We start from the raw sequence: 55814 nt of genomic DNA, 5'->3' as shown, positions 1-55814 counted from the left end.
TGTGCTGGAAACCATCCTGCACGACCGGGTCAAGCAGGTGGTGATCGCCTTGAGCCTGGTGGCGGTCGCAGCGTTCATCGCCAGCTTCTTCTGGCAACGCCTGTTCGGCTGGCGCCGTGAACTGGGCTGCCTGGTGCTGGCACTGGGCCTGTCCACGGCCTTCGTCACCCCGCTCAAGCAACTGACCCAGGTGCAGTGCCCGTGGAGCCTGAGCCAGTTCGGCGGCAGCGAAACCTACAGCAAGCTGCTCGAGCCACGCCCGGCTACCGACAAGGCTGGCCTGTGCTGGCCGGGTGGCCATGCGGCGACCGGGTTCTGCCTGTTCGCGCTGTTCTTCGTGCTGCGCGATCGCCGGCCGCGCCTGGCCAAGGCGGCGCTGGGGCTGGCGTTTGTGGCCGGCTCGGTGCTGTCGGTGGGCAGGATGATGCAGGGTGCGCACTTTCTCTCGCACAACATCTGGACAGCGGTGTTCTGCTGGCTGATCGGGTTGGGCTGTTACTACCTGGTGCTGTATCGCCGGGGGATGGCGACGGCGCCGGTGGCCGAGCGCAGCGTTGCCTGATGGCGGGGCCGCTGCGCGCCCCATCGCCGGCAAGCCGGCTCCCACAAGGAGCCGGCTTGCCGGCGATGGGCTGCACAGCAGCCCTAAAGACAGCGACAAACAAAAAGCCCCGCACTAGGCGGGGCTTTTCATTACAGCTGGGGGTAAGGCTGGCTTACATCATGCCGCCCATGCCACCCATGCCGCCCATGTCAGGCATGCCAGCAGCTGGCTTGTCTTCCGGCAGGTCGGCAACCATGGCTTCGGTGGTGATCATCAGACCGCCAATCGAAGCAGCAGCTTGCAGGGCCGAACGGGTGACCTTGGCTGGGTCCAGGATGCCCATCTCGATCATGTCGCCGTATTCGCCGGTAGCGGCGTTGTAGCCGTAGTTGCCCGAACCTTGCTTGACCTTGTCGGCCACAACGCTTGGCTCGTCGCCGGCGTTGGCAGTGATCTGGCGCAGCGGGGCTTCGACAGCGCGACGCAGCAGGGCGATACCGACGTTCTGGTCTTCGTTGTCGCCTTTGAGGTCAACGATGGCCGACAGGGCACGTACCAGGGCAACACCACCGCCAGGCACCACGCCTTCTTCGACGGCTGCACGGGTAGCGTGCAGGGCGTCTTCAACGCGGGCTTTCTTCTCTTTCATTTCAACTTCGGTGCCAGCACCGACCTTGATCACGGCAACACCGCCAGCCAGTTTGGCCAGACGCTCTTGCAGCTTCTCACGGTCGTAGTCCGAAGAGGTTTCTTCAATCTGGGCACGGATCTGTTTGACGCGGGCTTCGATCTCGGTGTCGGCGCCAGCACCATCGATGATGGTGGTGTTTTCCTTGGACAGGATGACGCGCTTGGCGTTACCCAGGTGCTCCAGGGTGGCGGTTTCCAGGGACAGGCCGATTTCTTCGGAGATGACCTGGCCGCCGGTCAGGACGGCGATGTCCTGCAGCATGGCCTTGCGGCGGTCGCCGAAGCCCGGTGCCTTGACGGCAGCAACCTTGACGATGCCGCGCATGTTGTTGACAACCAGGGTAGCCAGGGCTTCGCCTTCAACGTCTTCGGCAACGATCAGCAGCGGACGGCCGGACTTGGCAACGGCTTCCAGTACTGGCAGCAGTTCGCGGATGTTGGAGATTTTCTTGTCGACCAGCAGCAGCAGCGGGCCTTCCAGCTCGGCAACCATGGTGTCCGGCTTGTTGATGAAGTACGGCGACAGGTAGCCGCGGTCGAACTGCATGCCTTCTACGACGGACAGTTCGTTTTCCAGGCCCGAGCCTTCTTCAACGGTGATCACGCCTTCTTTGCCGACTTTTTCCATGGCTTCGGCGATGATTTCACCGATGGAGTTGTCGGAGTTGGCGGAGATGGTACCGACCTGGGCGATGGCCTTGGAATCGGCGCATGGCTTGGCCAGGTTCTTCAGCTCGGCGACAACGGCGGCGGTGGCCTTGTCGATGCCGCGCTTGAGGTCCATCGGGTTCATGCCGGCAGCGACGGCTTTCAGGCCTTCGTTGACGATGGCCTGAGCCAGGACGGTAGCGGTGGTGGTGCCGTCACCGGCAGCGTCGTTGGCCTTGGAAGCAACTTCCTTGACCAGCTGGGCGCCCATGTTTTCGAAGGCGTCTTTCAGCTCGATTTCTTTGGCGACGGAAACGCCGTCCTTGGTGATGGTCGGCGCGCCGAAGCTCTTGGCCAGGACCACGTTGCGGCCTTTCGGGCCCAGGGTCGCTTTTACCGCGTCAGCCAGAACGTTGACACCAACCAGCATTTTCTTACGGGCGGAATCGCCGAATTTTACGTCTTTAGCAGCCATGATCGTTTAATCCTTGGAATTCTTTGGAGTAACGGGAAGTCGGGGAAATCAGCCTTCGACAACGGCCAGGATTTCGTTCTCGGCCATGACCAGCAGGTCTTCGCCATCGACTTTCACGGTGTTGCTGCCCGAGTAAGGGCCGAAAACCACTTTGTCACCCACTTTCACGGCCAGCGCGCGAACTTCGCCGTTGTCCAGGATGCGACCGGTGCCGACAGCGACGACTTCGCCGCGGTTCGGTTTTTCAGCGGCCGAACCCGGCAGGACGATACCGCCAGCGGTTTTCGATTCTTCTTCGCTGCGACGGATAACGACGCGGTCATGCAGAGGACGAAGCTTCATTGTCGATCTCTCCCAAATAGTGGTTTTCATCGGCCGGTGTCAGCACCGGCGGGTTGATGCGGTCCGGCGTTGCCGGGGGTGGCCCGCGAAGGGCGAACCACCTGTGTCATGTCTGGTGTCACCACCAGAAACCTTGCGGTGACCACATACATGAGGCCGCCTTATTCGATTACAAGGTTTGCTACGGAAAAATTTTCATCAGGCGTTCAAAACCATTCGTGGGAGCGGCGCTGCGCCGACCCCAGGTTCAATTGCCCGATTACTTGTCGCGGCGCTCGTACTCGCCTTCGATCACATTGGGGCGGTGGCCGGGATCACGGGGCTGGGCCTGGAACGGGTCGTCCTGGAACGCCCGCTGGCGCAGGGCCTGCTCTTCGGCACGGCGGCGCAGCTTGCCAGCCACCAGGCGGCGGGTGAACGGCAGCAGGCACAGCAGGCCCAGCACGTCACTGATGAAGCCCGGCAGCAGCAACAGGCCACCACCCACCGCCATCATCAGCCCCTGGAACATTTCTTCGGCGGGCAACTCGCCGCGCTGCAGGCTCTCACGGGCACGCAGGGCGGTCGCGAGGCCAGCTACGCGCATCACCAATACCCCCAGTGCGGAGCCGGCAATGATCAACAGCAGCGCCGGGAAGAAACCGATGGCCGCGCTGACCTTGACGAAGACGAACAGCTCCAGCACAGGGAAAAGGAGAAACAGCAGTAAAAAGGCACGCATCACTCATTCCTCGACGGAAGAACATCTTCCTGTAGGAGCATCAGATGGATGCGTGCAGGCGTTTTTTCAACCCTCTGCGCGCGCCACCGTCGGCCACTGTTCGGCACGGGCCAGCAGCACCAGGGCTTCACGGACTTGTGTCGGGGTATTACAAGTTGTTGGGAAGGCCAGCCAGTACACCGCCTGGCCGATGCGCAGGTGCATGCCTTCGCTGTCGATGCCGACCATTTCAGCCGCTGTCGTGCTCGGCAGGCTGCTCAGCGCGACATAGTGGGCGATCGCATTGGCATGGTCGCTGTTCATGTGTTCGATCATGCTCGCTTCGCCAGCGCCGGCAAAGGGGTTGGCCAGGGTGACTTGGTCGAGCCAGTGAATCGCGCCGAAACCGCCGATGTAGCGGTGGCGCACCGGCAGCAGTACCCAGAAGTCGAAATCGTGGGCTTTGTGGTAGTTCGCCGACTCCGGGAAATAGCGGTAGTAGCGCGCGGCGGCAGCTTCGATGGCCGCCTCGTCGTTGAGCTTGTGCGCCTCGGCCATCACCGTCAGGCGCCCGACTGCCTGCACGTCCTCAGCCTCACGTTCGCCAACCAGCAACGAACACTTGGGGTCCTTCTGCAAGTTGTGGGTGTGCTGGGCGATACGGCTGATAAGAATGACGGGGTGCCCATCGGCGTCCAGGCAGTAGGGGACCACCGAACCGAACGGGAAGCCCGGCATCGACTTGGAATGGGTGGAGAGCACGCCACGGTACTCCTTGAGCAGCAGTTCCCGGGCGGGGCGAAGGGCGTTGGTACTCACGAAACGAGCTCCTGGCGATGGGCGGGGTGACAGACAAGATAAGCATTATCACCGCCAGCTGCCAGACAGGCCGGTCGCGTACCGGCCCGGGGCCTACCAGGTCACGCCGAAACCGGCGGTGTAGCGGGTCTTGTCGAGATCACGATCATCGGTGCCCTTGATCAGGTCTTTTTCCGCCTTGAGGTTGAGCGAAGCCCATTCGGTGACCTTGTAGCGCAGCCCCATTTCCGCATCCAGTGCATAGTCGGCAACGCCACCAAACGGCTTGCCTACCTCGCCATTGGTGAAGAACTGCACCTTCTTGCCGATCAGGTAACGGGTGTAGTCCCACTTCACGGCCGCGGCGTAGAAGTTGTCCTTGCCGCCGTCACGGTACTGGTAATCGGTGCGGTTGATCAGCGAGCCCAACGAGAACGCCCCCAACTCGTCATCCCAGAACTGGTAGCCCGGGCCAGTACCGACGGTACGCTGGCGCGCCAGCTCTTCGATCTGGTCGCGTTTGTACTCCAGGCGCCCCTGCCAGAACCATTTCTCGGTGATGAAACGGTCGAGCGCATATTCGGCGCTCCAGTTGTTGGCGGTGGTGACCTCGTCCTTGCTCTCGCGGTTGTATTCGCCTTCGGCGTTGTGCCGCCAGCGACCGTGGCGCGCGGAGGTCTTGAAGCTGACGTCGTAGTCGTCGGTGTCGTTCTCGGCGCGCTTGTAGTCCAGCGCCACGTCGACATTGCCTTTCCACAGAAAGTCCTCGACCAGCGGCCGGGGCTTCATGATCTGCTCGATGCTCGCCAGCTCCACGGTCTTGGGCGCATCACCGTTGGCCAAGGTCACCTTGCCTGGTTCGGCAGCCTTGAGTGACTTGGCCTTCTCGCCGCTGTAGGCGTCCTGCTTGACCAGCAGTTCCTGGTCGCTCTCAAGGGTCTTGACCTGTTTCCAGTCCAAGGCGATCGAACCACCGTATGTGGTCTCCAGCAGCAACTTACCGCCATCGAAGACGGTAATCTTGCCAGTGAGTCGATCGCCGTTCTTCATCCACACGGTATCGGCCAGCGCCGAGGTGCAAAGCGATACAGCGAAGAAGCAGAGCAAGATTCTTGAGAACATAAGGGGACTACGGATTCGATTTGCCGAAAAAAGCCGGGCATTATCCGGATGCCCACGCCATGAGCAAGGACAGACCCAGACCATGCCGATGAGTTCCACTCTTGTTTGCCGTTGCCATCCGTCCGGTTTCATCTACAGGCCAAGGGGGCTCTGATGTCCGCCACCTCTGCTCCCCCACCTGAAGATGCCGAAGCCCGACGGATGGCGTTGTATTCGGTGCTCGGCCAAGTACCGCCGGGCAAGGTGGTCAGCTACGGCCAGCTCGCCGAGCTGGCCGGCCTTGGCCGCGCGGCACGCTGGGTTGGCCGCACCCTCGGGCAACTGCCCGCGGACACCCGCCTGCCGTGGCACCGGGTGCTCGGCGCGGGTGGGCGCCTGAGCCTTGCCCTGGGCACCCCATCCGGCGACGAACAGCGCGCCCGTCTGCGCGCAGAAGGCGTGAATGTAGCCAATAATCGTGTGGATATGGCGCGCCATGGCTGGCGCCCGATGGAGCACAGCGGTTAGAGTGCGCGCTTTGTTTTCGCAAACTTGAGGCAGATGTTGGCCCATGCCCCGTAAAACCTGGCGCGCTGCGCTCGCTGCCTATGCCAGCCCGTCAACCTTGGTACTTCTGCTGCTCGGATTCGCCGCCGGCCTGCCGTACATGCTGGTGTTCTCGACCCTGTCGGTCTGGTTGCGCGAGGCGGGTGTGGCGCGCGAAACCATCGGTTACGCCAGCCTGATCGGCCTGGCGTATGCCTTCAAGTGGGTGTGGTCACCCCTGCTCGACCAATGGCGCCTGCCGCTGCTCGGCGGCATGGGTCGGCGCCGTTCGTGGTTGCTGCTGTCGCAGGTGCTGGTGGTGCTGGGCCTGGTCGGCATGGGCTTCTGCGACCCGCAGAAGCATCTGTCATGGCTGGTCGCGCTGGCGGTGCTGGTGGCCTTTGCCTCGGCTACCCAGGACATCGCCGTCGATGCCTATCGCCTGGAAATCGCCGACGACCAGCGCCAGGCTGCGCTGGCCGCCAGCTACATGGCCGGCTACCGGGTCGCCGCCCTGCTGGCCACGGCCGGCGCACTGTTCTTCGCCGAGTGGTTCGGCTCCACCGGTTTCAGCTACCTGCATCAGGCCTGGACCGGCACTTACGTGCTGTTCGGCGTGCTGATGCTGCCAGCGGTGTTCACCACGCTGATCATGCGTGAACCCCCGGTACCGCTGCGTACCCAGCTGTCAGCGGCGCGCTATGGGCTGATGCACCAGCTGGCGTCGGTGTTCGTACTGATCATCCTGCTGGTTTCGGTACCCGCCAGTTTCACCCAGATGTTCAACACCGACTGGGCCAGCGTGCTGTTCGGCGACGCCACACCGCTCGACCTGCTGCTCGAAGACCGCGCCTTCCTGCGCCTGCTGCTCTATGCACTGCTGAGCTGGGCGTGCCTGTCGTCCCTCGGCCGTCGCGGCCTGGCCCCGGTGCTCACCCCGGTCAACGACTTCATCAGCCGCTACCGCTGGCAGGCCCTGCTGCTGCTCGGGTTGATCGCCACCTACCGCATGTCCGACACGGTGATGGGCGTGATGGCCAACGTGTTCTACATCGACATGGGCTTTACCAAGGACCAGATCGCCAGCGTCAGCAAGATCTTCGGCCTGATCATGACTCTGGTCGGTGCCGGTGCCGGCGGCCTGCTGATCGTGCGCTTCGGCATCCTGCCGATCCTGTTCATCGGCGGCGCGGCGTCGGCGGCGACCAACATCCTGTTCCTGATGCTGGCCGACATGGGGCCGAACCTGGAAATGCTGGTGGTGACCATCTCGCTGGACAACTTCAGTTCGGGCCTGGCCACCTCGGCGTTCGTCGCCTACCTGTCGAGCCTGACCAACCTGAAGTTCTCGGCTACGCAATATGCCCTGCTCAGCTCGATCATGCTGCTGCTGCCGCGCCTGATCGGCGGCTATTCAGGGGTGATGGTGGAGAAGTTCGGCTACCACGATTTCTTCCTGATCACCGCCCTGCTGGGCGTGCCGACCTTGATCCTGATCGCCCTGCAGTGGCGGCAGGAAGCCGGTCGGGGAAAGCCGGTGCCGGTGGAGAGTCCGGCAGCTGAACAGAACTAGGCCTTCAAAGGCCTCATCGCGGGGCAAGTCACTGCGACTTGCCCCGCGCTGTTTCTACTGTGTCACCGCCCCTTCCCCAGAGCGCCTGCCCACCACGAACCACAACGGCCACAGCGCTAGCGCCCCTGCTATGCCTGCCGCCACGGCGAAGTGCATCAGGCTGGCACCCGCTCCGAGCATCGCCAACACAGCGCCCCCCAGCCCCAGCAAGGCAATGGTGATCATCCCCAGCATCGCCGACACCAGCCCCTTGCTCTGTTCGCTGGCGAACAGCGTCATGCGGTACAGCACGGCGTTGGCCACACCCAGCCCCAGCGCGTACAGCGACATGCCGGCCACCACGCTGGTCACTGTCGGCCAGTACCAGGTCGCCGCGACCATCAACGACAGGCCCGCCAGATAAGGCCAAAGGGCCCCGCGAACCAGTGCCGGCAGCGGATAGCGGTCGGCGATGCGGTTGATGATCAGGTTGCCGAGGATCAGCCCGGCGAACACCGGCAACTGCCACAGCGCGTAGTCCATCGTGCTCAGGCCTTCGTCGTGGATCAGCAGCACCGGCGACAGGCCGATCCAGCCGATCAGCGGCAACCCGACCAGTCCCAGCGCCGCGCTGCCCGCGACAAACCGGCGGTTGGTCAGCAACTGACCATAGCCGGCCAACAGCGGCAGCAGGTGGATCGGCGTGAACGGCAGGCGTGAGCCGTCGCGGCGTTCCACCCCCAGGGTTTCCGGCATCAAGCGGTACAGCAGCAGCCAGCACAGCACCGCACCGACCGCGAACGCCACGAACAGCCAGCGCCAGTCCAGCCACTGCAGCATCAAGGTGCCCACCAGCGGCCCGAGCAGCGGCGACAGCAGGGCGATGTTGGCCAGCAACGCCATCATGCGCACCGCGTCGGCCTCGCTGTACGCCTCGTTGAGGGCCGGGTAGCTGACCGTGACCACGAAGCCCAGGCCGATGCCCTGCAGCAGGCGCAGCAGGTTGAACAGGCCGATGTCATGTACCCAGAACGTCGCCAGGCAAGCCACGCCGAAGAACAGGCAGCCCGTCAGCAGCAGCGGGCGCCGGCCGTAACGGTCGGCGAGCGGGCCGATCAGCCATTGCAGCACCACCCCGCCCAGCAGGTAGAGGTTGAGAGCGTGGGGGATGAATTCGGGGCTGGCGTCCAGGTCGCCGACCACGACCGGCATGGCAGGCATGACGGCATCGCTGGCCAGGTAGGTCAGCAGCTCGAACAGCGCCAGGGTCAGGCCGAACAGCAAGGCTCTCAGAGGGGTGATATACAGCAGTGGTTTCATGATCAGTATCAGGTGGGGACGGGTGGGGTCAGGCTATATGCCAGAAATGACGGAGGATTGCTGTGAGCAAGTGTAAGGGGCAGAAAAAGCCGGGGCCGCTTTGCGCCCCTTCGCGGGTAAACCCGCTCCCACAGGTTAAGCGTGAACCCTGTGGGAGCGGGTTTACCCGCGAAGGGGCGCGCAGCGGCCCCGACTGTCGAAGCAGGTTTATTGCAGGGCAGTCTCCTGCACCACACGGATCACCCGCTGCGGAAAGGGAATGTCGATCCCTTCGGCCTTGAGCCGGTCACGGGCATGCTCGTTGAGCATGAACATCACGTCCCAGTAGTCGGCAGTCTTGGTCCAGATGCGCAGCGACACGGTGATCGAACTGTCACCCAAAGTCGACACCACCGCCTGCGGCGCCGGGTCCTGCAGCACACGCGGGTCCTGGGCCAACTCCAGCAGCACATTGCGGGCCTTCTGCAGGTCGGCGTCATAGTCGACGCCCACGTCGAACACCACCTTGCGGGTCGGCTGACGGTTGGTGTTGGTGATGATGCCGTTGGACAGGCTGCCGTTGGGCATGATCACCGTCTTGTTGTCACCGGTACGCAGCACGGTGTGGAAGATCTGGATGCTGTCCACGGTGCCCGCCACGCCCTGGGCTTCGATCCAGTCGCCGATGCGGAACGGGCGGAACATCAGGATCAGCACGCCCCCGGCGAAGTTCGCCAGGCTGCCCTGCAAGGCCAGGCCGATGGCCAGGCCGGCGGCACCGATGGCAGCGACGAACGAGGTTGTCTCGATGCCGATCATCGACGCCACGCTGACCATCAACAGGACTTTCAGCACGATGTTGGCCAGGGTACTGATGAAGCCCTGCAACGCCGCGTCGGCCTTCAGGCCAACCAGTTTGCCCAGCCGAGCACTGACCCTGCTGATGATCCACCAGCCGATCGCCAGCGTCAGCAAGGCCAGCAGCAGGCGGCTGCCGTATTCCATGATCAGCGGTACCCAAGTCTGCGACTGGCGAACCAGCTGGTCGACCTCTGCATTCAAATCCATCGTCTTGCTCTCCTGATGCCAAGCGGCAAAAAGCACATTGAAACGGGCCGCACAGCATGCAGCGACCGCAGGAACCGATGGACATCATTGAGCCATCAAGGTTCCTGCCCTGCCCCGATCAGTCGCGGAAGTTGTTGAACTGCAGCGGCATGTCGAACTCCTTGGCGCGCAGCGCAGCGATCGCCTCCTGCAGGTCGTCACGCTTCTTGCCGGTGACGCGAACCTGCTCACCCTGGATCGAAGCCTGGACCTTGAGCTTGGCGTCCTTGATGTGGGCAACGATCTTTTTCGCCAGGTCCTTGTCGATGCCTTCGCGGAACTTGGCTTCCTGCTTCACTTCCTTGCCGGAGGGATAGGCGTCCTTCACTTCCAGGCACTTGACGTCGATCTTGCGCTTGACCAGGGCCAGACGCAGGATCTCGACCATCGCCTCGAGCTGGAACTCGGCCTCGGCGGTCAGCATCACGGTCTGCTCCTTGTCCTTGAACTCGAAGGTGCCCTTGCCCTTGAGGTCATAGCGGCGGTCCAGTTCCTTCACCGCGTTGTCCACGGCGTTGGTGACTTCGTGCTTGTCCAGTTCCGATACCACGTCGAACGAAGGCATGGCGGTTCTCCATAAAAAAACAGCGCGCTCAGCTTGAAGATGGAGCGCGTCAGGGTTAGGGGGTTAAAATGCGGGCTCATTATAACGGGTTGCGAAACGCAGATGAGCAGCACCTGGCATATTCTCGGCGCCGGTAGCCTCGGCAGCCTCTGGGCCTGCCGCCTGGCCCGCGCCGGCAAGGCGGTCCGCCTGATCCTGCGCGACGAGCAACGCCTGGCGGCCTACCAGGCCATCGGCGGGCTGACCCTGGTCGAACAGGACCACAGCAGCCTCTACGCGATCCCCGGCGAAACCCACGATGCGCCCGGCCCTATCCACCGTTTACTGGTGGCCTGCAAGGCCTATGACGCGGCCCCCGCCGTGGCACGCCTGGCCCCACGGCTGGCCGAGGGTGCCGAACTGGTGCTGCTGCAGAACGGCCTGGGCAGCCAGGATGAGGTGGCCGACCAGGTGCCCCATGCCCATTGCATCTTCGCCTCCAGCACCGAGGGCGCGTTCCGCGAAGCGGACTGGCAGGTGCGCTTCGCCGGCCATGGCTTCAACTGGCTGGGCAACCCGCTCAACCCCGCCGTGCCAGCGTGGTTCGACGACCTCCACGACGCCGGTATTCCCGCCCAGTGGAACGTCGACATCCTTTCGCGGCTGTGGCGCAAACTGGCGCTCAACTGCGCCATCAACCCATTGACCGTGCTGCACGACTGCCAGAACGGTGGGCTGCTCGGGCACCTGACCGAAGTCGACCAGCTGTGCGACGAGTTGGCCAACCTGCTGCTGCGCTGCGGCCAGCCCGAGGCCGCCAACGACCTGAAGGAAGAAGTGCAACGGGTGATCCTCGCCACCGCCGCCAACTACTCTTCCATGTACCAGGACGTGCGTCATGGCCGGCGCACCGAGGTCCATTACCTGCTTGGTCACGCCTGCCGCGTCGCCGCCCGGCACGGGGCAAGCGTACCGCAGCTGGAACACCTGCAACGGCGCCTGGTCGATAGCCTGAAGGCCCGCGGCCTACCCAGCGACTGACTGGCCCATCCACCGGACATGGATACCCCCTGACTCATGAGCCTGCGCCAACGCCTGGAAAACCTCCCGGTCGGGCAGAAACTGCTGGCGGCCCTGCTGGTGCTGCTGGTCACCATCCTGCTGGTCGCCAACCTGGCGTTCATCAGCGCCGCCTACTGGATCACCCAGGAAAGCATGGCGCCCCAGGCGCTGCAGACCATCGGCAAGCTGGTGTCCAACCCGCAACTGTCCTCCCGGGCCGGCGACTCCCCGGAGACCGCCAGCGCCCTGCTCAAGGAGCTCGACAGCTACTCGCCGTTGCGCGCGGCGGCCATCTACGGTGGCGATGGGCAGATGCTCGCCCAGCTCCAGCACGGCGACGCCCTCACCCTGCCCAAGCGTTATCGCAACATCGACGGCTGGCGCCTGATGGAGTTTCGCAGCACCCAGCTGATCCGCCTGCCGCGCAACGCCAACCCGCCCGCGCACCTGCTGCTGGTGGCCAGCAGCGAGCTGCCGATGGCGTTCTACACCGGCACCCTCTCCGCCAGCCTGGCGATCCTGATATTCAGCATCCTGCTGTGGCTGGTCATCGCCCGGCAGATCAAGCGCTTGATCACCCTGCCGATCAACAACCTCGAAGAACTGTCGCGCCAGGTCACCCGGGAAGAGAGCTACGCCCTGCGGGCCCAGCGCGGCAACGATGACGAGATCGGCAGCCTGGCCGATGCGTTCAACACCATGCTGTCGCGCATCGAAGCCCGCGAGCAGCAGCTCAAGGGCGCCCGCGACGAGTTTCAGCAGGCCTACGACCAGGCCCAGGGCCTGGCGGAAGAAACCCGCCACACCAACCGCAAGCTGGAGCTGGAAGTCCAGGTGCGCAGCAAGATCGAAAAGAAACTCACGGGCTTCCAGAACTACCTGAACAGCATCATCGACTCCATGCCCTCGGCGCTGATCGCCCTCGACGAGCAGCTTTACGTCACCCAGTGGAACCACGAAGCCACGGTGCTTTCCGGCACACCGCTGGACGAAGCGCTGAACCAGCCGATCTTCCTGGCCTTCGCGCCGCTCAAGCCGTTCTTGCCGCAGCTCAAGGAAAGCGTCGAGAAGCACCGAGTGGCGAAGATCGAGCGGGTCACCTGGCCCAAGGGCGACGACCTGCGCCACTACGCCCTGACCTTCTACCCGCTGACCGGCGGCGGCGGCCGTGGCGTGGTGATCCGTATCGACGACATCACCCAGCGCCTGTCGCTGGAAGAAATGATGGTGCAGTCGGAGAAGATGCTCTCGGTCGGTGGCCTGGCTGCGGGCATGGCCCATGAGATCAACAACCCGCTGGGAGCGATCCTGCACAACGTGCAGAACATCCGCCGGCGCCTGTCGCCGGAGCTGCCACGCAACCAGGAACAGGCCACCGAGCTGGGCCTGGACCTGCCGGCCGTCAACCGCTACCTGGACAGCCGCGAAGTGCCGCAACTGCTCGACGGCATCCAGCAGGCCGGCGCCCGGGCGGCGAAGATCGTCACCCACATGCTCAGTTTCAGCCGCCTCAGCAACCGTCAGCTGGCGCCCTGCGACCTGCCGGCGCTGATCGACCAGGCGGTGGAAATCGCCGGCAACGACTTCGACCTGGCCATCGGCTTCGACTTCAAGGGCCAGGCCATCGTCCGCCAGTTCGACCCGCAGCTCGGGGCGGTGCCCGGCACCGCCAACGAACTGGAGCAGGTGCTGCTCAACCTGCTGAAAAACGCCGCCCAGGCCATCCACCAGCGCCCGCAGCCCAGCGAGCCGGGGCGAATCACCCTGCGCACCCGGCTCAACCCGCCCTGGGCGGAAATCCAGGTGGAGGACAATGGCGTGGGCATGCCCGAGACCGTGCGCAAGCGCACCTTCGAGCCATTCTTCACCACCAAGGAGATCGGCCAGGGCACCGGCCTTGGCCTGTCGGTCTCGTACTTCATCATTACCAACAACCACAAAGGGCAGATGGAAGTGCACTCCACGCCCGGCCAGGGCACCTGCTTCACCCTGCGCCTGCCCCTCGGCCTGCCGGCCACCACCAAAACGGAGACGTGACATGGGCTATCGCCTGTCGAAGATCTACACCCGCACCGGCGACAAGGGTGAAACCGGCCTGGGCGATGGCCGCCGGGTGCCCAAGGACCATCCACGGATCGAGGCGATCGGCGAGGTGGACAGCCTCAACAGCCAGCTTGGGGTGTTGCTGGCCGGATTGGCCGAGGCCGGCCTGCAAGAGCTGGTCGAGGTACTGGCGCCGTGTCAGCACCGCTTGTTCGACCTGGGTGGCGAGCTGGCCATGCCCAGCTACCAGGCATTGACCGCTGCCGAGGTCGAGCGCCTCGAAGCGGCCATCGATCGTTGGAACGATGAATTGGGGCCGTTGAAGAACTTCATCCTGCCGGGTGGCTCGGCGCTGGTGGCCCAGGCTCATGTGTGCCGCAGCCAGGCACGGGCGGCGGAGCGGCGGTGTCAGCAGTTGAATGCCGTTGAGCCACTGGAGGGGGTGGGATTGGCGTATATCAACCGGTTGTCGGATCTGTTGTTCGTGGCAGCGCGGATTATCGGGCGGCGGCAGGGCGTAGCCGAAGTGCTGTGGCAGCCTGCGGCTAAACCTGAGGCCTGAGATTGCCGGGGCTGCTGCGCAGCCCATTCGCTGGCAAGCCAGCTCCCACAGGATTGCGCATGGTTTGAGGCCTGCGCCGGTCCGCGTGGGAGCCGGCTTGCCGGCGAAGGGACCGCAAAGCGGTCCCTCTCACGAGTGGCTCAAACCTCAGGCCAGAACGCCCGAATCCCCGCCACGCCCTGAGCACCGGCATCCCAGGCCTGCTGCCGCTCACCCGGCCCAACCCCACCCAACAGAAACACCGGGCGGCTGATCGTGCCGATCAAGCGCTGCGCCTCATCCCAACCGAGCGGTGTGGCATCCGGGTGCGTCTGGGTCGCCTGCACCGGCGACAGGGTGACGAAATCCACGCCCATCTGCTCGGCCAGCGCCAGTTCTTCGGCGCTGTGGCAGGACGCCGCCAGCCAGCGGTTCTCCGGGAACGGGCGGCCTTTGGCGGCGTACTTGCGCAGCTGCGCCGCCGTGAGGTGCCAACCGGCCGCCGGGAAGTCGCCCAGCCACTCCAGCGGCCCCTTGAGCATCAGTTGGGCCTTGCCGGCGCACAGCCCGACCGCATCCACGGCAACGTCGCGGTACTTGGGGTCGTACATGTCCGGGGCGCGCAGCTGGATCAGCTTGATGCCATTGGCCACGGCCTTCTGGATGCCCTTGAGCAGCTCCGGCACCTCCAGCCCATCCGGCGTGATCAGGTACTGATCCGGCAGGCGCGCGGCGGCGACGATCGGCTTGTTGGCTTCAGGGAAGTCGTACTGGCCCAGGTCGCGTGGCGCCACCCAGGCCAACGGCTGCCCTTCCGCGCCATGGGGCTCGCCGGTGAAGGCATCCACCTCGCGCACGTCCAGCAGCACCTGCTTGTCCGGGTAGTCGTGACTGACCTTGATCAGGGGCCGCGAACGGCTGACCTCGATACCCAGCTCTTCGCGTAGCTCACGGGCCAGCGCCGCTTCGACGCCCTCGCCCTCCTCCAGCTTGCCGCCGGGAAACTCCCACAGGCCGCCCTGGTGCTGGGTGTCGGCACGGCGGGCAATCAGGATGCGCCCGTCGGCGCCGCGGATGACGGCGGCAACTACATGAATGCGCTTCACCCTGCACGCTCCGCCAGGCCAGCCTGCTGCCAGGCCTGGAAGGCCGGCCACTGGTAAATGGTTTCGATGTAGGCCGCAGCTTCAGCGGGCACTGCAACGCGGTAGGTGCGCAGGCGCACGGCCACCGGGGCGAAGAAGGCATCAGCCAGGGTCGGCCGGCCGAACAGGAACGGGCCTTGGTCCTTGGCCAGCAGACGGCACTCGGACCACAGGGCGACGATACGGTCGATATCGACTTGCACGTCCAGCGGCATGTTCTCCAGCGCCTGGTCGCGGGACAGGTCGAACGGCATGGCACCGCGCAGGGCGAAGAAGCCGCTGTGCATCTGCGCGCAGGCCGAACGCGCCTGGGCGCGGCTGGCGACGTCTTCAGGCCAGAGCCTGGCGTCAGGATGCTGTTCGTTGAGGTATTCGGCGATGGCCAGGGAGTCGGCGATCACGCCGTGCTCGGTCTTGAGCAGCGGTACCTTGCCGGTGGCCGAGAACGCCAGCAGGCGTTGGCGGGTGTCGGGCTGGTTGAGTTTGACCAGGGTTTCTTCGTAGGGCGTGCCGGCCAGTTCAAGGGCCAGGGCGCCGCGCAGCGACCAGGAGGAATACAGCTTGTCGCCGATGATCAGGTGATAGCTCATGGGGCGGCTCCATGTTGCATGGCGGAGGGAGCATCGCGGGGCAAGCCCGCTCCCACGCCGATAATCGTGGGAGCGGGCTTGCCCCGCAATGGGTCGGATCAGGTGCGGTATTCGGCGTTGATCTTCACGTACTCGTGGGACAGGTCGGTGGTCCAGATGGTTTCGCTGCACTGGCCACGGCCCAGCTCGATGCGGATGGTGATCTCTTCCTGGGCCATCACTGCAGAACCCTGCGCCTCGGTGTAGCTCGGGCTGCGGCCACCCTGGCTGGCGATGCAGACGTTGTCGAGGTAGACGTCGATCAGGCTGACATCCAGCTCTGGCACGCCGGCACGGCCTACCGCGGCGAGGATGCGGCCCCAGTTCGGGTCGGAGGCGAACAGCGCGGTCTTGATCAGCGGCGAGTGGGCCACGGCGTAGCCGACGTCCAGGCATTCCTGGTGGTTGCCGCCGCCGTTGACTTGCACGGTGACGAACTTGGTGGCGCCTTCGCCGTCACGCACGATGGCCTGGGCCACGTCCATGCACACTTCGAACACGGCCTTTTTCAGCGCCTCGAACAGCTCGCCGCGGGCTTCGGTCACTTCCGGCACGTCGGCCTTGCCGGTGGCGATCAGCATGCAGCAGTCGTTGGTCGAGGTGTCGCCGTCGATGGTGATGCGGTTGAACGACTTGTTGGCGCCGTCGAGCATCAGGTCTTTGAGTACCTGCGGTGCGACTTTAGCGTCGGTGGCGATGTAGCCGAGCATGGTGGCCATGTTCGGGCGGATCATGCCGGCGCCTTTGCTGATACCGGTGACGGTGATGGTCTTGCCGTCGAACTGGAACTGGCGGCTGGCACCCTTGGGCAGGGTGTCGGTGGTCATGATGCCGGTGGCGGCTTCGGCCCAGTGGTTCTCGGACAGGTTGTCGAGGGCGGCCTGCAACGCGCCTTCGATCTTCTCGACCGGCAGCGGCTCACCGATCACGCCGGTGGAGAACGGCAGTACCGACTCGGCAGGCACGCCGGTCAGTTCGGCCAGTTTGGCGCAGGTGCGCTCAGCGGCGGCCAGGCCTGGGGCGCCGGTGCCGGCGTTGGCATTGCCGGTGTTGGTCAGCAGGTAGCGCACGGTGCCCTGCACGCGCTGCTTGGAGAGGATCACCGGTGCGGCGCAGAACGCGTTGAGGGTGAACACGCCGGCAACGCTGGAGCCTTCGGCACAGCGCATCACCACCACATCCTTGCGCCCGGGGCGCTTGATGCCCGCCGAGGCGATGCCGAGTTCGAAACCGGGAACCGGGTGCAGGGTGGGCAAAGGACCAAGACCAACAGCCATTAGAGCGCTCCTAGAAAATACGGTGAACAGGTGATGGAAGCGGGGCCGCTTCGCGCCCCATTCGCGGCACAAGGCCGCTCCTACAGGTTGTTGCGATTCCTGTAGGAGCGGCCTTGTGCCGCGAATGGGCCGCCCAGCGGCCCCGGTGTTGTCAGGTTACAACAGATGGTTCAGATCACTCGATCTGACCATGGCAGTGCTTGAATTTCTTGCCCGAACCACACCAGCACGGCTCGTTGCGGCCCAGCTTGAGGTCGTTACGCACAGGCGCGGCGGCCACGGCCACTTCGGCGCCTTCTTCAGCCAGTTGCTCGCTTTCCAGGCCAGGGGCGGCAGCGTGCTGGAACTGCATGCGGCTGGCCAGCTCCTCTGCTTCGCGGCGCAGGCGGGCTTCTTCTTCGACCGGGTCTTCGCGGCGTACCTGAACGTGCGAAAGCACGCGGATGGTGTCGCGCTTGATCGAGTCCAGCAGCTCCTGGAACAGGGTGAACGACTCGCGCTTGTACTCCTGCTTCGGGTTCTTCTGCGCGTAACCACGCAGGTGAATGCCGTGACGCAAATGATCCATGGTCGACAGGTGGTCTTTCCACAGGTCGTCCAGCACACGCAGCAGGATCTGCTTCTCGAAGGTACGCAGCGCGTCTTCGCCAGCCTGGTCCTCTTTCTCGTTGTAGGCGCTGGTGATCTCGGCGATCAGCTTCTCGCGCAGCGTTTCCTCGTAGAGGTGATCGTCCTCGTCGAGCCACTGCTGGATCGGCAGCTTGATGGCGAAATCACTGGCCAGCGAAGCCTCGAGGCCAGCAACGTCCCACTGCTCAGGCAGCGACTGCGGCGGAATGTGCTGGCTGATGGTGGCATCGAGCACTTCCTGGCGGAACTCGGCGATGGTGTCGCCAATGTTTTCGGCGGCCAGCAGGCTGTTGCGCATGTGGTAGATCACCTTGCGCTGTTCGTTGGCCACGTCATCGTATTCAAGCAGTTGCTTACGAATATCGAAGTTGCGGCCTTCGACCTTGCGCTGGGCTTTTTCGATGGCGTTGGTGACCATGCGGTGCTCGATGGCTTCACCGGACTGCATGCCCAAGGCCTTCATGAAGTTCTTCACCCGGTCGGAGGCGAAGATGCGCATCAGGCTGTCTTCCAGCGACAGGTAGAAGCGGCTGGAGCCGGCGTCACCCTGACGGCCGGCACGGCCACGCAGCTGGTTGTCGATACGGCGCGATTCGTGGCGTTCGGAGGCGATCACGTGCAGGCCACCGGCTTCCAGGACCTGCTGGTGACGCTTCTGCCAGTCGGCCTTGATCTTGGCGATCTGCTCGGCGCTCGGGTTGTCCAGGGCGGCGACTTCGGCCTCCCAGTTACCGCCGAGCAGGATGTCGGTACCACGGCCGGCCATGTTGGTGGCGATGGTCAGCGCGCCTGGGGCACCAGCCTGGGCGATGATCTCGGCTTCTTTTTCGTGGTACTTGGCGTTCAGGACCTTGTGATCGATGCCTTCCTTCTTGAGCAGGTTGGACATGTGCTCGGAGGTTTCGATGGTCGCGGTACCGACCAGCACGGGGCGGCCCTGGGCCATGCTTTCCTTGATGTCGGCGATGATCGCGGCGTACTTCTCATCGGCGGTCAGGTACACCAGGTCGTTGAAGTCCTTACGGGCCAACGGCTTGTTCGGTGGGATGACCATCACGTTGAGGTTGTAGATCTGGGCGAACTCGAACGCTTCGGTGTCGGCGGTACCGGTCATGCCGGACAGCTTGGTGTAGAGGCGGAAGTAGTTCTGGAAGGTGGTGGAAGCCAGGGTCTGGCTTTCGGCCTGGATGTTCAGGTTTTCCTTCGCTTCGATGGCCTGGTGCAGGCCTTCGGACAGGCGACGGCCCGGCATGGTACGGCCGGTGTGCTCGTCGATCAGGAGGATCTGGCCTTCCTGGACGATGTACTCGACGTTGCGGTGGAACAGCTTGTGCGCGCGCAGGCCGGCGTAGACGTGGGTCAGCAGGCCCAGGTTATGCGCGGAGTACAGGCTCTCGCCCTCGGCCAGCAGGCCGGACTGGGTGAGCATGTCCTCGATGAACTGGTGGCCGGCCTCGTTGAGTTCGACCTGGCGGCTCTTCTCGTCGATGCTGTAGTGGCCCTCTTGGGTCACCTGGCCTTCGACTTCCTCGATGTGCTGGGTGAGGCGCGGGATCAGGCGGTTGATCTCGATGTACAGCTTGGAGCTGTCTTCGGCCTGACCGGAGATGATCAGCGGGGTACGCGCTTCGTCGATGAGGATGGAGTCGACTTCGTCGATCACGGCGAAGTTCAGCTCACGCTGGAACTTCTCGTCGACGCTGAACGCCATGTTGTCGCGCAGGTAGTCGAAGCCGAATTCGTTGTTGGTGCCGTAGGTGATGTCGGCGGCGTAGGCGGCGCGTTTTTCTTCCGGCGGCTGGAATGCCGAGACGATACCCACGGTCAGGCCGAGGAATTCGTACAGCGGGCGCATCCAGTTGGCGTCACGGCGGGCCAGGTAGTCGTTGACCGTGACCACGTGCACGCCCTTGCCGGACAGCGCGTTGAGGTACACGGCCAGGGTACCGACCAAGGTCTTGCCTTCACCGGTACGCATTTCTGCGATCATGCCTTCGTGCAGGGTCATACCGCCGATCAGCTGAACGTCGAAGTGACGCATGCCCATCACGCGCTTGCCGGCCTCACGGGCCACAGCGAAGGCTTCAGGCAACAACTGGTCGAGGGTTTCGCCTTTGGCCAGGCGCTCTTTGAACTCTGCGGTCTTGCCCCGCAGCTGTTCGTCGGAGAGGGCCACCATCTTCTCTTCGAAGGCATTGACGGTGCTTACCGTCTTGAGCAGGCGTTTGATCTCGCGCTCGTTCTTGCTTCCAAAAAGTTTCTTTAACAAAGGCGCAAACATATCGGCAGGATCTTCCACACGTAGGGATGGAGGGCGGCCCCATGAGTCGCCCGTGCAGCCCAGAGGCCGCATGCGAACGAGCATTCTACCCGGAAACGATTGTGAGGAAAGTGGTGGATTTCCACGATACTGGCACAGCGTATGTATGGGGCCTGCCTAACATAAGGGCTTTTTCGCCAAGTTCAAGGTGGCGGAAGATGAAACGTATCGAGAATGACTTGCATCAGTTTTCGGCCCGATGAGCCTGTGTGGGCCTCTTCGCGGGTAAACCCGCTCCCACAGGACTTCCTCAAGCCTCAAAGCGTTTACGAACCCGTGGGAGCGGGTTTACCCGCGAAGAGGCCGGGGCAGACAGTGACAAAAACCCGCATCTGTTAGACTGCCGATCTTGTAACTTGCGGCGAAAACTTCGATGGCCTACAAACCCTCCCCCGCCCGCCCGCCCGCCGACCTGCTGCGCAAGGCCCGGCCGCTGCGCCTGTTGCTCAACCAGGCCGAGCGCCTGGAGCATCTGCAGCGCCTTCTGGAAAGCCAGCTGCAACCGGCCGCCCGCGAGCATTGCCATGTGGCGTCGTGGAAAGAGGGCACCTTGTTGCTCGTGGTCACCGACGGCCACTGGGCCACCCGCCTGCGCTACCAGCAGAAGCGCCTGCAGCGTCAGCTGCTGGCGCTGGAAGCCTTTGCCAACCTGACGCGGATCCTGTTCAAGGTGCAGCCGCCGCTGGTGTCGGCCAAGCGCGAAGGTCAGGGGCCGGAGCTTTCGGAGAATGCCGCCGAGAGTATCCGCTGCTCAGCCGAAGGCATCAGCGACCCGAAGCTCAAGGCCGCGCTGGAACGGCTGGCCGCGCACGCCCAGCACAAAGACTGAACACGGCCGAACTGACTGCGGCCTGTAGGAGCGGGTTTACCCGCGAAGCATGCGCTGCGGTGGATGGCACGGGCTGCGCCCGTGTTCGCGGGTAAACCCGCTCCCACAGGGATAGCGCCAGGTACTTAAATTGTGGGCAAGACAGTTGCTCCCACAGAAGCTGCGCAGCGACTGAATGCGAAAATAAAAAAGGCCACCCGAAGGTGGCCTTGATCAACAACTAGAGAGTGTTCGAACTTACACAGCCGCAACAGGGCGCATGTACGAGATCGGTGCCGTGCTGGCATCTTCGAAGAACACCACTTCCCAGGCGTCGGTTTCAGCAATCAGCTTGCGCAGCAGCTGGTTGTTCAACGAGTGGCCGGACTTGTAGCCCTTGAACTCGCCGATCAGGCTGTTGCCCAGCAGGTAAAGGTCGCCGATGGCATCGAGGATCTTGTGCTTGACGAATTCGTCTTCGGAACGAAGGCCGTCTTCGTTGAGTACGCCGGTCTCATCGACCACGATGGCATTCTCGACACTGCCGCCCAGCGCAAGGTTGTGCTTGCGCAGGTACTCGATGTCACGCATGAACCCGAAGGTCCGCGCGCGGCTGACTTCCTTCACGAACGAAGTGCTGGAGAAGTCTACAGACGCGCTTTGGGTCTGGCCTTTGAGGACCGGGTGATCGAAGTCGATCTCGAAGCTCACCTTGAACCCGTCGAACGGCAGGAAAGTGGCGCGCTTGTCGCCCTCTTCCACTGTCACTTCGCGCAGGATGCGAATGAACTTCTTCGGTGCGTCCTGTTCTTCCAGGCCGGCCGATTGGATCAGGAATACGAAAGGTCCGGCGCTGCCATCCATGATCGGCACTTCCGAGGCGGAGAGCTCGACGTAGGCGTTATCGATGCCCAGGCCCGCCATGGCGGAGAGCAGGTGCTCGACCGTATCGACTTTGACGTCACCGTTGACCAGCGTCGTGGACATGGTGGTCTCGCCGACGTTGGCCGCGCGCGCCGGGATTTCGACCACAGGGTCGAGGTCGGCGCGGCGGAAGACGATGCCGGTGTCGACAGGCGCAGGCTTGAGGGTCAGGTAGACCTTCTCCCCGGAGTGCAGGCCGACGCCCGTGGCACGGATGGTATTCTTCAGGGTGCGTTGTCTAATCATGGCATTGGCCGCTTCAGCGCAAATAATGCGAACAGGTATCAACAAAGGCTGGGGATGATAACAGACCCGGCCTTTGCTGAACACCAATCACCCTTATACCCCTGATAAATTCCATCAATCGGCCTGACGACGCAGGAACGCAGGGATATCCAGGTAGTCCAGATCGTCCTGTGGGTTGAGTTTAGCGGCCGCCGCGGCACCTGCATGGGCCTGGTTGCGCATTACCGTCGGGCGCTCCAGATCACGGTAGTTCACGGCTGGCTGCTCCTGGCGAACCGGGGCCGGGTTGGAGGACTCGTAAACCTGCTGAGCGGTCTGCAGGGTGTTGTCGACCACCTTGACCGGCTTCTCGATGCGCGCACCCAGGCCAGTAGCGACCACGGTCACGTGCAGTTCGTCGCGCATGTCCGGATCGATCACGGTACCCACCTTGACCATGGCGTGGTCGGAGGCGAAGGCCTCGATGATGCTACCCACGTCGGAGTACTCACCCAGCGACAGGTCCGGGCCTGCGGTGATGTTCACCAGGATGCCGCGGGCGCCCTGCAGGTTGACGTCTTCGAGCAGCGGGTTGCGGATCGCCGCCTCGGTGGCTTCGCGGGCGCGGTTCGGGCCGCTGGCGCAACCGGTACCCATCATGGCCATGCCCATTTCGCTCATCACGGTGCGCACGTCGGCAAAGTCGACGTTGATCATGCCAGGGCGCTTGATGATGTCGGAGATACCGCGCACGGCGCCGGCCAGCACGTCGTCGGCCTTGGCGAAGGCGGACAGCAGGCTTGCATCTTTGCCCAGGATGGTCAGCAGCTTCTCGTTGGGGATGGTGATCAGCGAGTCGACGCTGTCAGCCAGCATGCGGATGCCTTCGTCGGCGATCTGCATGCGCTTGCGGCCTTCGAACGGGAACGGACGGGTCACCACCGCAACGGTGAGGATGCCCATTTCCTTGGCCACTTCGGCGATGATCGGCGCAGCACCGGTACCGGTACCACCACCCATGCCGGTGGTGATGAACACCATGTTGGTGCCCTGCAGCACTTCGGCGATGCGCTCACGGTCTTCCAGCGCGGCCTGACGGCCGACTTCCGGATTGGCACCCGCGCCCAGGCCCTTGGTCACGCCGGTACCCAGTTGCAGAATGGTGCGCGCGCCAATGTTTTTCAGCGCCTGGGCATCCGTGTTGGCGCAGATGAACTCGACGCCTTCAATGTTGCTTTTGACCATGTGGTTAACGGCGTTGCCGCCGCCACCGCCCACACCGATCACCTTGATGACCGGGCTTTGCGGGACGTTGTCTACGAGCTCGAACATTTTCCCTCTCCTTACAGTTCTCTAGTTGTTGCGCCTACCACTACTGCTTTGAAACTTAGAAGTTGCCCTGGACCCAACGCTTGAGTCGCTCAAGCACCGGGGCCTTCGGTTCATCGCCATAGCTGTTGTTGCTGCTGTTGCTGATGCCGGTCAGGGACAGGTCCTCGGACTGCTTCTGCAGCCCGTAGGTGAGCAGTCCCACACCGGTGGAATAGATCGGGTTGCGCACCACGTCGCTCAGCCCCCGAACGCTGTGCGGTACGCCCAGGCGTACCGGCATGTGGAAGATTTCCTCGGCCAGTTCCACGGCGCCTTCCATTTTCGCAGTACCGCCGGTGAGGACGATGCCGGCCGGCACCAGGTCCTCGTAGCCGCTGCGGCGCAGCTCGGCCTGGATCAGGGTGAAGAGCTCGTCGTAACGAGGCTCGACGACCTCGGCCAGGGCCTGGCGCGACAGCTCGCGCGGTGGGCGGTCGCCCACGCTCGGCACCTTGATGGTCTCGCCGGCGCCAGCCAGTTTGGCAAGGGCGCAGGCGTAGCGGATCTTGATTTCCTCGGCGTACTGCGTAGGTGTGCGCAGGGCCATGGCAATGTCGTTGGTGACCTGGTCGCCGGCGATCGGGATCACCGCGGTGTGGCGAATCGCGCCTTCGGTGAAGATGGCGATGTCGGTGGTGCCACCACCGATGTCCACCAGGCACACGCCCAGCTCTTTCTCGTCGTCGGTCAGCACCGAGTACGCCGAGGCCAACTGCTCGAGGATGATGTCGTCGATCTCAAGGCCGCAGCGGCGCACGCACTTCTCGATGTTCTGCGCGGCGTTGACCGCGCAGGTGACCACGTGGACCTTGGCTTCCAGACGCACGCCGGACATGCCCAGTGGCTCGCGCACGCCTTCCTGGTTGTCGATCACGTAGTCCTGCGGCAGGGTGTGCAACACGCGCTGGTCAGCCGGAATCGCCACGGCCTGGGCCGCGTCGAGTACGCGCTCAAGGTCGGCGGTGCTGACTTCGCGATCGCGGATGGCGACGATGCCGTGGGAGTTCAGGCTGCGGATGTGGTTGCCAGCAACCCCGACGAACGCCGAGTGAATGCGGCAACCGGCCATCAGCTGGGCCTCTTCCACGGCGCGCTGGATCGATTGCACGGTGGACTCGATGTTCACCACCACGCCCTTCTTCAGGCCGCGGGACGGGTGAGTACCGATACCGACGATTTCCAGGGTACCGTCTTCGCCGACTTCACCCACCAGCGCCACCACCTTGGAGGTGCCAATGTCCAGCCCGACGATCATTTTGCCGCTATGCGCGTTTGCCATGGTCCTGCCTCTCTCTAATTCTTCGCAACGGCGGGTTGGGCCGTCGTCGGTGCAATCGGTTCCCGCCAACCAACGGCCAGACCGTTGGCGTAACGCAGATCGATGCGGGCGATAGTGGTGATCTGGTCTTTAAGCGTTTTGTCGTAAATGGCAATGAAACGGCGCATTTTCTCCACCAGATGGTCGCGCCCCAACAGCAGTTCGATGCCTGGCCCGGCGCTGCCCGCGCCAGTGGTCAGGAACCAGCTGCCTCGCTCGCGCAGCTCCAGGCGAGCGATGGAAAAGCCCATGGGGCGCAGCATCTGGCTCAATACCTGATACTGCTGCATGACTTGTTGCTGAGCCCGCTGCGGCCCGAACAGCTGCGGCAGATGCTCGTAGTTGGCCAGCTCGCGCGGGGTGAAGGCCTGGCCCTGGTTGTTCAACAGGGCCTCGTCACCCCAGCGCGCCACCGGCAACTGTTCTTCCAGGCGGATTACCACTTCGTCCGGCCAGACCCTGCGCACTTCGGCGTGGGCGATCCATGGCATCTGTTCCAGCTCGACGCGCATGGCCGTCAGGTCAACGGTGAAGAAGCTCGCCGCCACGTAGGGCGCGATACGCTGCTGCACCGCCTGCTGGCTGATGTAGCTGAGGTCGCCCTGCACGGCGATCTTGGTGATCGGCCGGTCGGCATACGGCATCAGGCGGATCGCGCCTTCATAGGCGCCAAAGCCTGCAGCCACCAGCAGCACCGGCCACAACAGGCGCTTGAGGCCGCCGAAGTTGGGACGGGGCAGGCGCGCCGATACGGGCTCGTCGGCCACCAGTCGGCTGGCACCACGCGGCACCGGCTTGCTGCGGCCGGGGACGGGTTGCTGCTGACGTATCATCGCGCCTTGCATGGCTGTTAACCTCGCGTCGCTACGCTGTCGGCCAGGATCGCCAGCACCAGTTGCTGGAAGTCCAGGCCGGCCGCGCGGGCCGCCATGGGCACCAGGCTATGATCGGTCATGCCAGGTGCGGTGTTGACTTCGAGCAGCCAGAACCGGCCCTGCTCGTCCTGCATCACGTCCAGCCGGCCCCAGCCTTCGATGCCGATGGCATCGCAGGCACGCGCGGTCAGGTCGATCAGCTCTTGTTCCTTGACGCTGTCCAGGCCGCATGGGATGCGGTACTGGGTGTCATTGGCGATGTACTTGGCGTCGTAGTCGTAGAACACATGCGGGGTGCCCAGCGCGATCGGCGGCAGCACCTGGCCACGCAGCACGGCGATGGTGAACTCCGGGCCGTGAATCCATTGCTCGACCAGTACTTGCGAATCGTATGTGGCGGCGGCTCGCCAGGCGGAGATCAGTTCCTGCTCGCTGTTCACCTTGGCCATGCCGATGCTCGAACCTTCATGGGCAGGTTTGACGATCAACGGGAAGCCCAGTTCCGCACTGGCGGCAACACAATCCTGCTCACTGGCCAGCACGGCGTGGCGCGGGGTTGGAATCCCCAGGCTCTGCCACACCTGCTTGGTGCGCAGCTTGTCCATGGCCAGGGCCGACGCGAGGATGCCGCTGCCGGTGTAGGGGATGCCCAGGCACTCGAGCAGGCCTTGCATGCTGCCATCTTCACCGCCACGGCCGTGGAGGATGATGAAGGCGCGGTCGATCTTCTCGTTCTGCAGGCGCGCCAGCAGGTCATCGCCCACGTCGATGCCGACCACGTCGACACCGGCAGTGGTCAGCGCTTCGATCACCGCGGCGCCGGACTTGAGCGACACCTCGCGCTCGGCGCTCTTGCCGCCGTACAGCACGGCGACGCGGCCGAAGGCGTTGACGTCGAGGGTGGAATGCAGCGTGTCGTAGGCGCTGGTCATTTCGACTTCTCCTGCTTGGCGCCAGCGAACAGCGGGCTTTTCATCAGTTGCGGGGCCAGGCCGCCGACATCACCGGCACCCTGGCACAGCAGGATGTCGCCGGCGCGCAGCAGCGGCTGCACCAGCGGCGCCAGCTCGGCGCCACGTTCGATGTAGATCGGGTCGAGCTTGCCGCGCTGGCGGATGCTGTGGCACAGCTGGCGGCTGTCGGCGCCCGGGATCGGCTCTTCACCGGCCGGGTAGACCTCCATCAGCAGCAGCACGTTGGCGTCGCCCAGCACCTGCACGAAGTCGTCGTACAGGTCGCGGGTACGGCTGTAGCGGTGCGGCTGGTAGACAATCACCAGGCGGCGGCTCGGCCAGCCGCCGCGCACGGCCTTGATCACCGCGGCAACTTCGGTCGGGTGGTGGCCGTAATCGTCGACCAGCATCACGCTGCCGCCTTCGACCGGCAGCTCGCCGTACACCTGGAAGCGTCGCCCGACGCCCTGGAAGCCGGACAGGCCCTGGACGATGGCCTCGTCGCTGATGCCTTCGTCAGTGGCGATGGCGATGGTGGCCAGGGCATTGAGCACGTTGTGGTTGCCCGGCATGTTCACCGACACCTCGAGCGGCTCGCAGTCACGGCGCAGCACGGTGAAGTGGGTCTGCATGCCCTGCTGGCGCACATTGATGGCGCGGATGTCGGCCTCTTCGCTGAAGCCGTAGGTGACCGTCGGGCGCTTGACCTGCGGCAGGATCTCGCGCACTACCGGGTCATCCAGGCAAATCACGGCCAGGCCGTAGAACGGCAGGTTGTGCAGGAACTCGACGAAGGTCTTCTTCAGCTTGTTGAAGTCGCCTTCGTAGGTCGCCATGTGGTCGGCGTCGATGTTGGTGACCACGGCGACCATCGGCTGCAGGTGCAGGAAACTGGCATCGCTTTCGTCTGCTTCGGCGATCAGGTAGCGGCTGGTGCCCAGCTGCGCATTGGTGCCAGCGGCGGTCAGCCGGCCACCGATGACGAAGGTCGGGTCCAGGCCACCGGCGGCGAACACCGAGGCCAGCAGGCTGGTGGTGGTGGTCTTGCCGTGGGTGCCGGCCACGGCGATACCGTGGCGATAGCGCATCAGCTCGGCGAGCATCTCGGCACGCGGCACCACCGGGATGCGGCGTTCGAGCGCGGTGGCGACTTCCGGGTTGGCCGGGTTGATCGCGCTGGACACCACCAGCACATCGGCGCTGGCGGCGTTCTCGGCGCGGTGGCCGACGAAGATCTCGGCGCCGAACGATTCCAGGCGTTCGGTGACCGGCGAGGTCTTGAGGTCGGAACCGGACACTTCATAGCCCAGGTTCAGCAGCACTTCGGCGATACCGCACATGCCCACGCCGCCGATACCGACGAAATGGATACGGCGGATACGGCCCATCTTGGGCTGCGGCATGGCTTTCTGGCTTTCAACCATGGGCCACCTCCAGGCAGATATCGACCACGGTGCTGGTTGCGGCAGGTTTGGCCAGGCGACGCGCGGTGCCGGCCATGGTGTTGAGTTTCTCGGGTTGCATCAGCACCTCGTTCAGGCGTTCAGCGAGCTGCGCTGCGCCAGTTGTCGCTTGCGGCATCAGGAAGGCAGCGCCTTCACGAGCCAGATAATGGGCGTTGTGGGTCTGGTGGTCGTCAATGGCGTGGGGCAAGGGCACCAGCATCGAAGGCAGGCCTGCCGCCGCGAGTTCGCTGACGGTCAGGGCACCGGCCCGGCAGACCACCATGTCGGCCCAGCCATAGGCGTGGGCCATGTCCTTGATGAACGGTTCTACCTGCGCCTCGACCCCCGCCTCCTGATAACGCTCGGCGGTGATCGGCGCATGGTGCTTGCCGGCCTGGTGGAACACCTCGGGCCGCAGGTTCGCGGGCACCTCGGACAGGGCCTTAGGCAACAATTTATTCAATGGTTCCGCACCCAGGCTGCCGCCCATGACCAACAGGCGCGCGCGGCGATCGGCCAAGGGCGCGCGCTGTGCATCCATGAACAGCTCGGCACGCACCGGGTTGCCGGTGGTGCGCAGCTTGTCGCTGGCGGCGAAGGTGCCCGGGAACGCCTCGCACACCCGCGCCGACAGCGGCACGAGCAGACGGTTGGCGGTACCGGCGCGGGCGTTCTGTTCGTGGATCACCAGGGGCACGCCGCACAGCCGCGCGGCCACACCGCCAGGGCCGGTCACGTAGCCGCCGAAGCCGATCACGCAGACCGGTTTGAGCTCACGGACGATACGCCGTGCCTGCAGCACGGCCTTGACCAGGGTGAACGGCGCCTTGAGCAGCGACAGCTTGCCTTTGCCGCGCAGGCCGCTGACCTGGATCAGGTGCAGCGGCAAGCCGGCCTGGGGCACCAGCTCGTTCTCGATGCCGCGCGGAGTGCCCAGCCAGTGCACGCTGTAGCCACGGGCCTGGAACTCGCGGGCACAGGCCAATGCCGGGAACACATGGCCGCCGGTACCGCCGGCCATGATCAATACGTTCTTGCCGTCAGCGGCCATGATTGGTCTCCTCGGCAAAGTCGTGTTCGTTGAACTCGTGTTCCTCGCTGCCCAGGTGCGTGCGGCTCTCCCACTCGATGCGTAATAACAACCCTACGCAGGCGCAGCAGATCACCAGCGAACTGCCCCCGTAGCTGAGGAACGGCAGCGTCAGGCCCTTGGTCGGCAGCAGGCCGACGTTCACGCCGATGTTGATCAGGAACTGGCCAATCCACAGGAAGGCCAGGCCGAACGCCATGTAGGCGGCGAAGAACTGCTTGGCCTTCTCGGCCCACAGGCCGATGTACAGGGCACGCACCGTGACGAAGACGAACAGCGCCACGGTCAGCAGCGAGCCGACCACGCCCAGCTCTTCAGCCAGCACCGAGAACACGAAGTCGGTGTGCGCTTCGGGCAGGTAGAACTGCTTCTGCACGCTGTTGCCCAGGCCCACGCCCAGCCACTCGCCGCGGCCGAAGGCGATCAGCGCCTGGGTCAGCTGGTAGCCGGAGCCGAACTGGTCGGACCACGGGTCGGTAAAGGTGATCAGGCGCGCCATCCGGTACGGCTGGGCCTGGACCAGGACCACCACCGACACCACCGCCAGCACCACCATCAGCGAGAAGCGGAACAGCCCCACCCCGCCCAGGAACAACATGGCCGCAGCGGCGCCCATCATCACCACGGTGGCGCCGAAGTCCGGCTCCATCAGCAGCAGGACGGCCATCGGCAGCAGCACGATGAACGGCTTGAAGAAGCCCATCCAGGTTTCGCGCACCTCGGTCTGCCGGCGCACCAGGTAGCCGGCCAGGTAGATGACCACGAAGACCTTGGCGATCTCGGACGGCTGGACGTTGAAGAAGCTGAAACCGATCCAGCGCATCGAACCGTTCACTTCGCGGCCGATACCGGGCACCAGCACCATCACCAGCAGGCCGAAGGCGCCGATCAGCATCATGAAGCCCATGCGCTGCCAGGTGGCGATCGGCACCATCATGGTCATCACCCCGGCGCCCAGGCCGAGGACCACGTACACCAGGTGGCGGAACATGTGATAGAGCGGGTTGCCCGACTGCACCGCAGCCACTTCCGAGGACGCCGAGGTGATCATCACCAGGCCCAGGCCAAGCAGCGCCAGGCAGCCGGCCAGCAGCGGGAAGTCGAGGTCGATGCCACGGCCGCTGATCAGCGGCGACGGGTACGGCTTGAGGATGCCGAAGATCATGCCAGCCCCTCCGCCGCCTGGGCGAACAGGCGCCCGCGTTCTTCGAAGTTCTTGAACATGTCGAGGCTGGCGCAGGCCGGCGACAGCAGCACGGCATCGCCGGGCTGGGCCAGCTCGGCGCAGCGCTGCACCGCTTCATCGAGGGTTTTCACCCGCACCTGCAGCACGTCATCGCCAAGGGTTTGCGCCAAGCGCTCGGCATCGCGGCCCAGCAGCACCACCGCGCGGCAATGCTGCGCCACCGGCGCGCGCAGGGCGGCGAAGTCAGCACCCTTGCCGTCACCGCCGGCAATCAGTACCAGCTTGCCTTCGATATCGGCCCCCAGGCCCTCGATGGCAGCCAGTGCGGCACCGACGTTGGTGGCCTTGGAATCGTCGTACCAGTTCACGCCGTTGCGCTCGCGGATCCACTGGCAGCGATGGGCCAGGCCCTTGAACTCGCGCAGGGCTTCGAGCATGGGCGCGAACGGCAGCCCGGCGGCATGGCCGAGGGCCAGGGCCGCCAGGGCATTGCTCTGGTTGTGGGCACCGCGAATCTTCAGCTCGCGCACCGGCATGAGCGTCTGGAATTCGAAGGCCAGGTATTTTTCGCCGTCAACTTCGCGCAGGCCAAAAGCCTTGAAGTCCGGCGTATTGAGGCCGAAGGTCCAGCACGGCAGGCCTTCCACCGGCAATGGGCGGCTCAGCGCGTCCTGGCGGTTCACCACCACCTGCCGGGCGCCGCGGAAGATGCGGTGCTTGGCCAGGTGATAGGCCGGCAGGCCGCTGTAGCGGTCCATGTGGTCTTCGCTGATGTTCAGCACCGTGGCCACTTCGGCATTGAGCTGGTCGGTGGTTTCCAGCTGGAAGCTCGACAGCTCCATCACGTAGAGCTCCACGCTGTCATCGAGCAGGTCCAGCGCCGGCGTGCCGAGGTTGCCGCCGACCGCCACACGTTTGCCCGCCTTGGCGGCCATTTCACCGACCAGGGTGGTGACCGTGCTCTTGGCGTTGGAACCACTGATGGCCACGATCGGCGCCTTGGCGTAACGGGCGAACAGCTCGATGTCACCGGACAGCGTCACGCCTCGTGCCGCTGCCTGCTGCAGCGCCGGGGTCGCCAGGGCCAGGCCGGGGCTCACGTACAGCGTGCTGGCGCGGCACAGGAAGTCCACATCCAGCTCGCCACAGCGCACTTCCACCTGCGGGTAATCACGGCGCAGGGTGTCCAGTTCCGGCGGTTGCTCGCGGGTGTCGGCGACCGCAAAGGCAATGCCCCGGCTCGCCAGGAAGCGAACCAGGGACATGCCGCTCTTGCCGAGACCGACAACGATGCGGAATTGGTCGGAAGCGATCAGTGACACGCTCGTTTACCTCAGTTTCAGGGTGGCAAGGCCGATCAGCACCAGAATCACGGTGATGATCCAGAAACGGACGATCACCCGTGGCTCGGGCCAGCCCTTGAGTTCAAAGTGGTGATGGATCGGCGCCATGCGGAATACGCGCTTGCCGGTCAACTTGAAGGACGCGACCTGGATCACCACCGACAGGGTTTCCATCACGAACACACCGCCCATGATGAACAGCACGATTTCCTGGCGGACGATCACGGCGATGGTGCCCAGTGCGGCGCCCAGCGCCAGTGCACCGACGTCGCCCATGAACACCTGGGCCGGGTAGGTGTTGAACCACAGGAAGCCCAGGCCGGCACCGATCAGCGCGCCGCAGAACACGATCAGCTCGCCGGAACCCGGTACGTAAGGGATCAACAGGTATTCGGCGAACTTCACGTTGCCCGACAGGTAGCAGAAGATGCCCAGGGCGCCGCCGACCATCACCGTCGGCATGATCGCCAGGCCATCGAGGCCGTCGGTCAGGTTGACCGCGTTGCTCGAACCGACGATGACGAAGTAGGTGAGCACGATGAAGCCGGCACCCAGCGGAATGGTGAGGTCCTTGAGCATCGGGATGATCAGCGTGGTCTCGACGCTGGTCGGCGCGGTCTTGTAGAGGAAGATCGCCGCAGCCAGGCCGAACACCGACTGCCAGAAATACTTCCAGCGGCTTGGCAGGCCGCGCGAGTTCTTCTCGATCACCTTGCGGTAGTCGTCGACCCAACCGATGGCGCCGAACGCCAGGGTGACGATCAGTACCACCCAGACGTAGCGGTTGGTCAGGTCGGCCCACAGCAGGGTGCTGATGGCGATGGCGGAAAGAATCAGCGCGCCGCCCATGGTCGGGGTGCCGGACTTGGACAGGTGCGATTGCGGGCCGTCGTTACGCACGGCCTGACCGATCTGGCGGATCTGCAGGGTACGGATCATCCACGGGCCCAGGCACAGGGCCAGGGTCAGCGCGGTCAGTACACCCAGGATCCCGCGCAGCGAGAGGTACTGGAAGACCGCGAAGCCCTTGTAGAACTGTTGCAGATACTCAGCCAACAGCAGCAGCATTAATGTTTCTCCCCGCCGGTTTCGCACAGTGCAGCCACGACGTTTTCCATCGCAGCGCTGCGCGAGCCCTTGATCAAGATAGTGGTGTCGCTGGCGGTCTCGACGCGAACGGCATCGATCAGCTCAGCTTGTGTAGCGAAATGGCGGCCATTGGCGCCGAAAGCCTGTACCGCATGGGCCATGTTGGCACCCACCGCGTAAAGCGCATCGACCTTGCCGCGGGCGTAGTCGCCTACCTGGCGATGGCCTTCCTCGGCCCATTGCCCCAGTTCGCCGATATCCCCGAGCACCAGAACGGTGCGCCCGGAAAAGCCGGCGAGTATATCAATGGCCGCACACATCGAGGTGGGATTTGCGTTGTAGCTGTCATCGATCACCCGCACACCGTTCGGCGCGATCTGCGCCACGGTGCGGCCCTTGACCGGCTGCACGGCCTCGAGGCCAGCTTTGATACCGCTCAGGCTCAGACCAACGGCATGGGCGGCGGCGGCGGCGGCCAGGGCATTGCTGACGTTATGGGTACCGAGCAGGTTCAATTGCACCGGCACGCTGCCATCAGGCCCATGCAGGGTGAACGACGGGCAGCCACGGGCATCGCGGCCGACGCCGCTGGCGTGGAAGTCGGCCTGCGGATTGTCCAGGGCGAAGCTCAGGATGCGATGAGCGCCGGCACGCTTGCGCCAGATGCCAAAGGCTTTGTCGGCCAAGTTGAGAATGGCGGTACCGCCCTCGCCCAGGCCTTCGAGGATCTCGCCCTTGGCCTCGACGATTTTCTCCGGGCCGCCGAACTCGCCCACATGGGCAGTGCCGGCGTTGTTGATGATCACCACCTGCGGCTGGGTGAGGCCGACGGTGTAGCGGATCTCGCCGATGCGCGAAGCGCCCAGCTCGATCACCGCGGCGCTGTGCTCGGGGGCGATCTCCAGCAGCGTCAGCGGCGCGCCGAGGTCGTTGTTCAGGTTGCCGCGAGTGGCATGGACCAGGCCCTGGGTACGCAGGATCGCGGCCAGCATTTCCTTGACGGTGGTCTTGCCGCTGGAGCCGGTGATGGCGACCACGGGCTTGTCGTAGCCGGCACGGTTCAGCGCACCGAGCTGGCCGAGGGCCACACGGCAGTCGGCGACCAGCAACTGCGGCAGGTCGACGCCGGCGATTTCCCGCTCGACCAGGGCCGCGACCGCACCCTTGGCCTTCACGTCAGCCAGGTAGTCGTGGCCATCGAAACGCGGCCCGGTGAGGGCGACGAACAGTTGACCGGCACCCACGCTGCGACTGTCGATGCTGACGCCGGTGAAGCTGGCGTCGCTGCCGACTACACGCGCACTCAGTGCTGTGGTCAGCTGGCTGAGGGTCATGGGCTTAAGCATGTGTAGTCCCCCAGACGGCCAGGGCCTTCTCGGCCTCGACCAGGTCGGAGAAGTCATGGCGTTCGCCATTGATCTCCTGGTAATCCTCGTGCCCCTTGCCGGCCAGGACGATCACGTCGTTGGCGCTGGCGCTGGCAATCAGGTGGGCGATGGCCTTGCCACGGCCGGCGACGAACTCGACGCTGGCGGGCTGGGCGAAACCGGGGCGAATATCGTCGAAGATCCGCTGCGGATCTTCAGTGCGCGGGTTGTCGTCGGTAACCAGCACGCGGTCGGCCAGGCGCTCGGCCACTTCGGCCATCAGCGGGCGCTTGCCGCGATCGCGGTCGCCGCCACAGCCGAACAGGCACAGCAACTGGCCGTGGGCATGCGGGCGCAAGGCTTCGAGAACTTTTTCCAGCGCATCTGGCGTGTGCGCGTAATCGACCACCACCAATGGTTTGTCGCCGCCACCCAGGCGCTGCATGCGGCCCACCGGGCCCTGCAGTTGCGGGGTGACCTTGAGGATCTCGTCCAGCGAATAATCCAGCGCCAGCAGCGCTGCCACGGCGGCGAGCATGTTGCTCAGGTTGAAGCGACCCAGCAGCTGACTGCGCAGGGTGCGCTCGCCCTGGGCGGTGACCAGAGTGGCGCGCACGCCATCGTCATTGAAGCTGGCTTCGCGACAGAACAGCGAGGCGTCCGGGTTTTCCAGGCTATAGCTGAGCAGCCGGGTCTCGCTGTGATCGCTGCTGGGGCGACGGGCAAAATCATCGGCCAGGCGGCGGCCAAACGCATCGTCCAGGTTGACCACCTGGCAACGCAGGCTCGGCCAGGCGAACAGCTTGGCCTTGGCGGCCTCGTAGGCCTCCATGCTGCCGTGGTAGTCGAGGTGGTCGCGAGACAGGTTGGTCATCACCGCGATGTCGAATTCCAGCGCAGCGACGCGCCCCTGCTCCAGGGCATGGGAGGAGACTTCCATGGCCACGGCCTTGGCGCCGCCCTTCTTCAGGTCGTTGAGCGTCGCCTGCACGGCAATCGGATCCGGAGTGGTCAAGCGGCCACTCTGCAGCTCGCCATAGAAGCCGGTACCCAGGGTGCCGATCAGGCCGCAACGTTGGCCGAGGGCATCGAGGGCCTGGGCCAGCAGCTGGGTGACACTGGTCTTGCCATTGGTGCCGGTGACGCCCACCAGGTTCAGTTGGCGGCTCGGCTCACCATAGAAGCGCCCGGCAATCTGCGACAGCTGGCTGATCAAACCCTTGACCGGGATCAGCGGCGCGTCGGTGATCGGCAGTACGCTGGCACCTTGCTCTTCGTAGGCCACCGCAGCGGCGCCACGGGCCAGGGCATCGGCGATATGGTCACGGCCATCGACCTTGGCGCCGGGCACGGCGAGGAACAGGTCGCCCGGGCGCACGGCGCGGCTGTCCAGGGTCAGTTCCCGAATCAATGGGTCGCGGCTGGCGTTGGCGAATAGCTTGCTCAATGGCATCGTCATCATCCACGCCCTCCCTTGGCGGGTACTGCACTGACTTGCTGTTGTTCGGTGGGCGGCGGCAGGTTGTCTGGCGGCACGTTCATCAGGCGCAGGGTGCCGGACATGACCTTGCTGAATACCGGCGCCGATACCAGGCCACCGAAGTAGCCGCCTTTGCTCGGCTCGTCGATGACCACGACGATGGCGTAGCGCGGGTCGCTCATCGGGCCGAAGCCGGCGAACAGCGAACGGTAGGCGTTTTCGGTGTAGCCCTTGGAACCGACCGTGGCTTTACGGGCGGTACCCGACTTGCCACCCACGTGATAGAACGGCACCTGCGCACGGAACACCCCGCGCGGCGCCTCGATCACCTGCTGCAGCATGGCCTGCACGGTTTCGGCGGTTTCCTTGGGGATTGCCTGCACGGCTTCCGGCGCCTTGTCGACCTTGAGGATCGACAGCGGCACCATCTTGCCGTCGTTGGCCAAGGCCGCGTAGGCATGCACCAGTTGCAGCGCGGTCACCGACACACCGTAGCCATACGACAGGGTCGCGGTCTCGGCCTTGCGCCACTCGCGGTGGTTGGGCAGGTTGCCGACGCGCTCACCCGGGAAGCCCAGGCCGGTGTACTGACCAAGACCTACCTGGGACATCACCCGGTAGATGGCCTCGCCGCCGATATCGAAGGCGATCTTGCTCATGCCCACGTTACTGGAGTTGATCAGGATGCCGGTGAGGTCGAGGATCGGGCCTTCGCTCTTGGACACGTCCTTGATGGTGTAGCGGCCGATCTGCAGGCTGCCCGGATACACCTCGACCTTGTCGGTGGGCTTCCAGCGGCCGCTCTGCAACGCAGCGCTCATCGAGATCGGCTTGACCGTCGAGCCCGGCTCGAACACGTCGATGATCGCCCGGTTGCGCATGGCAGCAGGGAACATGCTACGGCGGTTGTTCGGGTTGTAGGTGGGCTGGTTGACCATGGCCAGCACTTCACCGGTCTTGACGTCCATGATCACCAGACTGCCGGCCTTGGCTTCCTGCTCGGCGATGGCATTACGCAATTCACGGGTGGCCAGGTACTGCAGGCGCAGGTCAATCGACAACGCCAAGGTCTTCCCGGCCTTGGCGTTCTTGGTTACCTGGATGTCCTTGATCAGCCGGCCGCGCCGATCCTTGATCACCTGCCGTTTGCCAGGCACCCCGGCGAGCCATTCGTCGTAAGCCAGCTCCACCCCTTCACGACCGTGGTCGTCAAGGTCGGTGAAGCCGACCATATGGGCGGTGACGTCGCCTGCCGGGTAGAAGCGGCGGAACTCTTCGAGCCCGTAGACACCGGGCACTTTCAGATCGAGCACATGCTGCCCCTGCTCCGGGGTCAGGCCACGGACCAGGTAGATGAATTCCTTGCTGGCCTGCTGGGTGAGGCGCTCGGTCAATTGCTGGGGGTTCTGCCCAAGGGCTGCGGCCAGTTGCGGCCAACGATCCTTGGCAACCTGCATTTCCTTGGGGTTGGCCCACAAGGTGGTGACCGGCGTACTGACCGCCAGGGGTTCGCCGTTACGGTCGGTGATCAGGCCACGGTGCGCCGGGATAGGAATATGGCGCAGGCTGCGGGCATCGCCCTGGCCCTTGAGGAAGTCGCGGTCGACCACCTGCAGGTCGATGATGCGCCAGCAGATGGCACCGGCCATCAACGCCAACAGGCCGATGACCACACGGAAGCGCCAGGGGTAGAGTGCACCTTCGAGCTTCATCATGGCGCCACCATCCGCACTTCGTCAGCGGCCGGCACGCGCATCTTCAGCTGCTCGCTGGCGAGGGTCTCGATACGGCTGTGGGCGGTCCAGGTGCTCTGCTCCAGAATCAGACGCCCCCACTCGGCCTGGGCCTTGTCCCGCTCGTTCAACTCGCCGTACAGGGTGTTGAGCAGTTGGCGGTTCCAGTGGGCGCTGTAAGACACGGCAATGGCCGAAACGAGCACACCCACGAACAGCAGAAGCATCAGGAAGCTTCCGCCTGGCAAAGGTTTGGCAAATAGCCGGCTCACCGAAGCTTCTCCGCCACCCGCATCACGGCGCTGCGCGACCGCGGGTTGGCCTTGAGCTCTTCGGCGGAGGCGAACTGCGCCTTGCCGATGAGCTTGATCTTCGGTTCGAAGACCTTGTGCTGCACCGGCAGGTTACGCGGCAAATTGTCGGCCTCGCCCTTGACCAGCTTGCGCATGAACAGCTTGACGATGCGGTCTTCCAGCGAATGGAAGCTGATCACCACCAGGCGACCACCAATCTCCAGGGACTCCAGGGCGGCCTCAAGGCCAGCCTCCAGGTCGCCCAGCTCATTGTTGACGTGGATACGCAAACCCTGGAACGCACGGGTGGCCGGGTTCTTGCCCTTTTCCCAGGCAGGGTTGGCGACCTTGAGCACCTCGGCCAGATCACCGGTTCGGGTGAAAGGCTGCTTTTCGCGACGCTCGACCACCGCACGGGCCATGCGGCCGGCGAAACGCTCCTCACCGTATTCCTTGAATACCCGGGCGATCTCTTCCACTGGAGCGGTGGCGATGAATTCGGCGGCGCTCACACCCTTGTCAGGGTTCATGCGCATGTCCAGCGGGCCGTCGTTGAGGAAACTGAAGCCACGCTCGGGATCGTCCAGCTGCGGCGAGGACACGCCCAGGTCGAGCAATACGCCACTGACCTTGCCGTCCAGGCCACGCGCACGCACCTCGTCGCCCAGCTCGGCAAAGCTGCGCTGCACAATGACAAAGCGGCCGTCTTCGGCCGCCAGCGCTTGCCCGGTGGCAATCGCTTGAGGATCTTTGTCGAACCCCAGCAACTGCCCCTGCGGCCCAAGCTTGCTGAGGATCAGGCGGCTGTGCCCGCCACGCCCGAAGGTGCCATCCAGATAGCGACCGTCGGCGCGCAGGGCCAATGCCTCGACAGCTTCGTCGAGCAGGACGGTGATGTGGTTGAAGCCGCTATCTATGGTCACAGGATCAGGTCACGCAGTTCATCGGGCATGGCGCCCGGTTGTTGAATAGCTGCAAGGTCGGCTGCCGAAACCACGTTCCAGGCATCCTCATCCCACAACTGGAATTTGTTCAGTTGCCCCACCAGCATCGCCTTCTTGTCGAGCTTGGCGTATTCACGCAAACGGGGCGGTACCAGGAAACGCCCACTGCCATCGAGCTCCAGGTCAACCGCGTTACCGATCAGCAAGCGCTGCAGGCGGCGGTTTTCCTCACGCAACGACGGCAAGGCGCGCAACTTGGCTTCAATCTGTTCCCACTCATCGAGGGGGTAAACACACAAGCAGGGATCCACCGCGTCGATGGTCACGATCAATTGACCATTGCAACGCGAATCGAGCTCGTCACGGTACCGGCTCGGCATGGCGAGACGGCCCTTGGCATCGAGGCTGACGGCGTTGGCTCCGCGGAACACGGCTGCGATTCCCCACAATGTTAGCTTTTTTGTGCCAGAAAACCCACTTCATCCCACTTTCTGCCACTTGCGCACACTATAGGAATCCGCCCGCCACACCGTCAAGGCGCGTTCATAAGGAAAACCCTTACAGGACGTGGATTTAGCGCAACAAAGGGAGGGAAAAGGATTACTCGCGAAGAAAAATGACGGGAAAAATCAAGCGAACTCAGGCGGATAGAGTTCGAAGTTAAAGTGATTTATTAAGAGTAAGATCTTTTTGGTATTACCGGAGGCATCTGCTATCGAAACAAGCAGAGGAAGGAGGGGTGGAGAGTCGATCTGTAAGCCGGGTTTTGTCGAGGACAGTCATTCCTCTACGACGGCCATCACTGGACGCCTCTAGCAACCTACCCGGTTCCGACGCGGGCCACGCCGTATGGAACCCTATTTGGTCTTGCTCCGAGTGGGGTTTACCTAGCCACGAACTGTTGCCAGCCGTGCGGTGCGCTCTTACCGCACCTTTTCACCCTTACCGGCACCGAAGTGCTTAGGCGGTTATTTTCTGTGGCACTTTCCGTAGGCTCGCGCCTCCCAGGCGTTACCTGGCACTCTGCCCTGCGGAGCCCGGACTTTCCTCCCCCGCCTTTTGCGGAACAAAAGACGGCAGCGACTGTCCGATCGACTCTCCGCCGACAAGGTTACCGGCAGCGGCGCTCAAGAACAAGCGAGATGACAAACAATATCAGTTTGCCATCAGTCGCGTTGCTGTTTTTCCAGCGCCAGTTGATAGAGCAGGTTCTTGCGCACCCCGGTAATTTCCGCCGCCAACGCCGCCGCACGCTTGAGCGGTAATTCCGCCAGCAGCAGGTCGAGCACGCGCTGCGCTTCGACACTGATCGCCTGCTCATCATCGGGCGCGACCCAACCGGCCACCAGCACTACACACTCGCCGCGCTGCTGATTGCTGTCGCCCTGCACGAATGCACGCAGCTCGGCCAGCGGCAGGCCCTTGAGCGTTTCGAACGTCTTGGTGATCTCACGCGCGAGCAATGCCGGGCGCTCACCGCCGAACACCGCCTCCATGTCTTCCAGGCATTCCAGGATGCGATGGGGCGCCTCATAGAAGATCAGGGTGCGCGGCTCTTCCCGGACCTGTTCCAGTCGCGCACGCCGCCCTGCCGTCTTGGCCGGCAGGAAGCCTTCGAAAATGAAGCGATCGGACGGCAAACCTGCGGCCGACAATGCCGCGATCAAGGCGCAGGCCCCCGGCACCGGCACCACCTGCACACCCGCAGCACGGGCCTGGCGCACCAGGTGATAGCCCGGATCGGAAATCAGCGGCGTACCGGCATCGGACACCAGCGCTACGTCGTCACCCGCCAGCAGCCGAGTGATGAAGCGCCCACCCTCATCACGCTCGTTGTGCTCATGACAGGCCGCCAGCGGCGTATCAATGCCGAAATGCTGGAGCAGACGCACCGAATGGCGAGTGTCTTCAGCAGCGATGAGGCTCACGTTCGCGAGCACCTTCAGTGCCCGCGCACTCATGTCGTCAAGGTTGCCGATGGGCGTGGCAACCACATACAGCGTTCCCATCGTGGATTTCGAAGCCCCTGCAACATCAGTCACTGCGCACACCTGCATACCGGATCAAAGCCGCCATTGTAGCCCGAGCACCGGCAACAGAGCGCAAAGAACTTCGCCTCCCTCACGCTCGCAGCCACCTATAGTGAAGGATCATCATCGGCGATGATCGCGCCACGCCCATTGCTTGGGTACAATCGCCGGCCAACTTGATCGAGTAACAGGACCTTTACATGATCGCTTGTCTGCGGCTGTTCACAGCCCTCTGCCTCGCTGCCCTGCTGGCAGCCTGCGCCAGCTCGCCCTCATCCAGCCTGGGCGAACTGCCACGCACCCCGGATGCCAGCATCGAACAGCTGCTCGAGAAGGCAGCCACCAGCAAGTCCGCCGAGGATGCAGCCCTGCTGCGACTGAGCGCCGCCGACCTGGCCTACAAGCAGAAAGACTACCCACGCTCGGCGCGCATCCTCGAGCAGGTCCCGCTGGACTCGCTCAAGCCGGCCCAGCAGGTCTTCGCCAGCACGCTGACGGCGGAGCTGGCCATGACCCGCAACCAGCCCAAGGCAGCCCTGGCAGCACTTGCCCACCCAAGCCTGCAGCGCGTCGACGAACTGCCGGCACAACAGCAGGCGCGCACCTACAGCGTTCACGCCGCCGCCCTCGAAGCCGACGGCCAGACCCTGGCCGCCGCCCAACAGCGGGTGCTGCTGACGCCACTGCTCAGCGGCCAGGCGGCAAGCGCCAACAATGACGCCATCTGGGCCCTGGTCGCCTCGCTGCCAGCCGAACAGCTGCAACAACCGGCCAACAACGAAACACTGGCCGGCTGGACCAGCCTGGCCCTCGCCGTGAAGCGCGCAGGCACCCTGGAGCAGCAACAGGCCGCGATCGACACCTGGAAAGGCCAACACCCCGACCATCCGGCCGCCAAGCAACTGCCGGTCGCCCTGATCAAGCTCAAGGAACTGGCTAGCCAGCCACTGACCAAGATCGCCCTGCTGCTGCCCCAGGAAGGGCCACTGGCAGGCGTCGCCCGCGCCCTGCGCGACGGTTTCATGGCTGCACACTTCCAGGCCCAGCAAGGCGGCCAGCCGGCCCCTGCCGTGCAGGTGTTCGACAGCTCGCGCATCACCTCGCTCGATGACTTCTACCGCCAGGCCCAGGCTGCCGGCGTGCAACTGGTGGTCGGCCCGCTGGAAAAACCGCTGGTGAAAAAACTCGCGACCTACCCGCAGCTGCCCATCACCACCCTGGCCCTGAACTACGCCGACGCCGGCCAATCAGCCCCGCCTCAACTGTTCCAGTTCGGCCTCGCGGCCGAGGACGAAGCCCGCGAAGTCGCCCGCCGCGCCCGTGCCGACGGCAAGGTCCGTGCGGTCGCGCTGGTGCCGCGCGGCGAATGGGGCGACCGCGTACTCGCAGCCTTCCGCAAGGACTGGGAAAGCAATGGCGGCACCCTGCTGGCCGCCGAGCGTATCGCCCAGCCAGTAGCCCTCGCCCAACAGATCGCCGACCTGTTCCAGCTGCGCCAGAGCGAAGGCCGCGCCAAGAGCCTGCAAAGCACGGTCGGCAGCGACATCGCCGCCCAGCCGTCGCGCCGCCAGGACATCGACTTCATCTTCCTGGCCGCCACCCCGCAACAGGCCCAGCAGATCAAGCCGACGCTGAACTTCCAGTACGCCGGCGACGTGCCGGTGTACGCCACGTCCAACCTGTACAGCGCCAGCGGCGACATCAACCAGTACAACGACATGAACGGCATCCGCTTCTGCGAAACGCCGTGGCTGCTCGACACCAGCAACAGCCTGCGCCAGCAGGTGGTGCAGCAGTGGCCGCAAGCGGCCGGCAGCCTCGGCCGCCTATACGCCATGGGCGTCGACGCCTACAGCCTGGCGCCACGCCTGAGCCAGCTCAAGGCACTGCCGGACAACCGCGTCGAAGGTCTGTCTGGCAGCCTGAGCATGAACCCGGCTCAGCGTATCGAACGTCAGCTGCCATGGGCCGAGTTCTCCGGCGGCCAGGTCAAACGCCTGCCGGACACGCCGCGCTGATGCCCGGCGCATCGCCCAGCCTCGCAGGCCAGGCTGCCGAAGACCTTGCCCTCGACTACCTCCGAGGGCAAGGTCTGCAGCTGCTGACGCGCAACTGGCGATGCAAGGGCGGCGAGCTCGATCTGGTCATGCTCGATGCCGATACAGTAGTATTCGTCGAAGTCCGCTACCGGCTACACGCGGACTTCGGCGGCGCGCTCGGCAGTATCGACGGGCGCAAGCAGAAGCGACTGGCGCTGGCCGCCAACTTATTCCTGCACGATGAACCCCGCTGGGCCGCTCAACCCTGCCGCTTCGACGTAGTCGCCCTGCAGGGCCAAGGCCATGCCGGGCAACCGCTTCTTTGGCTGAAAAACGCCTTCGAGTGCTGAACCTGTACCGAATTTTTCGCTCTATGTTTCGCGGGCGGATCCCTGGCGCGCGCCGCGCCGGCCACCGCCCCATTTAAGGTCACCAGATGGACATGCAATCCCGAATTCGCCGGCTGTTCCAGGCCAGCATCGACACCAAGCAACAGGCAATGGACATCCTGGCACCTCACATCGAGCAGGCCAGCCTGGTCATGGTCAACGCCCTGCTCAGCGACGGCAAGATGCTCGCCTGCGGCAACGGCGGTTCAGCCGGCGACGCTCAGCATTTCTCGTCAGAGTTGCTCAACCGCTTCGAGCGCGAGCGCCCGAGCCTGCCGGCCATTGCCCTGACCACCGACAGCTCGACACTCACCTCGATTGCCAACGACTACAGCTACAACGAGATCTTCTCCAAGCAGATTCGCGCCCTGGGCCAGCCCGGCGACGTTTTGCTGGCGATCTCCACCAGCGGCAACTCGGCCAACGTGATCCAGGCGATCCAGGCCGCACATGACCGCGAAATGATTGTCGTAGCCTTGACCGGTCGCGATGGCGGCGGCATGGCCTCGCTGCTGCTGCCCGAGGACGTGGAGATCCGCGTACCTTCGACCGTCACCGCACGCATCCAGGAAGTCCACCTGCTGGCGATCCACTGTCTGTGCGACCTGATCGACAGCCAACTGTTCGGGAGTGAAGAATGATCCCCAAGCACCTCGGCCTGATGGCCCTCACCCTGTGCCTGAGCGTCACAGGCTGCAGCTCGGTACTGACCTCGGCGCGCAACTCGCCCATCGAGGATGACCGCGGCACCCGCACCATCGGCAGCAAAATCGACGACTCGCTGATCGAGACCAAGGTTTCGGTCAATATCGCCAAGGCCAACCCAGGCCTGGACCAAGGCTCGCATATCGTCGTCAGCAGCTACAACGGCGTTGTCCTGCTGGCCGGCCAGACGCCGCGCGCCGACCTCAAGTCGCTGGCCGAGCAGACCGCCAGCCAGGTCCAGCGGGTCAAGAAGGTTCACAACGAGCTGCAGGTGATCCAGCCGTCCTCGATCCTGGCGCGCAACAACGACGCCTGGCTCACCACCAAGATCAAGACCCAGATGCTGACGGACGCCAACGTCCCCGGCTCGCGCATCAAGGTGATCACCGAGAACGGTATCGTCTACCTGCTCGGCCTGGTCACCCAGCAAGAGGCCAACGCTGCCACCAACGTGGTGCAGAGCGTCTCGGGCGTGCAGAAGATCGTCAAACTGTTCGAATACATCGACTGATCCCCCGCGAGGGCGAAACCCGCGCCCTCGCCTTTCAACCCCGATCCAGGAAGTACCCCATGAAGAAGTACCTGCTGCCCGCCCTGCTGATTGGCACCTTCGCCACCCTGGCCGGCTGCTCTTCGCCGAGCGTTATCACCCTCAACGACGGCCGTGAACTGCAGACCCTTGACACCCCGCACTTCGATCGCGATTCCGGCTTCTACGAGTTCAAACAACTCGACGGCAAGCAGAACCGCGTCAACAAGGACCAGGTGCAGAGCATCAAGGACCTGTAAGCGCAAGCGTCAGGCACAAAAAAGGCGATCCACAAAGGATCGCCTTTTTTGTTACTTGACCACCTTGAGGCTGGGTCGACCGCTGGGGCGTGGAGGCTGGCTCCCCCCTTCCGGCGGGCCATCGTCATCCGGCTCGACACCCTCATCGTGCAGGTCGTCTTCATCATCGAGCGGCGGATCCAGCTCAAAGACCATGCCTTGACCGTTTTCACGGGCATAAATACCCAGGATCGCGCCGGCCGGCACAAAGAGCGAGTGGGACACACCACCGAAGCGCCCCTCGAAGCTCACCGCATCGTTGTCCATGTGCAGGTTACGCACAGCGCTGGGCGAGATATTCAGGACGATCTGGCCATCGCTGGCAAAACCCTGAGGCACCTGGACCGCCGGATACTCGGCATTGACCAGCATATGGGGCGTGCAATCGTTGTCGACGATCCACTCGTACAGCGCACGAACCAGATAGGGGCGACTGGAGTTCATCAACGGTTCCTCTTAAACCTTGCGCATTTCACGTTCGGCAGCAGACAGGCTCGCCTGGAAAGGCTCGCGGGCGAACTGTCGCTCCATGTAATCCAGCAGCGGCTTGGCCTGCCGTGGCAATTCAATACCCATCACCGGCAAGCGCCAGAGCATGGGCAATAGACAACAGTCGACGAGGCTTTGCTCCTCGCTCATGAAACAGGGCATCTCGCCAAACAGCGGCGCTACGCCGGTCAGGCTCTCACGCAGCTCCTTGCGCGCCTGGGTGCGTGCCGCCTCGCTGCTGCGCGGGTCGAGCACGGTATCGGCCAGGGCACACCAGTCGCGCTGGATACGGTGCATCAGCAATCGACTGTTGCCACGCGCCACCGGGTATACCGGCATCAGTGGCGGATGAGGATAACGCTCGTCGAGATACTCCATCACCACGGTCGACTCATACAGCGCCAGGTCACGATCGACCAGTGTCGGCAGGCTGCCATAAGGATTCACTTCGACCAGCTTGGGCGGCAGGCGTTTGGCGTCGACGTCGATGATCTGCACGGCGATGCCTTTCTCGGCGAGCACCAGGCGTACCCGATGAGAGTAATGATCAGCGGGGTCGGAATAGCAGGCTAACCTGTTGGTTGCGCCCATGTAGCGCCTCCTCGCACGGGATGCTTGTAAAACTGTAAATGAAAACGCGCCCGGGGCGCCTCAGCATTGCTGCCAAGGCGCCCCGGGCGCGTTCAACAACCAGAAACTACTGCGTGATCAGTGCACGTCCTTCCAGTATTCGCGCTTGAGCAAGTAGGCGAACACGAAGAAGAAAGCCAGGTACAGCAACACATAGGTACCGATGCGCTGGCTTTCCAGTTTGACCGGGCTGGCCGAATAGGCCAGGAAGGTCACCAGGTTCTTGACCTTCTCGTCGAACTGCTCGGGCGTCAGGGTACCGGATTTCTCCTCGATGGTCAGCTGGTCGCACGCTTCATGGGTCAGCGGGCTGCCGGTCAGCGGGTCGAACTGCTTCTTGCCGTCGACCACGGTCTGCACCTGCTTGCAACCGATCACCTGATTGCCCTGCAGGCCAACCAGCACGTTGGGCATCCCCACATTGGGGAAGACCTTGTTGTTCACCCGGTAAGGCCGCGCTGGGTCCTCGTAGAAGCTGCGCAGGTAGGTGTACAGCCAGTCATTGCCACGTACCCGGGCCACCAGGGTGAGGTCGGGAGGCGCCGCGCCGAACCAGGTCTTGGCATCGTTTGGCTGCATGCCGATCTTCATGTGGTCACCGATCTTGGCACCGGTGAACACCAGGTTCTCGAGCATCAGCTCGTGCGGAATCCCCAGGTCGTCGGCCACCCGCTCATAACGCTGGAACTTGGCGCTGTGGCAGCCCATGCAATAGTTGGCGAAGGTCCGCGCACCGTCCTGCAGGGCGGCTTTGTCAGTGAGGTCGACATCGACCTTGTCCAGTTCCAGGCTGTGCTCGGCGGCAAACGAAAGGCCAGGCATCAGTGCCAGCAAACATACTGCAATCAACTTTTTCATCAGCCAGTCACCCTTTCCGGAACCGGTTTGGTCTTCTCGAGCCTTGTGTAGAACGGCATCAGCAGGAAGTAGGCGAAATACAGCACCGTACACACCTGCGACAGCAAGGTACGCCCCGGGGTCGGTGCCAGTACGCCCAGCACACCGAGGATGACGAAGGCCACGCAGAACACCAGCAGCCAGACCTTGCTCAGCCAACCTTTGTAGCGCATGGAGCGCACCGGGCTGCGGTCAAGCCAGGGCAACACGAACAGCACAGCGATCGCGGCACCCATGGCGATCACCCCGAACAGCTTGTCGGGTACCGCACGCAAGATCGCGTAGAACGGCGTGAAGTACCACACCGGGGCGATATGCTCAGGGGTCTTGAACGCGTTTGCCTGCTCGAAGTTCGGTTTTTCCAGGAAGTAACCACCCATTTCCGGGAAGAAGAACACCACAGCGCAGAACACGAAGAGGAACACCACCACGCCGACGATATCCTTGACGGTGTAGTACGGGTGGAATGGAATGCCGTCCAGCGGGATACCGTTCTCGTCCTTTTTCTTCTTGATGTCCACACCATCAGGGTTGTTCGACCCCACTTCGTGCAGCGCCAGGATGTGCAGCACGACCAGGCCGAGAATCACGATCGGCAAAGCCACCACGTGCAAGGCGAAGAAGCGGTTCAGGGTGATACCCGAGATCAGGTAGTCACCACGGATCCACTGGGTGAGGTCACCACCGATCACCGGGATCGCGCCAAACAGCGAAATGATCACCTGGGCACCCCAGTACGACATCTGGCCCCATGGCAGCAGGTAGCCCATGAAGGCCTCGGCCATCAGCGCCAGGTAGATCAGCATGCCGAACAGCCAGACCAGCTCGCGCGGCTTCTGGTAGGAGCCGTAGAGCAGGCCGCGGAACATGTGCAGGTAGACCACGATGAAGAACGCCGAGGCGCCGGTGGAGTGCAGGTAGCGCAGGATCCAGCCGTACTCGACGTCACGCATGATGTACTCGACCGAGGCGAAGGCCTCTTCCGCCGAGGGCGTGAAACTCATGGTCAGCCATACGCCGGTAACGATCTGGTTGACCAGCACCAGCAGCGCCAGCGAGCCGAAGAAGTACAGGAAGTTGAAGTTCTTGGGCGCGTAATACTTGCTCAGATGGTCTTCCCACATCTTCGTGGCGGGGAAGCGCGCATCGATCCACTCCATGAACTTGCTCATCATGCTTTCTCCTGATCGATGCCAATGACGACAAGGTCGTCAGACTCGTACGAGTGCGGTGGCACTGGCAGGTTCAGAGGCGCTGGCTGGGACTTGTAGACACGACCCGCCAGGTCGTAGTGCGAACCGTGGCAAGGGCAGAAATAGCCACCGACCCACTTCGGCCCAAGGTCGGCCGGAGCGACTTCGGGACGGAACGTCGGCGAGCACCCCAGGTGGGTGCACAAGCCAACCAGAATGAGGATTTCGGGCTTGATCGAGCGATTCTGCGGATCGACGTAGGTGGGCTGCACCGACGCCTTGGATTCAGGATCGGAGAGCTCGGCGGTGAGCTTTTTCAGGTTGCCGAGGATTTCATCCGTTCGGCGCACGATGAAGACCGGCTGACCACGCCATTCAGCCACCATTTGCTGGCCTGGCTCGACCTTGGCGATATTGACCTTCACCGGTGCCCCTGCGGCTTTCGCCTTGGCACTGGGAAACCATGACCCCACGAACGGTACCGCTGCCCCCACTGCCCCCGCTGCCCCGACCACGGATGTCGCGGCTACGAGGAAGCGGCGCCGGCCTGCGTTGACGCCGTCATTGCTCATTCAGTCCTCTCCCATCAGCTTGCTTGGCCTGTTTGAACAGGCATCTACTTAGGTACGTCTGTGGCACTAAAAATTGCCCGCCATGGTAAGAAACAAATCCACACACTGACAAGGTGATTACCCGCTCGTCGGGCTACAACCCTCGCTTTGCTTGATCTGCGTCTATACGACAAGTGCCCACCGACTGCTGACAGGTTAGTTCAAGCCATAAAAAAAGCCCGGTTCCAAAGGAACCGGGCTTCTTCGACTGCCGAAGCGAAATTAACGCTTGGAGTACTGAGGACGCTTACGCGCTTTACGCAGACCCACTTTCTTACGCTCGACTTCACGAGCGTCGCGGGTGACGTAGCCAGCACGACGCAGAGCGCCACGCAGGGTTTCGTCGTATTCCATCAGGGCGCGGGTGATACCGTGGCGGATCGCACCGGCCTGACCGCTGACACCACCACCGGAAACGGTGACGTAGATGTCGAACTTCTCAACGGTCTCGGTCAGTTCCAGCGGCTGGCGAACAACCATGCGAGCGGTTTCGCGGCCGAAGAACACGTCCAGAGAACGGTTGTTGATGGAGATGTTACCGGTACCAGGACGCAGGAAAACGCGAGCGGTTGCGGTCTTGCGACGGCCAGTGCCGTAGTTTTGAGTCGCCGACATAATGAACTATCCCGTTAGATCTTCAGTTCTTGAGGCTGCTGAGCAGTGTGAGGGTGAGCAGCACCCGCGTACACTTTCAGCTTGCGGTACATGTCGCGACCCAGCGGGTTCTTCGGCAGCATGCCTTTGACCGCGGTTTCGATAACACGCTCAGGGGCCTTGGCGATCAACTTCTCGAAGTTGATTTCCTTGATACCGCCCGGGAAGCCGGAGTGGGAGTAGTACATCTTGTCGGAAGACTTGGCACCAGTCACACGAATCTGCTCGGCGTTGATGACGACGATGTAGTCGCCGGTGTCAACGTGAGGGGTGTATTCTGGCTTGTGCTTGCCACGCAGGCGGCTAGCGATTTCGGTAGCCAGACGACCCAGGGTCTGACCAGCGGCGTCGACTACGAACCACTCGCGCTTTACTGTTTCCGGTTTAGCAGTAAAAGTTTTCATTCTCTAAAGCCTCAGAGGCCGCCCAGCGAAAAATAGACGGCGAATCTTACTGGATAGTGCACGGCTTGCCAAGGGCAAACGCGCAGCCGAACGCTGACGCTTTTGGGGGCTCGGGTCGGGCACGCCAATGTTCGACAAAGGTTCTTCATTCGTGGTGGTGCATCACTTCCGCCACGCGAAGAGCTGCAGAATTATCCAGATTGCGCGAAAAATTTCAACCTGCTTTTATGGGCTTCTTTGCCTGGAGCGTCCTTTCGATGGAATACCGCAAGCTCGGTCGTACCGACCTCAACGTCAGCGCCCTTTGCCTGGGCACCATGACCTGGGGCGAGCAGAACACCCAGGATGACGCCTTCGCCCAGATCAAGCTGGCCAAGGCCGCCGGCATCAACTTCATCGACACCGCCGAGATGTACCCGGTGCCGCCGCGCCCGGAAACCTATGCCGCCACCGAACGCATCATCGGCAACTGGTTCGCCAAGCATGGCGACCGCGACGACTGGCTGCTGGCCAGCAAGGTCGCCGGCCCCGGCAATGGCATCAGCCACATCCGCGACGGCCAGCTCAAGCACAACCGCCAGCACATCGTTGCCGCACTCGATGCAAGCCTTGCGCGCCTGCAAACCGACCGCATCGACCTGTACCAGTTGCACTGGCCCGAACGCAGCACCAACTTCTTCGGCAAGCTGGGCTACCAGCACCTGCCCAACGACATGTTCACGCCCCTCGAAGAAACCCTCGAAGTGCTCGACGAGCAGGTGAGCGCCGGCAAGATCCGCCATATCGGCCTGTCCAACGAAACCCCGTGGGGCACCATGAAGTTCCTGCAACTGGCCGAGGCCCGTGGCTGGCCGCGGGCGGTGTCGATCCAGAACCCCTACAACCTGCTCAACCGCAGCTTCGAAGTGGGCCTGGCGGAAGTGGCGATCCGCGAGCAGTGCGGTCTGCTGGCCTACTCGCCGCTGGCCTTCGGCATGCTCTCGGGCAAGTACGAAAACGGCGCCCGCCCGGAAAACGCCCGCCTGAGCCTGTTCAGCCGCTTCGCCCGTTACTCCAATCCGCAGACCGTGGCGGCCTGCAGCCGCTATGTGCAGCTGGCCCGTGACCACGGCCTGGACCCGGCGCAGATGGCCCTGGCATTCGTCACCCGGCAACCCTTCGTGACCAGCAATATCATCGGTGCGACCACCCTCGAGCAGTTGCAGAGCAACATCGATAGCCAGGGCCTGAACCTAAGTGATGAACTGCTGGCGGCGATCGAGGCAATCCACCAGGAGCAGCCGAATCCAGCGCCGTGAAAGCAGCTGCAAGCTTCAAGCTGCAAGCCACAAGAAAAAGCGCAGATCGCGTATTGATTGGCTTTTTCTTGTGGCTTGCAGCTTGAAGCTTGCAGCTCGCCCCAAAACATAAGACGATCCAGCCGGTGATTGACCACTCTACCCTATAAGAACAATGACAATGATGTTTACCCAACCCCCCGCGTCGCTGCGGCGCGTCAGCATCCTGGCCATTGATAAAGTGTTCGCTTCGACACTGATGCAGGCCAAGGACTTCTTCCACCTGGCCAGCCTGCGCTACAGCAAGCAACTGGGCCTCGGCCTGCAGCCGATGTTCGAGATCGCCCTGGTGAGCCCGGACGGCCTGCCCGTGGACAGTTTCAGCAACGTGCAATTGCCGGTCGACAGCGGCCTGAACGATGCCGATGTGATCATCCTCCCGGCCTTCTGGGACGATTTCGACAACCTGCTGCAACGCTACCCTCAGGTCTTGCCCTGGCTACGCGCGCAGCACGCCCGCGGCGCAGTGCTGTGTGCCGAGGCCAGCGGCGTGTTCTGGCTGGCCGAGTCCGGGCTGCTGGACGGCAAGGAGGCGACCACCTACTGGCGGTTCTTCGGCAGCTTCGAGGAGCGCTTCCCCAAGGTGCGGCTGAATCAGGACAAGCACCTGACCGACGCCGACAACCTGTACTGCGCCGGTGGCACCACCTCGGCCTGCGACCTGTATATCTACCTGATCGAGCGTTTCTGCGGCGCCAACGTGGCCCGTGCAGTGGCCCGCGACATCCTCTACGAAGTGCAGCGCAGCTACACGCCCGGGCGCATGGGCTTCGGTGGGCAGAAACTGCACCAGGACCTGATCATCCTGCAGATCCAGCACTGGCTCGAAGAGCACTTCGCCGACAAGTTCCGCTTCGAGGACGTGGCCCGCAACCACGGCATGAGCATCCGCAACTTCATGCGCCGCTTCCAGAGCGCCACCGGTGACAAGCCGCTGCACTACCTGCAGCGCCTGCGCATCGAGACGGCCAAGGGCTTGCTGTCGAGCTCGCGCAAGAGCATCAAGACCATCAGCTATGAAGTGGGGTACGACGACGCAAGCTTCTTCGCGCGGTTGTTCCGCCAGCACACCGAACTCTCGCCGAACCAGTATCGCCAGCAGTTCATGCAGGAGGCCTGAAGGCCTCCTGCAGCGGCAAGTTTCAAGCTGCAAGCTGCAAGAAAAAGCAAAAAAGCCAGAGCAGTACGCGATCTGCTCTGGCTTTTTCTTGTGGCTTGCAGCTTGAAGCTTGCCGCTGCCTTCAGGGCTTGTGCGCCCGCGCCAGGAACTCGTGGGACTGCATCTCCAGCAGGCGGCTCAGGGTGCGCTGGAACTCGAAGCTCAGGCGCCCGCCGGTATACAGGTCCTTGAGCTCCACCTCAGCCGAGATGATCAGCTTCACGTTACGGTCGTAGAACTCGTCGACCATGTTGATGAAGCGCCGGGCGATGTCATCGGTCGCCACCCCCATCTGCTCGACGTTGCTCAGCAGCACGGCATGGAAGATCTTGCCCAGCTCGATGTAGTCGTTCTGGCTGCGCGGGCCGTCGCACAGGGCGCGGAAATCGAACCAGGCCACGTCGTCGCAGGTACGCAGGGCAGTGATCGGGCGGTTCTCGATCATCAGCACGTCGTTCTCGACCGCCTGGGTGCACTCCGGCGTCAAGGCCTTGAAGCTTGCGCGCAGGCTCTGGTGGGCAGCATCGTTGAGCGGGAAGTGGAACAGCTCTGCCTGCTCCAGGTGGCGCAGACGATAGTCCACGCCACTGTCGACGTTCACCACATCGGTGTACTGCTTGATCATGGCGATGGCCGGCAGGAAGCGCGCACGCTGCAAGCCGTCCTTGTACAGGCCGTCCGGCACGATGTTGGAGGTGGCCACCAGCGACACGCCGTTCTTGAACAGCTCTTCCATCAGGGTGCCGAGGATCATCGCATCGGTGATGTCGGAGACGAAGAATTCGTCGAAGCAGATGACCCGGGCCTCATCGCTGAAGCGCTTGGCGATGATGGTCAGCGGGTTCTTCTCGCCCTTGAGGGTGCGCATCTCTTCGTGCACACGCTTCATGAAGCGGTGGAAGTGCGTGCGCATCTTCTGCTTGAACGGCAGCGCCTCGTAGAAGGTGTCGACCAGGTAAGTCTTGCCTCGCCCTACCCCACCCCAGAAGTACAGGCCCTTGACCGGGGTCTGCTCCTTCTTGCCGAACAGCTTGCCGAACACGCCCGGCTTGTTGTTCTGCGCGTGTACCAGATCGTCGTACAGACGCTGCAGGTGGCGCACCGCAGTTTCCTGCGCCGCGTCATGGAAGAAGTCGGGGCGTTTCAGATCGGCTTGATAGCGTTCTAAGGGAGTCATAATTCGTTAGCGAGGCAACAAAAAACGGGCCGTCACTGTAGCGACCGGCCCGCTTAATGGCAATGATACATGCGGCCATTTGACTCATTGGCCGCAGACTTGTAGGAGCGGCCTTGTGCCGCGAAAGGGCTGCACAGCAGCCCCAGTATCTCGGCATCATGCAAAATCGCCGGGGCTGCTTACGCAGCCCATCGCGGCGCAAGACCGCTCCTACAGGGCGGGTTGCAGCGCTTCGCGAAGGCTCTGGACCGCAGCGTCACGGCCCTCGGCGCTGTCGAACTGCGGCCCCTCGGCCACTTGCTCGCCTTCCAGCCACAAGCTGAAGCTCAAGCCCTCGACCCGAACATCGGCCTCGCCACCTTGCTGCAGCTGCTTGCTCACCGCACCTGCGCTCTTGCCATCGGCAAAGCGGCGCGACAGCAGCAGTTGCTCGCCGTCGGCGGCCAGCAGGCGGAAGCGGAAGCTGCCGTCTTCGTCGCGGAAGCTGACGAAACGCGCGCTCTTGGCGGCCTTTTTCTTGACTTCAGTGTTGGCCTGCACGCTGGTGCGGAACGAGCGCAAGCCCACCGCCTCGCGCAGCTGCTCGAGGAACGGCGTGGCGCTCTTGCGCGCCTTGGCGGCACCGGCCAGCAGGATGTCTTCCAGGTCCGAGGGGCGCGAGATCAACTGGTGATAGTGATCACGCTTCTCGGCCAGTTGCCCGTCAAGCAGCTGGAACAGGCGCTGCTTGGCCTCGCCCCAGCCCAAGCCCTGCAGCAGTTCTTCACGGAACTCGGCGCATTGCGCCGGCGTCGAGAAGGCCTGGAACAGGGTGAACAGGTGCGAATTGTCCGGGTCCTTGGCCTCGCCCGGGGCGCGCGAGTCGGTGACGATGCGCGAGATCGCGTCCTTCATGTCCTTGGCGCTGGTGAACAGCGGGATGGTGTTGTCGTAGCTCTTGGACATCTTGCGCCCGTCCAGGCCGGGCAAGGTAGCCACGCTTTCCTCGATCACCGCCTCCGGCAAGGCGAAGAAGTCCTTGCCCTGGCCGAACAGGTGGTTGAAGCGCTGGCCGATGTCGCGGGCCATCTCCACGTGCTGGATCTGGTCGCGGCCGACCGGCACCTTGTGCGCGTTGAACATCAGGATGTCGGCAGCCATCAGCACCGGATAACTGAACAGGCCCATGGTCACGCCGGCGTCCGGGTCTTCACCGTTTTCGACGTTCTTGTCCACCGACGCCTTGTAGGCGTGGGCGCGGTTGAGCAGGCCCTTGGCGGCAACGCAGGTCAACAGCCAGGTCAGTTCGGGGATCTCGGGGATGTCGGACTGACGGTAGAAGGTCACCTTGTCCGGGTCCAGGCCGCCGGCCAGCCAGGTGGCGGCGATCTCCAGGCGCGAACGCTGGATGCGCAGCGGGTCGTCGCACTTGATCAGGGCGTGGTAGTCGGCCAGGAAATAGAACGAGTCGGCACCGGGCTGCTGGCTGGCGAGGATCGCCGGGCGGATGGCGCCGGCGTAGTTGCCCAGGTGCGGGGTGCCGGTGGTGGTGATACCGGTGAGGATGCGCGTAGTCATGGGTGTTCGCTTGTTCAGGCTTGCTCAGTTCGAAAGGCGCGGCAGCAGCAGATCCTTCAGATCGGTCAGCTTGCCATGGAAGAAGTGTCCGCATTCTGCCACTTTCAGCAGCTCATGGGTGCGCGACAGGGCGGCGGACCAATCGTAGACCAACTGCGGCTCGACCACTTCGTCGGTGTCCGGCTGCACGACCGTCAATGTGACCCGCTCAGGCATCGGGAACTGCTCGCTCAGGCGCATCACCGCCGGGGCGATCATGAACAGGTGCTGCAACGCGATGCCGTCGGCTTCCAGGCGCCCAGCCAGGCTGGCGGCGACGAAGCCACCGAAGGAGAAGCCCATCAGCACCAACGGCAGATGCGGGTGCCGCTCACGTAGCCAGGCCGCGGCAGCCTGGGCGTCGGCCACTTCACCGGCACCCATGTCATGGCTGCCGGCGCTCTGGCCGACGCCGCGGTAGTTGAAGCGCAGGGTGACGTAGCCGGCGTCCCGGGCAGTACGTTGCAGAGTCGAGACCACCTTGTTGAGCATGGTGCCGCCCTGGACCGGGTTGGGGTGGCAGATCAGCACCGCGCCACGGGCATCGGCCACGTCCAGGTACAAGGCTTCCAACTGGCCGCACGGGCCATCGATGAACAAGGGGGTTTCGCGGATAAGCAAGGTACTACTCCGTGACCTCGGGGTGGGTCGACTCGTCTAGCAAAGGAATTCTGTTCTGATTTGCGATAGCTCGCGGTATACAGCGCAGGTCTGAGCCGTTAACGTAAAGCAAAGCCGTTTATAGAGGAAGGACTCGTGGAACACTCGCTCCTTGTTTGGTTGCTGCCGACCCTGGCCCTGGTCATCGGTGTCGTTGCAGGTTTCGCGCTGGCCCGCCTGCTGCCCAATGCGGCGCCCAGCAATACACAACGCCAACTGGATGACATCCAGCAGCGTTTCGACACCTATCAGAACGAAGTGGTCACCCACTTCAACAGCACCGCCTCGCTGGTGCAGAAGCTCACGCAAAGTTACCAGGACGTGCAGGACCACCTGGCCGACGGCGCCAACCGCCTGGCCCTCGACGAGCTGACCCGTCAGCGCCTGCTGGCCGCCCTGCATTCGGAAGCGGCGCAAGCACCGCGTGATCGCCTCACGCCACCGAAAGACACCGCCGAAGTACCGCGCGACTATGCGCCCAAGGCACCTAACTCGCCGGGCATGCTGGATGAGAGCTACGGCTTGAAGCGTTGATCGGATGACATGAAGAAGGCCTCGAAAGAGGCCTTTTTTGTGGGC

At 63.6% G+C, this 55814-nt stretch carries 54 protein-coding genes and 1 other RNA gene (1 of these 55 running past the window's edge); 15 read left to right on the top strand and 40 right to left on the bottom strand.

The window, feature by feature from the left end:
• Positions 1-562: the 3' portion of a phosphatase PAP2 family protein gene (locus tag ACQ4N9_RS16510; protein WP_390967120.1), read on the top strand. The gene continues 167 nt to the left of window position 1, outside the view; only the last 562 of its 729 coding nucleotides appear in the window; its start codon lies beyond the left edge, outside the window; it ends in the stop codon at positions 560-562.
• A gap of 154 nt (positions 563-716) precedes the next feature.
• On the opposite strand, the gene groL is transcribed toward ACQ4N9_RS16510, so the two are convergent.
• The 5 genes from groL to ACQ4N9_RS16485 all read right to left on the bottom strand — a co-directional run bounded on the left by groL (position 717) and on the right by ACQ4N9_RS16485 (position 5319).
• Complete coding sequence (gene groL / locus ACQ4N9_RS16505; protein WP_390967119.1) at positions 717-2357, bottom strand: chaperonin GroEL; 1641 nt, start codon at positions 2355-2357, stop codon at positions 717-719.
• A 48-nt stretch (positions 2358-2405) separates the two neighbouring features.
• Positions 2406-2699, bottom strand: a complete 294-nt coding sequence (locus ACQ4N9_RS16500; RefSeq protein WP_016488938.1) for a co-chaperone GroES — start codon at positions 2697-2699, stop codon at positions 2406-2408.
• A gap of 259 nt (positions 2700-2958) precedes the next feature.
• Positions 2959-3420, bottom strand: coding sequence for an FxsA family protein (locus ACQ4N9_RS16495; protein WP_110991597.1), 462 nt, complete (start codon positions 3418-3420; stop codon positions 2959-2961).
• A gap of 66 nt (positions 3421-3486) precedes the next feature.
• Positions 3487-4218 carry a HugZ family protein gene (locus ACQ4N9_RS16490; RefSeq protein WP_390967118.1) on the bottom strand — a complete coding sequence of 244 codons (732 nt, stop codon included), beginning with the start codon at positions 4216-4218 and terminating at the stop codon, positions 3487-3489.
• 93 nt (positions 4219-4311) lie between these two features.
• The gene (locus ACQ4N9_RS16485; protein WP_390967117.1) at positions 4312-5319 is read right to left on the bottom strand and encodes a DUF481 domain-containing protein; all 1008 of its coding nucleotides are present in this window, start codon (positions 5317-5319) and stop codon (positions 4312-4314) included.
• A 153-nt stretch (positions 5320-5472) separates the two neighbouring features.
• On the opposite strand from ACQ4N9_RS16485, the gene ACQ4N9_RS16480 reads away from it, so the two are divergent.
• Positions 5473-5826 carry an MGMT family protein gene (locus ACQ4N9_RS16480; protein WP_153788194.1) on the top strand — a complete coding sequence of 118 codons (354 nt, stop codon included), beginning with the start codon at positions 5473-5475 and terminating at the stop codon, positions 5824-5826.
• Between the two features lie 43 nt (positions 5827-5869).
• Complete coding sequence (locus ACQ4N9_RS16475) at positions 5870-7417, top strand: AmpG family muropeptide MFS transporter (protein ID WP_110991601.1); 1548 nt, start codon at positions 5870-5872, stop codon at positions 7415-7417.
• Positions 7418-7471: 54 nt separating this feature from the next.
• Here the strand turns inward: ACQ4N9_RS16475 and ACQ4N9_RS16470 are convergent, their stop codons facing one another.
• The 3 genes from ACQ4N9_RS16470 to ACQ4N9_RS16460 form a co-directional block, all read right to left on the bottom strand.
• Entirely contained in the window at positions 7472-8716 is a 1245-nt protein-coding gene (locus ACQ4N9_RS16470) for an MFS transporter (RefSeq protein ID WP_390967116.1), read from the bottom strand.
• A 207-nt stretch (positions 8717-8923) separates the two neighbouring features.
• The gene (locus ACQ4N9_RS16465; RefSeq protein WP_125462735.1) at positions 8924-9763 is read right to left on the bottom strand and encodes a mechanosensitive ion channel family protein; all 840 of its coding nucleotides are present in this window, start codon (positions 9761-9763) and stop codon (positions 8924-8926) included.
• 118 nt (positions 9764-9881) lie between these two features.
• Positions 9882-10367, bottom strand: coding sequence for a YajQ family cyclic di-GMP-binding protein (locus ACQ4N9_RS16460; RefSeq protein ID WP_390967115.1), 486 nt, complete (start codon positions 10365-10367; stop codon positions 9882-9884).
• A gap of 102 nt (positions 10368-10469) precedes the next feature.
• Between ACQ4N9_RS16460 and ACQ4N9_RS16455 the strand changes: the two genes are divergently transcribed.
• The 3 genes from ACQ4N9_RS16455 to ACQ4N9_RS16445 are packed head-to-tail and all read left to right on the top strand — an operon-like array spanning position 10470 to position 14013.
• On the top strand, positions 10470-11387 hold the full coding sequence (locus tag ACQ4N9_RS16455) for a putative 2-dehydropantoate 2-reductase (RefSeq protein ID WP_390967114.1): 918 nt from the start codon (positions 10470-10472) through the stop codon (positions 11385-11387).
• 36 nt (positions 11388-11423) lie between these two features.
• Positions 11424-13445 (top strand): sensor histidine kinase, encoded by a 2022-nt coding sequence (locus tag ACQ4N9_RS16450; protein ID WP_125857543.1) that lies wholly within the window; start codon positions 11424-11426, stop codon positions 13443-13445.
• Position 13446: 1 nt separating this feature from the next.
• Entirely contained in the window at positions 13447-14013 is a 567-nt protein-coding gene (locus ACQ4N9_RS16445; RefSeq protein WP_390967113.1) for a cob(I)yrinic acid a,c-diamide adenosyltransferase, read from the top strand.
• Between the two features lie 140 nt (positions 14014-14153).
• On the opposite strand, the gene ACQ4N9_RS16440 is transcribed toward ACQ4N9_RS16445, so the two are convergent.
• The 4 genes from ACQ4N9_RS16440 to secA form a co-directional block, all read right to left on the bottom strand.
• Positions 14154-15098 (bottom strand): Nudix family hydrolase, encoded by a 945-nt coding sequence (locus tag ACQ4N9_RS16440; protein ID WP_390967112.1) that lies wholly within the window; start codon positions 15096-15098, stop codon positions 14154-14156.
• Positions 15095-15727, bottom strand: a complete 633-nt coding sequence (locus tag ACQ4N9_RS16435) for a glutathione S-transferase family protein (RefSeq protein ID WP_390967110.1) — start codon at positions 15725-15727, stop codon at positions 15095-15097. Before ACQ4N9_RS16435 ends, ACQ4N9_RS16440 begins: the two co-directional genes overlap by 4 nt.
• Before the next feature lie 98 nt (positions 15728-15825).
• Positions 15826-17043, bottom strand: a complete 1218-nt coding sequence (gene argJ / locus ACQ4N9_RS16430; protein WP_125462728.1) for a bifunctional glutamate N-acetyltransferase/amino-acid acetyltransferase ArgJ — start codon at positions 17041-17043, stop codon at positions 15826-15828.
• Between the two features lie 175 nt (positions 17044-17218).
• Entirely contained in the window at positions 17219-19954 is a 2736-nt protein-coding gene (gene secA / locus ACQ4N9_RS16425) for a preprotein translocase subunit SecA (RefSeq protein ID WP_390967108.1), read from the bottom strand.
• Positions 19955-20366: 412 nt separating this feature from the next.
• Here secA and ACQ4N9_RS16420 point away from each other — a divergent pair, with 412 nt between their 5' ends.
• Positions 20367-20822, top strand: coding sequence for a DUF721 domain-containing protein (locus ACQ4N9_RS16420; RefSeq protein ID WP_390967106.1), 456 nt, complete (start codon positions 20367-20369; stop codon positions 20820-20822).
• Between the two features lie 237 nt (positions 20823-21059).
• Here the strand turns inward: ACQ4N9_RS16420 and lpxC are convergent, their stop codons facing one another.
• The 18 genes from lpxC to rsmI all read right to left on the bottom strand — a co-directional run bounded on the left by lpxC (position 21060) and on the right by rsmI (position 40446).
• The gene (lpxC, locus tag ACQ4N9_RS16415; RefSeq protein ID WP_110991614.1) at positions 21060-21971 is read right to left on the bottom strand and encodes a UDP-3-O-acyl-N-acetylglucosamine deacetylase; all 912 of its coding nucleotides are present in this window, start codon (positions 21969-21971) and stop codon (positions 21060-21062) included.
• A gap of 114 nt (positions 21972-22085) precedes the next feature.
• Entirely contained in the window at positions 22086-23282 is a 1197-nt protein-coding gene (ftsZ, locus tag ACQ4N9_RS16410) for a cell division protein FtsZ (RefSeq protein WP_110991615.1), read from the bottom strand.
• A gap of 55 nt (positions 23283-23337) precedes the next feature.
• Positions 23338-24600, bottom strand: coding sequence for a cell division protein FtsA (ftsA, locus tag ACQ4N9_RS16405; protein ID WP_110991616.1), 1263 nt, complete (start codon positions 24598-24600; stop codon positions 23338-23340).
• 14 nt (positions 24601-24614) lie between these two features.
• Positions 24615-25484 carry a cell division protein FtsQ/DivIB gene (locus ACQ4N9_RS16400; RefSeq protein WP_153788216.1) on the bottom strand — a complete coding sequence of 290 codons (870 nt, stop codon included), beginning with the start codon at positions 25482-25484 and terminating at the stop codon, positions 24615-24617.
• Positions 25485-25489: 5 nt separating this feature from the next.
• The gene (locus tag ACQ4N9_RS16395) at positions 25490-26446 is read right to left on the bottom strand and encodes a D-alanine--D-alanine ligase (RefSeq protein WP_390967103.1); all 957 of its coding nucleotides are present in this window, start codon (positions 26444-26446) and stop codon (positions 25490-25492) included.
• On the bottom strand, positions 26443-27891 hold the full coding sequence (gene murC, locus ACQ4N9_RS16390; protein ID WP_390967101.1) for a UDP-N-acetylmuramate--L-alanine ligase: 1449 nt from the start codon (positions 27889-27891) through the stop codon (positions 26443-26445). The genes ACQ4N9_RS16395 and murC overlap by 4 nt, the downstream gene beginning before the upstream one ends.
• Positions 27884-28963 (bottom strand): undecaprenyldiphospho-muramoylpentapeptide beta-N-acetylglucosaminyltransferase, encoded by a 1080-nt coding sequence (gene murG, locus ACQ4N9_RS16385; protein WP_153788221.1) that lies wholly within the window; start codon positions 28961-28963, stop codon positions 27884-27886. The genes murC and murG overlap by 8 nt, the downstream gene beginning before the upstream one ends.
• Entirely contained in the window at positions 28953-30167 is a 1215-nt protein-coding gene (ftsW, locus tag ACQ4N9_RS16380) for a putative lipid II flippase FtsW (RefSeq protein ID WP_125857536.1), read from the bottom strand. Before ftsW ends, murG begins: the two co-directional genes overlap by 11 nt.
• A complete protein-coding gene (murD, locus tag ACQ4N9_RS16375; RefSeq protein WP_125462720.1) occupies positions 30164-31510 on the bottom strand; it encodes a UDP-N-acetylmuramoyl-L-alanine--D-glutamate ligase in 1347 nt (448 codons plus the stop codon). The genes ftsW and murD overlap by 4 nt, the downstream gene beginning before the upstream one ends.
• A gap of 6 nt (positions 31511-31516) precedes the next feature.
• Complete coding sequence (gene mraY, locus ACQ4N9_RS16370; RefSeq protein WP_110991623.1) at positions 31517-32599, bottom strand: phospho-N-acetylmuramoyl-pentapeptide-transferase; 1083 nt, start codon at positions 32597-32599, stop codon at positions 31517-31519.
• Positions 32599-33966: a UDP-N-acetylmuramoyl-tripeptide--D-alanyl-D-alanine ligase gene (locus ACQ4N9_RS16365; RefSeq protein ID WP_390967098.1), complete on the bottom strand. Its 1368-nt coding sequence runs from the start codon at positions 33964-33966 to the stop codon at positions 32599-32601. Before ACQ4N9_RS16365 ends, mraY begins: the two co-directional genes overlap by 1 nt.
• A complete protein-coding gene (locus tag ACQ4N9_RS16360; protein ID WP_390967178.1) occupies positions 33959-35446 on the bottom strand; it encodes a UDP-N-acetylmuramoyl-L-alanyl-D-glutamate--2,6-diaminopimelate ligase in 1488 nt (495 codons plus the stop codon). The genes ACQ4N9_RS16365 and ACQ4N9_RS16360 overlap by 8 nt, the downstream gene beginning before the upstream one ends.
• Complete coding sequence (locus ACQ4N9_RS16355; protein ID WP_189654556.1) at positions 35446-37179, bottom strand: peptidoglycan D,D-transpeptidase FtsI family protein; 1734 nt, start codon at positions 37177-37179, stop codon at positions 35446-35448. The genes ACQ4N9_RS16360 and ACQ4N9_RS16355 overlap by 1 nt, the downstream gene beginning before the upstream one ends.
• Positions 37179-37472 carry a cell division protein FtsL gene (ftsL, locus tag ACQ4N9_RS16350; RefSeq protein WP_011535544.1) on the bottom strand — a complete coding sequence of 98 codons (294 nt, stop codon included), beginning with the start codon at positions 37470-37472 and terminating at the stop codon, positions 37179-37181. The genes ACQ4N9_RS16355 and ftsL overlap by 1 nt, the downstream gene beginning before the upstream one ends.
• Entirely contained in the window at positions 37469-38416 is a 948-nt protein-coding gene (gene rsmH / locus ACQ4N9_RS16345) for a 16S rRNA (cytosine(1402)-N(4))-methyltransferase RsmH (protein WP_167409776.1), read from the bottom strand. Before rsmH ends, ftsL begins: the two co-directional genes overlap by 4 nt.
• A complete protein-coding gene (gene mraZ / locus ACQ4N9_RS16340) occupies positions 38413-38868 on the bottom strand; it encodes a division/cell wall cluster transcriptional repressor MraZ (protein ID WP_021784148.1) in 456 nt (151 codons plus the stop codon). The genes rsmH and mraZ overlap by 4 nt, the downstream gene beginning before the upstream one ends.
• Before the next feature lie 308 nt (positions 38869-39176).
• Positions 39177-39536, bottom strand: an RNA gene (rnpB, locus tag ACQ4N9_RS16335) — RNase P RNA component class A.
• A gap of 67 nt (positions 39537-39603) precedes the next feature.
• A complete protein-coding gene (gene rsmI / locus ACQ4N9_RS16330; protein ID WP_390967095.1) occupies positions 39604-40446 on the bottom strand; it encodes a 16S rRNA (cytidine(1402)-2'-O)-methyltransferase in 843 nt (280 codons plus the stop codon).
• 221 nt (positions 40447-40667) lie between these two features.
• Here rsmI and ACQ4N9_RS16325 point away from each other — a divergent pair, with 221 nt between their 5' ends.
• The 5 genes from ACQ4N9_RS16325 to ACQ4N9_RS16305 all read left to right on the top strand — a co-directional run bounded on the left by ACQ4N9_RS16325 (position 40668) and on the right by ACQ4N9_RS16305 (position 44389).
• Positions 40668-42485: a penicillin-binding protein activator gene (locus tag ACQ4N9_RS16325; protein WP_390967093.1), complete on the top strand. Its 1818-nt coding sequence runs from the start codon at positions 40668-40670 to the stop codon at positions 42483-42485.
• Positions 42485-42856 (top strand): YraN family protein, encoded by a 372-nt coding sequence (locus ACQ4N9_RS16320; protein ID WP_390967091.1) that lies wholly within the window; start codon positions 42485-42487, stop codon positions 42854-42856. The genes ACQ4N9_RS16325 and ACQ4N9_RS16320 overlap by 1 nt, the downstream gene beginning before the upstream one ends.
• A gap of 86 nt (positions 42857-42942) precedes the next feature.
• A complete protein-coding gene (locus tag ACQ4N9_RS16315) occupies positions 42943-43536 on the top strand; it encodes a phosphoheptose isomerase (protein ID WP_125857532.1) in 594 nt (197 codons plus the stop codon).
• Complete coding sequence (locus ACQ4N9_RS16310) at positions 43533-44111, top strand: BON domain-containing protein (protein ID WP_390967089.1); 579 nt, start codon at positions 43533-43535, stop codon at positions 44109-44111. Before ACQ4N9_RS16315 ends, ACQ4N9_RS16310 begins: the two co-directional genes overlap by 4 nt.
• 59 nt (positions 44112-44170) lie before the next feature.
• Positions 44171-44389, top strand: a complete 219-nt coding sequence (locus ACQ4N9_RS16305) for a YgdI/YgdR family lipoprotein (RefSeq protein WP_110991629.1) — start codon at positions 44171-44173, stop codon at positions 44387-44389.
• Between the two features lie 51 nt (positions 44390-44440).
• Here the strand turns inward: ACQ4N9_RS16305 and ACQ4N9_RS16300 are convergent, their stop codons facing one another.
• The 7 genes from ACQ4N9_RS16300 to rplM form a co-directional block, all read right to left on the bottom strand.
• On the bottom strand, positions 44441-44872 hold the full coding sequence (locus ACQ4N9_RS16300) for a ClpXP protease specificity-enhancing factor (RefSeq protein WP_125857531.1): 432 nt from the start codon (positions 44870-44872) through the stop codon (positions 44441-44443).
• A gap of 12 nt (positions 44873-44884) precedes the next feature.
• Entirely contained in the window at positions 44885-45508 is a 624-nt protein-coding gene (locus tag ACQ4N9_RS16295) for a glutathione S-transferase N-terminal domain-containing protein (RefSeq protein WP_110991631.1), read from the bottom strand.
• 117 nt (positions 45509-45625) lie between these two features.
• Positions 45626-46405, bottom strand: coding sequence for a cytochrome c1 (locus tag ACQ4N9_RS16290; protein WP_430933277.1), 780 nt, complete (start codon positions 46403-46405; stop codon positions 45626-45628).
• A complete protein-coding gene (locus ACQ4N9_RS16285; RefSeq protein WP_110991633.1) occupies positions 46405-47616 on the bottom strand; it encodes a cytochrome b in 1212 nt (403 codons plus the stop codon). Before ACQ4N9_RS16285 ends, ACQ4N9_RS16290 begins: the two co-directional genes overlap by 1 nt.
• Complete coding sequence (gene petA, locus ACQ4N9_RS16280; RefSeq protein WP_110991634.1) at positions 47616-48209, bottom strand: ubiquinol-cytochrome c reductase iron-sulfur subunit; 594 nt, start codon at positions 48207-48209, stop codon at positions 47616-47618. Before petA ends, ACQ4N9_RS16285 begins: the two co-directional genes overlap by 1 nt.
• 261 nt (positions 48210-48470) lie before the next feature.
• Positions 48471-48863 (bottom strand): 30S ribosomal protein S9, encoded by a 393-nt coding sequence (gene rpsI, locus ACQ4N9_RS16275; RefSeq protein WP_003260797.1) that lies wholly within the window; start codon positions 48861-48863, stop codon positions 48471-48473.
• A 14-nt stretch (positions 48864-48877) separates the two neighbouring features.
• On the bottom strand, positions 48878-49306 hold the full coding sequence (gene rplM, locus ACQ4N9_RS16270) for a 50S ribosomal protein L13 (protein WP_008097538.1): 429 nt from the start codon (positions 49304-49306) through the stop codon (positions 48878-48880).
• A gap of 257 nt (positions 49307-49563) precedes the next feature.
• Here rplM and ACQ4N9_RS16265 point away from each other — a divergent pair, with 257 nt between their 5' ends.
• Together ACQ4N9_RS16265 and ACQ4N9_RS16260 are read left to right on the top strand one after the other, a co-directional pair.
• The gene (locus ACQ4N9_RS16265; RefSeq protein ID WP_390967085.1) at positions 49564-50604 is read left to right on the top strand and encodes an NADP(H)-dependent aldo-keto reductase; all 1041 of its coding nucleotides are present in this window, start codon (positions 49564-49566) and stop codon (positions 50602-50604) included.
• Between the two features lie 262 nt (positions 50605-50866).
• Positions 50867-51763, top strand: coding sequence for a GlxA family transcriptional regulator (locus tag ACQ4N9_RS16260; protein ID WP_178125866.1), 897 nt, complete (start codon positions 50867-50869; stop codon positions 51761-51763).
• Positions 51764-51884: 121 nt separating this feature from the next.
• Here the strand turns inward: ACQ4N9_RS16260 and zapE are convergent, their stop codons facing one another.
• The 3 genes from zapE to ACQ4N9_RS16245 all read right to left on the bottom strand — a co-directional run bounded on the left by zapE (position 51885) and on the right by ACQ4N9_RS16245 (position 55196).
• A complete protein-coding gene (gene zapE, locus ACQ4N9_RS16255; protein ID WP_390967083.1) occupies positions 51885-52979 on the bottom strand; it encodes a cell division protein ZapE in 1095 nt (364 codons plus the stop codon).
• A gap of 210 nt (positions 52980-53189) precedes the next feature.
• Positions 53190-54536: a tryptophan--tRNA ligase gene (locus ACQ4N9_RS16250; RefSeq protein WP_390967081.1), complete on the bottom strand. Its 1347-nt coding sequence runs from the start codon at positions 54534-54536 to the stop codon at positions 53190-53192.
• 24 nt (positions 54537-54560) lie between these two features.
• The gene (locus tag ACQ4N9_RS16245) at positions 54561-55196 is read right to left on the bottom strand and encodes an alpha/beta hydrolase (RefSeq protein ID WP_390967079.1); all 636 of its coding nucleotides are present in this window, start codon (positions 55194-55196) and stop codon (positions 54561-54563) included.
• Between the two features lie 135 nt (positions 55197-55331).
• Here ACQ4N9_RS16245 and ACQ4N9_RS16240 point away from each other — a divergent pair, with 135 nt between their 5' ends.
• Entirely contained in the window at positions 55332-55769 is a 438-nt protein-coding gene (locus ACQ4N9_RS16240) for a YhcB family protein (protein WP_110991640.1), read from the top strand.
• Positions 55770-55814 lie beyond the last annotated feature (45 nt).

The sequence above is a fragment of the Pseudomonas sp. ES1 genome, assembly GCF_050586605.1.
GTDB lineage: Bacteria > Pseudomonadota > Gammaproteobacteria > Pseudomonadales > Pseudomonadaceae > Aquipseudomonas > Aquipseudomonas sichuanensis.
The sequence above is the reverse complement of the archived record's forward strand: the minus strand, read 5'-3'. Positions and strand labels throughout refer to the sequence as shown.

Bases quoted from the DNA above. Each gene is read 5' to 3' on its own strand.
- groL (WP_390967119.1), bottom strand. From the start codon at position 2,357: ATGGCTGCTAAAGACGTAAAATTCGGCGATTCCGCCCGTAAGAAAATG.
- ACQ4N9_RS16500 (WP_016488938.1), bottom strand. From the start codon at position 2,699: ATGAAGCTTCGTCCTCTGCATGACCGCGTCGTTATCCGTCGCAGCGAA.
- ACQ4N9_RS16495 (WP_110991597.1), bottom strand. From the start codon at position 3,420: ATGCGTGCCTTTTTACTGCTGTTTCTCCTTTTCCCTGTGCTGGAGCTG.
- ACQ4N9_RS16485 (WP_390967117.1), bottom strand. From the start codon at position 5,319: ATGTTCTCAAGAATCTTGCTCTGCTTCTTCGCTGTATCGCTTTGCACC.
- ACQ4N9_RS16480 (WP_153788194.1), top strand. From the start codon at position 5,473: ATGTCCGCCACCTCTGCTCCCCCACCTGAAGATGCCGAAGCCCGACGG.
- ACQ4N9_RS16475 (WP_110991601.1), top strand. From the start codon at position 5,870: ATGCCCCGTAAAACCTGGCGCGCTGCGCTCGCTGCCTATGCCAGCCCG.
- ACQ4N9_RS16470 (WP_390967116.1), bottom strand. From the start codon at position 8,716: ATGAAACCACTGCTGTATATCACCCCTCTGAGAGCCTTGCTGTTCGGC.
- ACQ4N9_RS16465 (WP_125462735.1), bottom strand. From the start codon at position 9,763: ATGGATTTGAATGCAGAGGTCGACCAGCTGGTTCGCCAGTCGCAGACT.
- ACQ4N9_RS16460 (WP_390967115.1), bottom strand. From the start codon at position 10,367: ATGCCTTCGTTCGACGTGGTATCGGAACTGGACAAGCACGAAGTCACC.
- ACQ4N9_RS16455 (WP_390967114.1), top strand. From the start codon at position 10,470: ATGAGCAGCACCTGGCATATTCTCGGCGCCGGTAGCCTCGGCAGCCTC.
- ACQ4N9_RS16450 (WP_125857543.1), top strand. From the start codon at position 11,424: ATGAGCCTGCGCCAACGCCTGGAAAACCTCCCGGTCGGGCAGAAACTG.
- ACQ4N9_RS16445 (WP_390967113.1), top strand. From the start codon at position 13,447: ATGGGCTATCGCCTGTCGAAGATCTACACCCGCACCGGCGACAAGGGT.
- ACQ4N9_RS16435 (WP_390967110.1), bottom strand. From the start codon at position 15,727: ATGAGCTATCACCTGATCATCGGCGACAAGCTGTATTCCTCCTGGTCG.
- argJ (WP_125462728.1), bottom strand. From the start codon at position 17,043: ATGGCTGTTGGTCTTGGTCCTTTGCCCACCCTGCACCCGGTTCCCGGT.
- secA (WP_390967108.1), bottom strand. From the start codon at position 19,954: ATGTTTGCGCCTTTGTTAAAGAAACTTTTTGGAAGCAAGAACGAGCGC.
- ACQ4N9_RS16420 (WP_390967106.1), top strand. From the start codon at position 20,367: ATGGCCTACAAACCCTCCCCCGCCCGCCCGCCCGCCGACCTGCTGCGC.
- lpxC (WP_110991614.1), bottom strand. From the start codon at position 21,971: ATGATTAGACAACGCACCCTGAAGAATACCATCCGTGCCACGGGCGTC.
- ftsZ (WP_110991615.1), bottom strand. From the start codon at position 23,282: ATGTTCGAGCTCGTAGACAACGTCCCGCAAAGCCCGGTCATCAAGGTG.
- ftsA (WP_110991616.1), bottom strand. From the start codon at position 24,600: ATGGCAAACGCGCATAGCGGCAAAATGATCGTCGGGCTGGACATTGGC.
- ACQ4N9_RS16400 (WP_153788216.1), bottom strand. From the start codon at position 25,484: ATGCAAGGCGCGATGATACGTCAGCAGCAACCCGTCCCCGGCCGCAGC.
- ACQ4N9_RS16395 (WP_390967103.1), bottom strand. From the start codon at position 26,446: ATGACCAGCGCCTACGACACGCTGCATTCCACCCTCGACGTCAACGCC.
- murC (WP_390967101.1), bottom strand. From the start codon at position 27,891: ATGGTTGAAAGCCAGAAAGCCATGCCGCAGCCCAAGATGGGCCGTATC.
- murG (WP_153788221.1), bottom strand. From the start codon at position 28,963: ATGGCCGCTGACGGCAAGAACGTATTGATCATGGCCGGCGGTACCGGC.
- ftsW (WP_125857536.1), bottom strand. From the start codon at position 30,167: ATGATCTTCGGCATCCTCAAGCCGTACCCGTCGCCGCTGATCAGCGGC.
- mraY (WP_110991623.1), bottom strand. From the start codon at position 32,599: ATGCTGCTGCTGTTGGCTGAGTATCTGCAACAGTTCTACAAGGGCTTC.
- ACQ4N9_RS16365 (WP_390967098.1), bottom strand. From the start codon at position 33,966: ATGCTTAAGCCCATGACCCTCAGCCAGCTGACCACAGCACTGAGTGCG.
- ACQ4N9_RS16360 (WP_390967178.1), bottom strand. From the start codon at position 35,446: ATGACGATGCCATTGAGCAAGCTATTCGCCAACGCCAGCCGCGACCCA.
- ACQ4N9_RS16355 (WP_189654556.1), bottom strand. From the start codon at position 37,179: ATGAAGCTCGAAGGTGCACTCTACCCCTGGCGCTTCCGTGTGGTCATC.
- rsmI (WP_390967095.1), bottom strand. From the start codon at position 40,446: ATGGGAACGCTGTATGTGGTTGCCACGCCCATCGGCAACCTTGACGAC.
- ACQ4N9_RS16325 (WP_390967093.1), top strand. From the start codon at position 40,668: ATGATCGCTTGTCTGCGGCTGTTCACAGCCCTCTGCCTCGCTGCCCTG.
- ACQ4N9_RS16320 (WP_390967091.1), top strand. From the start codon at position 42,485: ATGCCCGGCGCATCGCCCAGCCTCGCAGGCCAGGCTGCCGAAGACCTT.
- ACQ4N9_RS16315 (WP_125857532.1), top strand. From the start codon at position 42,943: ATGGACATGCAATCCCGAATTCGCCGGCTGTTCCAGGCCAGCATCGAC.
- ACQ4N9_RS16310 (WP_390967089.1), top strand. From the start codon at position 43,533: ATGATCCCCAAGCACCTCGGCCTGATGGCCCTCACCCTGTGCCTGAGC.
- ACQ4N9_RS16305 (WP_110991629.1), top strand. From the start codon at position 44,171: ATGAAGAAGTACCTGCTGCCCGCCCTGCTGATTGGCACCTTCGCCACC.
- ACQ4N9_RS16300 (WP_125857531.1), bottom strand. From the start codon at position 44,872: ATGAACTCCAGTCGCCCCTATCTGGTTCGTGCGCTGTACGAGTGGATC.
- ACQ4N9_RS16295 (WP_110991631.1), bottom strand. From the start codon at position 45,508: ATGGGCGCAACCAACAGGTTAGCCTGCTATTCCGACCCCGCTGATCAT.
- ACQ4N9_RS16290 (WP_430933277.1), bottom strand. From the start codon at position 46,405: ATGAAAAAGTTGATTGCAGTATGTTTGCTGGCACTGATGCCTGGCCTT.
- ACQ4N9_RS16285 (WP_110991633.1), bottom strand. From the start codon at position 47,616: ATGAGCAAGTTCATGGAGTGGATCGATGCGCGCTTCCCCGCCACGAAG.
- petA (WP_110991634.1), bottom strand. From the start codon at position 48,209: ATGAGCAATGACGGCGTCAACGCAGGCCGGCGCCGCTTCCTCGTAGCC.
- rpsI (WP_003260797.1), bottom strand. From the start codon at position 48,863: ATGTCGGCGACTCAAAACTACGGCACTGGCCGTCGCAAGACCGCAACC.
- rplM (WP_008097538.1), bottom strand. From the start codon at position 49,306: ATGAAAACTTTTACTGCTAAACCGGAAACAGTAAAGCGCGAGTGGTTC.
- ACQ4N9_RS16265 (WP_390967085.1), top strand. From the start codon at position 49,564: ATGGAATACCGCAAGCTCGGTCGTACCGACCTCAACGTCAGCGCCCTT.
- zapE (WP_390967083.1), bottom strand. From the start codon at position 52,979: ATGACTCCCTTAGAACGCTATCAAGCCGATCTGAAACGCCCCGACTTC.
- ACQ4N9_RS16250 (WP_390967081.1), bottom strand. From the start codon at position 54,536: ATGACTACGCGCATCCTCACCGGTATCACCACCACCGGCACCCCGCAC.